Here is a 55998-nt window from a genome sequence, read left to right on the forward strand (position 1 = left end):
GGGCGGCGTCGTCAGTCGCTGGGCATCGAGCGGCGTTCTCCGACACGGAAGTCCGTGCGGGGGAAGGCGAGTGAACCCGAGCCGACCCACCACTCCATCACGTCGTAGGTGAGCCGTCCCGCCACGACGGACGGGTCGCCCGCAGAGAGCCGTGCAGCATCGGCGACGTCGCAGGCGAAGATCGACATACCCCGGTACGAGGGGTCGCTCTGCTCGTCGAACGGCCCGTTCGCGACGATCTTGCCCTGCCGCGCGAGCTCGGCCCGATACGCCAAGTGACGACTCTGCAGTGCGTCGAGCTCGTCTTCCGACATCTCTGGGGCGTCGGGCGGCCGTCGCAGTACCACGACCGTGTAGACCTCGAACGATTCGGGGATGCTGCCGTCACCTGGCATCAGTTGTTCCTCTCGATCAGCTCACGTGCCTGAGAGCCGGCCTGTCGCACGGTCTGTCAACCGACGACAAGCAGGGTAGGCGCAGGCGCGCGTTGCTGCTCTCGTCTGTCTCTCAGGCGCCCAATTCGCCGCGTGACGGCGCAGCTCGAACATCCGGACATTCCGAGATGCGGAGGACACGATCAGTGGATGGGGAGGGAGCCGGTGAGGCGCTCGTGCCTCTCAGCACTGGAGGCGTTGAGTCCGATGATCTCGACGGTCTTGCCCTTGCGGTGGTACTTGGTGGTGATGGCGTCGAGGGCGGCGACGGTGGAGGCGTCCCAGATGTGCGAGGCGGAGAGGTCGATGACGACGTGGTCGGGGTCGTCGGCGTACTCGAACTGGGTGTAGAGGTCGTTGCTGGAGGCGAAGAACAGTTCGCCGGTCACGCGGTAGACGGCGCTGGTGGTGCCGTCGCGGTTGGCGACGAGTTCGCGGTTGGTCTCGGTGAGGTGCGCGACGCGTCGGGCGAACAGGGTCATCGCAACCAGGACGCCGACGCCCACACCGGCGGCGAGGTTGTGGGTGAGCACGGTGACGACCACGGTGACGACCATGACGGTGGTCTCCGACTTCGGCATCCGGCGCAGGGTGGCGGGCTGGATGGAGTGCCAGTCGAAAGTGCCGACGGAGACCATGATCATGACGGCGACGAGGGCGGCCATGGGGATGAGCGCGACGACGTCGCCGAACCCGACGACGAGGACCAGCAGAAACACTCCGGCCAGGAACGTGGACAGGCGGGTGCGAGCACCGGAGGCCTTCACGTTGATCATCGTCTGGCCGATCATGGCGCAACCGCCCATGCCGCCGAAGAAGCCGGTGATGACGTTCGCGGCTCCCTGGCCCCACGCCTCGCGGGTCTTGTCGGAGTGGGTGTCGGTGATGTCGTCGACCAGCTTGGCGGTCAGAAGCGACTCCAACAGCCCCACCAGCGCCATCGCAAGGGCGTAGGGGGCGATGATCTTCAACGTGTGCAGGGTGAACGGCACGTCGGGGAAGAACAGGCTTGGCAGGCTGTCGGGCAGCTCGCCTTCGCCGCCGACGTTCGGGACGTCGAGCGCGGCAAGCAAGGTGAACGCGGTGAGCGCGACGATCGCGACCAGCGGGGCCGGGATGACCTTCGTGACGCGCGGCAGGGCGACGATGATGGCGATGCCGACCGCGATCATCGGGTAGACCAGCCACGGCACGTCGACCATGTGCGGGACCTGGGCGAGGAAGATGAGGATGGCGAGGGCGTTGACGAAACCGACCATGACCTGACGGGGGATGAACCGCATGAGCCGTGCGACGCCGAGCAACGCAAGGACGATCTGCATCAATCCGCCGAGGAGGACGGTGGCGATGAAGTAGTCCATGCCGTAGTTCTTCGCCACCGGGGCGATGACGAGGGCGATGGCGCCGGTCGCGGCGGAGATCATCGCTGGGCGGCCGCCCAGGAAGGCGATGGAGACGGCCATCGTGAAGGAGGCGAAGAGTCCGACGCGGGGGTCGACTCCGGCGATGATGGAGAACGAGATGGCCTCGGGGATGAGGGCGAGCGCGACGACGAGTCCGGCGAGGACCTCGGTGCGCAGCATCTTCGGGGACCGCAGGGCGTTGCGTACGGTCGGCTCCAGGGTCGGTGGCGTGAACGTGGGGGCAGACAAGACGAGGTGCTCCGTTCGTGCACTGGCGTCAGTGCCAGCGGAAGTCAGAACGAAACTCTACCCTTACGTAAGGGTAGAGTTCGAATCGGCATGGAGGAGGAGACGTGAGTGACGAGCCCGTCCTGCACATCGGCGAGGTCGCTACCCGCACCGACCTGTCCTTGCGGAGCCTTCGGCACTGGGAGGAGGTCGGCCTCCTCAAGCCCTCCGGGCGAAGCGACGGCGGGTTCCGGCTCTACACCGAGACTGACGTCGACAAGATCCTCGTCATTCGCCGGATGAAGCCCCTTGGGTTCAGCCTTGACGAGATGAAGACCGTCATGGCCGACATCAACACCCTCGCCGACTCCTCGGCCAGCCAAGCGGCCCAGGACGAGGCCCGCCAACGTCTTGACGCCACCCAACGAGACGCCACCGAACGCCGCCAGAAGCTGGTCCGCCAATTAGCCATGGCCGACGAGTTCATCGACCTGGTCAGCGCCCGCCTCGGCTAAGGCTCGGAGGCCGCGATCATCCGCATCTGTCGCGACCAGTGCACTCATTCTGTCGGTGGGCGATTCGCACCAGCCTCAGGTGGTGTCCCAGAAATCGATTCGGACCGCTGCCACAGGCGGCGGAGCGAGGTCGCCAGCGCTGAGGGCTCCGCTCGGTGGGGCGGGTCGAAGTGGTGACGGAGGGGGAAGACCTCGAGCGAGAAGTCGTCGAACACGCGGGCCAGGCGCTCCGCCTCGTCGCGGAACTGGTCGGGGTTGCTCAGCCCGCCGAGAGCGAAGTACACCGGGCGGTCGAAGCGTCGCAGGGCGTCCCGGTCGAGGTCGTGGGCCATGAAGGCATCGATGATCGCCCGGATGCCTGCTGGGCGTTGGGCCATCCATGGCGGCGGAGGGCCAGGAGGAGGCTGCGGCGGCTCCACCCCTTTCTGCAGTTGCATCCGGACGAAGGCGGGCATCGACTCCTCGGGTGTCAGGGCTGCGACGCGGACGTACTCGCGCCACAGCGCCCGGTGGGATGCGCTGGCGTCGCTCCAGTTGCCGGCCCAGGCCGGCTCGAGCAGGCCGAGGCTTCCGAGGCGCTCGGCGTGCGCGGCAGCGAAGGCCAACGCAACGGCGGCACCGGCGGAGTAGCCGACAAGGTGGAAACGGTCCCAGCCGCGCACCCGGGCGGTGTCAAGGACTCCGGCGACTTCGACATCGAGGGAGTAGTCCGACGGTGGGGTGCTGGTCGCGTACACCTCCAGGTCCTTCGTGACGGCGTCGACGTCTGCGCCGAGCTCAGCCAGCAGGTTCGCGAAGGCAGCCGACGCAGGCATCACCACCCCTGGCAGGAAGATGACCGGCCATGCGTCCATACCGGCAGGCTCCGCCGATCAGGACCCATGCACAACCCCTCTGATTCGGACTCCATTGACGGTGAGGAACGGGCGATCCCACACTGAGAGGTCTCACTCCTCAGGAGGCCCGGATGGCACGTGTCCGAGTCCGTGAACGCTCCACAGTTGCCCGCCTCGCCTCGTTGCAGTCCCGGCGGAGCCGCCTCCACGTGGCCGCCCGTGCCTACGACGGTGAGCGGCCGAGCTTCTTCGTCGGGGACGAGGTCCTCGTGGACGCGCGGGACGACGACCTGGTCCGGGAGCTGGTCGACCGCCACGGCGGCGAGGTCGTGGGGTCCCCGAAGCTGCCTCCTCGGCCGAAGGGTGTCGAGCGCCGTCGGGACGTCGACCTGACGAACGCGCCGCGGTGGGCGCGCGTCCGGTTCGCCGACAGCCCGCGCGACCTCGACGTGGACCTCGACGTCCTGGCGAGCCGGCACGGGACCGACGGCGGCGACGTGACGTACAGCTCCCGCCTGCTCGCGGACCTCGCCGTCCTGGTGCGTACGCGTCGCGCGGAGGGACGCCGGATCGGGCTCGATGCCGTAGGTGAGGCCTTCGACATGCCCCTGACCCGGGTGACCGAGGGCTCGCCGCTCGCCTATCCCTCCGACCCCACCCAGTGGAACATGTTCGCCGGCCGCAGCCGCATGGTCGAGGCGTGGCAGCTGGTCGACTCCTCCCGCCAGGTGAAGGGAGGAAGCACCGTCTGGGTCGCCGTCTGCGACACGGAGTTCTGGCTGGACGCAGCCGGCCGGCCGCAGGTCGCGCCCGGGCAGACCCGGTCGGATTTCGGTGCGGGCGTCCTGCAGTGGAACCTCGTCAACGAGGGGCAGCCCGCCGGCATCCTCACGTCCACGACGCCCTCGCCGTTCCACGGCAACCGGGTCGCCTCCGCCGCGCTCGCGGCCGTCGGCAACAGCCAGGGCGCGGCCGGCTCCGGCGGGCTCGTCGCGCGTCCGGCGCTCTTCCTGGGGGCCAACCGGGCGTACGACGCGACGCGCGCGATCCAGCTCTGCGTCTGGTGGGGCATCGACGTCCTGAACATGAGCTGGGGCTTCTGGAACCCCGACAGCGACGAGTTCGACGAGGACACCTGGGTCGAGACCTTCGACTGGGGGGCGGACAACGGGCTGGTGTGCATCGCCGCCGCCGGGCCGGGGGCCAACAACCCCGTCGTCGAGCTCCCCGACGACCTCGACGTCAGGCCGGCCACGCGTACGCCCCGGACCCTCACCGTCGGCGCCCTGGACACCAACGACCAGGCATCGGCGCGCTCCAACTTCGGCTCGTCGGTCAACCTGTGGGCGCCCGGCACCGGCATCCAGGTCGCCCCGGACGCGGCACGTCCCCTCGGCACGACGGTGAACGGGACCTCGTTCGCCGCCCCGCTCGTCTCGGGCGTCGCCGCGATGATGCGGTACTGCAACCCGGACCTCAGCGCCGACGACGTCAGGCGGATGCTGGTCGAGACGGGCTGGCAGGGCTCCGGCCGGGTGTCCCGCGGCCTGGACGCCGCGGCCGCGGTCCGTGCCGCGCTGAACTCACGGCTCCCGGACACCCACGAGGACAACAGCTCGCCGAGCCGGGCGTACCCGCTCCTTCCCGTGGGGCCCGGGCGGGCACTGACGATGGGCAGGTTCAGTGCGATCTCGTCGGCCACCGATCGCGACTACTGGTCCTTCGAGGTCCCCCACCTCAGCGACGTGGTGGTCGTGTCCGAGTGGTACGCCCGCCTGGCGACGCTCATGGTGGTCGTGGAGAGCGCGTCGACCAACGCGGTCGTCGACCTCGCTCGAGCGGACATCCCCACGGGCGGTGTCCGCCTCGCGGGCGTGCTGCCCGCCGGGGCCTACCGCGTCCGGGTGAGAGGCGACGGCGCCACCGCGTACCGACTGCTCGTGCACGTCGACGAGGCCGACCTCGGACCCGACGAGTTCGAGCCGAGCAACAACTTCGAGGACGCCCCCGTCCTGACCTTCGAGGCAGCGCCGCGCTCGCCCTTCCAGATGGGGTGGGTGCTCGGTCGACGGGAGTGGGGGCCGGGGACCTATCCCGCGACCCTGCACCGCGTCACGGGGTCGGGTCCGCTCGGGAGCGCGTTCGTGAATCGCGACATCTACCGCCTGGAGGTGCCGCACTCGACCGTGTTCCGGGAGCCGACGCTCACGATCCGCGACAGCGACGAGCCGCTGACCGTGGAGCTGCTCGACGCGGACCGCCGGGTGCTGCGGCGGGAGTCACCCGTCACCGAGGCCACCTTCAGGCCGCCGCCGGAGTCCGTCGGCTACCTGCGCGTGACCGGCACCTCCCCGACCCGCTACACGATCGTGACGGGGCTGAAGGTCCGGGCGGGGGTGCTCCCCGGGCCGCTGCAGGAGGAGCTGCAGGTCATCCCCAAGTACTGGGGTGACCCGCCGCCATGGCGGATCCGCGACGAGGTCTCGCACTGGGCGGTGGACCTGGGGCGGGCCGAGGTCGAGGACGGCGTGCTGGCGTTCGACCTGGACGACCCGGCCGGCGAGGTGCTCCTCGAGCTGCTGGACGAGTCCGGCGAGGTCGTGAGGAGCGCGCACGCCGTGACCGTGGAGGACGTGGGTGCGCGGGCGGTCCTCGACGTGGCCGCGGTGGACCCCGGGACGAAGGTCCTCCGGGTGACCCGGGCTCGGTCCGCGGGCGCTGCTCAGGTCCGGGCGGTGCCGCCTCCGGTCGCCTAGCCCAGTGGCGCGCGGAGGCCCGGGCCGAGGCAGCGGCAGCACCTGGACGACGTGCTCGACACCTCGACGGGCGGGCGTGGCCTCAGGCCTCGCTGTCGTAGTCGAGGACGAGCTCGGGGAGGGTCACGTCGGCGAGCGAGACTCCGTGCACGGCCTGGACGAGGTCGCGGAACCACTGGTCGAACGGTGCCGGCGAACCGCCGAGGACGCCGAACGCCGCGTCGAGGTCGTCGGCCTCGAGGTGGACCACGGCGAGGGTGCTCGTCGCGGTGGCCTGGATCCAGACGGCCTCGCGCGTGATGCCGGCACGCCGCCGCGCGTCCTCGTACGCCGCGCGCCGGTCACCGCGCCAGCAGGACGCCAGGGCGTCGCGGTCGAGGCCGGTCCGGCCCGGCAGCACCGGGAGCGCGAATCCCACCTGGGGCATGCGCGGGTCCTTCCTGAGCGTCGTGCCGGGCGGAGGTCACGACCTGCGCGCCACGATCGTCGGTGTCACACGGGCTGGACGAGGGTGGCCTTGAAGGGCGCGGCCAGCAGCTCGAACACCGGTGCCATCACCTCGGCGGTCGAGGGGTCGTTGATGACGGCCTCCCGGGCGGCTGCCGTCTCCCACTCCGCGATCTCGACCAGGGCGTCGGGGTCGTCGATGACCTCGTAGACGTCGCTGCCCAGGCAGCCCATCTCGTTGAGGGCAGGCCCCATGCCTGCCAGCATCTCGTGCAGCACACCCGCGAGCTCGTCGCGCCGACCGGGCGCGGCCTTCAGCTCGACGATCACCTTGATGGACATGCGGTTCCTCCTCGGACCGGGTGGACTACTGCTCGACGTAGACGGTGAGTGGTGGCACGACGCCGTGGGACTCCATCTGGGCCAGCACCTCCGGGGGAGGCGCGTCGATCAGCGCCTGGAGGGCAGCCCTGTCGTGGATGGTCGCGCTCACGGCGATGCGAGTGCTGCCGTCGGCTGCGACGAAGTCGGTGACGTCGCTGCCGACCGCGCCCAGCGCCGCGGCGCGCTCGTCCTTGCCCTTGAGCCAGCGCTCGATCTCGACGACGTCGTGGGTGATGACCATGCGTGGCATTGCGTGCTCCTTGCGGCAGAGGTGGGTGGGATCGTCCGGGCCTCGGGTGGGTGGGCGACGGACGACTGGTGCGATCTCGATGCTGCTCCCGGCGTCGGGGGGAGACATCACTCGGTCGCGCGATGTCAGGTCCTCCCACACCTGGGGCACGTGGGTGCGTGGCTCTGGACCGCGACCTCGGCGGGGAGGACACTCGGTGGGTGGCGGAGTCGGTCGTGGTGCCGTCTGCGGACGGGCTGATCGGGCGCACGGCCGAGCTCGAGCTCGCCCTGGGCGAGCTGGACCGGCTCGGCGAGGGTCCCGCCTCGGTCCTCGTGGTCGAGGGCGAGGCCGGCATCGGGAAGACCCGACTGGTGCAGAGCCTGGTCGGCGAGGCGCGCTCCCGCGACCTGCGGGTGCTCTCGGGTGGCGGCCACCCGTTCGAGCGCACGCGTCCCTTCGGCCTGGCTGCATCCGCGCTGGGCCTGAGCGCCCGGTCGACCGACCCGCGTGCCGCGGCGATCGGCCGACTCCTCGCGGGGCGTGGAGGGGAGGCTTCCGCGACCCCCGGCGACATCCAGTGGCGCGTCGTCGAGGAGATCGTCGACCTGGTGGAGACGCTGTGCGCGGAGCGGCCGGTGCTGCTCGTCACCGAGGACGTGCACTGGGCGGACACCGCCAGCCTCCTGGCCGTCCTGTCGCTCACGCGACAGCTCTCCCTCGCCCCACTGCTGACCGTCGTGACCACGCGGTCCTCGCCGCTCCCCGGCAGCGTGGTCCGGCTGCTGGACGACCTCGCAGCCGGCGGGGGACGCAGCCTGTGCCTGGCCCCGCTCACCGCAGACGAGGTCACGGCGCTCGCGACCCACGAGCTCGGCGCCCGGCCCGGGCCGCGCCTGACCGCCCTGCTGGCCAAGGCCGGGGGCAACCCGCTGTGGGCCACCGCCATGCTGCGCTCGCTGGCCGCCGACGGTGGGCTCAGCCGGTCCGCCACCGAGGTCGACGCCACCGTCTCCGAGCTCCCCGCATCACTGGGCGACCTGGTGGACCGGAGGCTCCGTGACCTCCCCGGGCCGACGCTGGAGCTGCTCCGGATCGCGGCCGTGCTCGGCGACGCGGTGTCGCTGCGCGACGTGGCCGCCGTCGCCCGCCGATCCCCTGCGGAGGCCGCGCGGCAGCTGGGCGAGGCGTACGACGCCCAGCTGCTCGACCGGGTCGACGAGCGTGTCGTCTTCCGCCACCAGCTCGTGCACGACGCGATCTACCAGCAGGTGCCTGCCCCGGCCCGGCGCGTCCTGCACCGCGAGGCCGCGGTCACGCTGATGGCCGCGGGCGCCGACCCGTTGGCCGTGGCCGACCACCTCGTACGCGGCTCCGAGCGCGGTGACGAGGAGGCGGCCACCTGGCTGCGGCACGCCGCCCGCGGAGCGGCGGGGCAGGCGCCGCCGGTCACCCTGGAGCTGGTCAGGCGCGCCGAGGCGTTGCTGCCCGGGGGTCACCGCGACGCCGACGCCGTGTCGGCCGAGGTCGTGCAGGCGCTCCTCCGTGCCGGGGACGTGGCCGAGGCGTCGGCCAGGGCCGAGGCGGTCCTGGGGCGGCCGCACGTCGCCGAGGTCGACATCCCCCTCCGGGTCGCCCTCGTCTCGGCTCTTGCCCTGCAGAACCGTGCCGACGAGCTCGTCGCCGTCGTGGAGGACAGCCTCGCCTCTCCCGAGCGGGTGGGTCCGGCCGAGCAGGTGGTGATGCTGGCCCAGCAGAGCTGGGCACTCACCTACAGCGGCGCCCCGGCCGAGGGCGAGGCCGTCGCGGCTCGCGCCCTCGCGGTCGCCGAGGCGACCGAGGACCCGGTGCTGTCGGTGTGGGCGTTGACGGCGCTGCAGGTGGCGGAGGGACGGCAGGGCCGCTTCGACGCCGCGCTGTCCCACGCCCGGCGGGCAGCGGCCCTCGCCGAGGGGTCGGCCGGGCCACGGGCGTTGCCCTTGCAGCCTCAGCTGATGCTCGGCATGGCGCTGTTCGACTGCGACCTCGTGGGCGAGGCGAGGACGGCGTTCCGGGCGGCGCTGGACGACGAGTTCGGCTCCGCGTGGTGGCTCTCGGCCACGCTGATGGCCGACGCCCAGGCGTCGTACGCCCTCGGTGACTGGGACGACGCTGTCCCCGGCCTCATGGCGGGGGAGCAGGCCGCCCGGGAGAAGGCCAACCCGCTCCTGGAGTGGCAGTCGCTCGCCTATCGCACCGTCATCGCGACAGGCAGGGGCGAGCTCGGTGTCGCTCGTGAGCTGGCCGACCGGTTCGCCGGGACGTTGCAGGGGGAGGAGCTGCCCTACAACGCGGGCATCCTGACCTTCGCGGCCGCTGCGCTGGAGGCGGCCGAGGGCAACCCGCACGGGGCCTTCGACCTCCTGCTGCGCTGCTGGCGCGTCGACGCCGCTCGGGAGAGCCGCTTCTACCACCGCTGCCTGGCCCCCGATCTCGTGCGACTGGCCCTGGCGCTGGGCAGGCGGGAGGTGGCGGGCGAGGTGGCCGACGCGGTGGAGGCCGGAGCGGACCTGGCACCCGAGGTGCCGACGGTGCGGAGCCTGGCGCTGCGCTGCCGCGGGTTGGTCGACGCTGACGCAGCGTCGTTGGTAACTGCGGCCGCGCTCGCCCGCCGCTCGCCGCTCCTGGTGGAGCACGCCGGTGCCTGCGAGGACGCGGCGAGCGCGCTCGCGAAGGATGGTCGGCGGGAGGAGGCGGCGACGCTGCTCGGCGAGGCGCTCGCCCGCTACGAGGCCGCCGGCGCCGACGCCTGGGCCGGGCGCGTACGGGCGGGGTTGCGGTCGGTCGGCGCGCCTCCCGGCGTCAAGGGGAGCCGACACCGGCCGGCGACGGGCTGGGAGAGCCTCACCGCCACGGAGCGGACGGTGTCCGTGCTGGTGGCCGAGGGCCTGACGAACGGCGCCGTGGCCCGGCGGATGTACGTCTCCCCGCACACGGTCAACACCCACCTCCGCCACGTCTACGCCAAGCTCGGCGTCTCCAATCGGGTGGGGCTCGCCGCCGTCGTGCATCGCTCGATCGAGTGATGTCGTCCTCCGCCGGCTCCACCAGAGTCGGGTGGTGCGGCCACGAGGACCGCCACGCAACCAGGAGGAGACCGCCATGGACCACGGCGCGACGATGCGCAGGACCTATGAGCTGATCAGCGCCGGCGACATCGCAGGCTTCGGCGACCTCGTCGCGGACGGCTTCGTCGAGCACGAGGACACACCGGGCTTCGCGCCCGACAAGGAGGGGACGCTGGACTGGTTCCGAGCCCTGCTCCAGGCCTTCCCGGACCTCAGCATGACCGTCGAGGACCTCGTCGCCGAGGGCGACAAGGCCGTGGCCCGGGTCCGGGTCACCGGGACCCATCGAGGCGACTTCCTGGGAATCCCGCCGACCGGCGCCACCGGTGACGTCCAGCTCATCGACATCATGCGGTTCGACTCGGACGGCCGGGTGTCAGAGCACTGGGGTGTCGCGGACATGCTGTCGTTGATGCAGCAGCTCGGCGTCGTGCCCGCCGGCGCGCCGGCCTGACGGGCGTCCTGCGTCTAGACCAGTCCCGCCACCGCCTCGTCCCGGTGCGACCATGACGAGATGGCATCGACAGGTGCTGTCACGGCCCCGCTCCCGCCGAAGGTGGTCGGCCTCGGCCTGGGGGAGCGGATCGACGCCCTGCGCAACTTCCACACCGGCGTGGCAGTGCTGCGCGACCACGGCGGCCCGGTCGTACGTGTGCCGATCGGGCCGCGGCGAGTGGCTCCCCAGTTCGTGATCGTCACCTCGCCAGCGGGCGCCCACGACGTGCTGGCCGGCTTCGACGGGGCGATGGACAAGGGCGTACAGGTCCACGAGGAGACCAAGCACGTCGGGCTGAACCTCTTCAACCTCCCGCACGAGGCCTGGACGCCGCGCCGGCGAGCGATCCAGCCCCTGTTCACCAGGAAGCACGTGCGGGACTTCGCCGTGCACATGTCGACCGAGGCCGAGCTCGCCGCCGAGCGGGCCGTCGACGCCGAGCGGGTCGAGCTCGACCCGTTCACCCGACGGCTGACGCTGCAGGTGCTCGGCCGGTCCGTCCTCGGGCAGGACCTCGGTCCGCGGGCGGAGGCCATGGCCGGCGAATTCGCCACGCTGCTGCAGTACTTCACCGATCGCGGGATCGCACCGGTCCGGCTCCCGGCGAGGTGGCCCACGCCGGCGAACAGACGCTTCGCCCGGGCCAGGGAGCGGTTCTTCGCGGTGATCGACGAGGCGGTCGACGAGTGCCGACGCGACCCGGACCATCCCGCAGAGCTGATCCGCCTGCTGCTCGACGTACGGGATCCCGAGACGGGGCGTGCGCTCACCGACGAGGACATCCGGGGAGAGCTCTCCGCCTTCCTCATCGCCGGGCACGACACCACCGCCACGACCCTCTGCTACAGCCTCTGGGCGCTCGGTCGGGACCAGGCGCTGCAGGACCGCGTCGCCGCCGAGGCGGCCGGGCTGGGACGTGGCACGCTCGACGCCGACGACGTCCCCGCGCTCGAGCTGACCACCCGCGTCGTCCACGAGTCGTTGCGCCTGTGCCCGCCCGCCGCCGTCGTGGCGCGGCTGGCCATGCGTGACGTCCTGGTGGACGGCTGGCGGGTGCCGGCCGGGAGCAACGTCGTCGTGGGCATCATGGCGCTGCACACCGACCCGGCCCTGTGGCCCGATCCGGAGCGGTTCGACCCCGACCGGTTCCTCCCCGAGCGCTCCCGCGGCCGCGACCGCTGGCAGTACCTCCCGTTCGGTGCGGGGCCGCGCTCCTGCATCGGCGACCACTTCGCGATGCTCGAGGCGACCCTCGGCCTGGCCACCATCGTCCGCGCGGTGCGGGTCGAGTCCCTCGAGCCGCGCTTCCCCCTGGCCGTGCCCTTCACGATGACGGCGGGCGGGCCGATCCCGGCGCTCGTGACCGCCCGCTCGTGATCGACCCTCGCGAGCAGCGAGGGCCGTAGGCCCCGTCAGCCCCCCAGGCCTGACGGGGTCCCCCTCAGCACCCCCCAACGCCTGGCGACCGTACGTCTCGGGATCGCGACCCCGACCATGCTCGATGACGAAATCCACCGGTGGGGGTGGGGCGGGCTAGACCACTTGCTCTCAATGGTTGTGCTGGCGCCTCCGACCGCCGCCAGAGGGCCACCGACAGGTGGAGCAGCTGGGCGCCGTTTCCGGCCGGGCCGGCCACGACACCTTCGTGGGTCCAGACGTGGTGCAGCACGACGCCCTCCGCGGCACGCAGGGTTCCGGCGCTCGCGCGTACGCCGAGAGGTGACAGGTCCATGTGCAGATTGTGCCCATGGCGACGGCGCGTACCGACGTGTCGCCGCAGACGAGATCAGGGGCGGTAGGGCTTGTCCTCGTGCCGCGGGTCCATCCGCGGGTAGCCCGCCTTCGGCTCCACGCCCTCCGGCTGCACTTCCTTGCCACCCGCACTCTGCTCCGGTGGTGCGTCGGCCGGCGTGTCGATCTCTGTCGTGTCCCGAAGGCCGTCGGTGCCCACCTGGCCCGGGCCCGCATGGCCGACGCGCTCGCTGCTCGAGCCCATCCCGCCTGCTGCTCCCTCGGGGCCGGACGAGTTCGGCGTCGCGCGTCGCTCCTCGGTGTCCGGCTTGGCCGTCATGTCGTCCGGGCTGGTCATGGACTCGTCCCCTCACTCGTGGATGGCTGCCACCCAGTTCCCCTGGTGGAGCCTCGCCATGCACCGACGATGACGGCGTGGTCGGCCCGGATCTGGGTACTTCACAGGCAGGTCACGCGGAGTGATCCTGTGGGAGGGAGGGAGGAGCTGATGCTGGGCCACCACCGCGTTCGCGAGGACGACCGCGACCACCCCGGAACCCTCGAGGTCTTCGACATCCGGGTGGTCGACGAGCCGCCACCGGCGTACGCCGACCCGGCGCCGCGGGCCTGCCGCTGGCACCTCTGGCACCGGTGGGAGCGCAGGTGGGTGGATGCCCGTACGACGTACGTCAGTTGCGGCGCCTGCGGTCGACTGCCCTCGCCCACGATCTTCGAACCACCCGTTCCCTAGCCGCGTCGCGCCACGGACGGCGACACGTCCCGCTGACCGGGCCTGACCTCGGTCCAGGTGTCGCCGTCGGCGGAGAGTGCGATGGTGCGGAGACCGGTCCGGGCGACGATCGATCCTCCAGAGAAGTGGATCCCCACTGACCAGAAGGGACCGAACAGGCGCGGGGCCCCGGGCGTGAGCCTCGGCTCTGTGTCACCCGGCGCGAGTCGCCAGATCCTGCCTGGTCGGTTGCAGACGAGCGCGTCGCAGTACCTGTCCGAGCCCCCCACCTCGGCGAGCAGCAACGCTCCGTCCGATGCGTACGCCATGCTGCCGAACCGCATCCGATCCCACGGCAGCCGCACGCGGTGGAAGTGCCGTTCGTCGTCGGTGAGCCACAGCTCCCACAGGTACAGCGGCAGGTCCTCCGGCGCGTCCGACATCGCGATCGCCTGCAGGTGCCCGGGTCCCACGGCATGCGTGGTGACGTCGGCGTAGCGCCAGAGGTGCTTGCGGCCCAGCGGCAGGCTCACGTCCGTCCGCTGCCAGGAACGTCCGCCGTCGGTCGTGGTCTCGTACCGCCACACGCCCGCGCCGACGCCATGCCGGTAGCCGGTGACGCTCATTGCCGAGCCGTCGCGGCCGGGGATGTTCCGACGCACGTCACCGAGCGGCGAACCGGCGATCGGGAAGAGCTCCGCGGCTCACACGTCGACGGCCCACAGTCCCTGCGGTTCCTCGGCGTCCGTCGTGGCGACGTCGGCCGAGGTCGACTGCAGGTTCGCGGCGAACAGGTTGTAGACCTCGACGCCGAGCAGCTGGTCGTCCTCGTCGAGAGCGCGAGGTTCGACGACCTGCAACGGGGCGAGCCGCCCGTCGGGATCGAGGACGAACGGCGGGTAGGAATTGCGCGGGAACTGGTCCTGCGCCTTGATGGCGACCGCGCCGTGACCCAGCGGGAGGTAGTCGACGAGGTCGGCGAGGTCGTAGCTGATGTAGAGCCGTGAGGAGCGCGCCGAGTTGTCGTCGGTCGTCGCGATCACCCTGCCCCGCTCGGCCACGCCCGGACGGTGGTCGAGGAACCCCGCGACGGCGTCGGTGGGCGACGTGTAGTCCACCTCCCGCAGCACGGCCGACCCTCCGCACGGGGCTGCAGTCCCGACCGGGCCGGGACGTCGCGGAAGGTGCCGTGCGGCCCCGACCGGCGAGCCGTTGCCGGTTCAACCATGGTTGCGGCGGCCGCCGGCCGGGACTAGGGAGTGTCTTCGAGGCGCCTCATCACACCTCTTACGCAGCTGGCTGACGGGGCGCCTCGCCCCTGCCGCCTGTCGGTGCCCGGGCCTAGCCTGCGAGGCATGAAGCGGTACGTGGACGAGGACCTGGCGGGCGCGGAGTTCCGCGAGTGCGACCTGAGCAACGCCCGCCTGGTCGGCGTGGTGATGCAGGGCGCCGTCATCGACGGGCTGGTCACCGACCTCGTCGTCAACGGCGTGGAGGTCATGGCGTACGTCGAGGCCGAGCTCGACCGTCGTCACCCGGTCCGCCGGCTCATCCGCTCCGACGACGTGGCCGACCTCCGCCGGGCCGCCCGGCAGCTGCGCGCCGACTGGGCGGAGACGGTGGCACGCATCCGGCAGTCGCCCGGCGTCGAGCACGAGAGCGTCAACGACGAGTGGTCGGCCGTGCAGACGCTGCGCCACCTGGTCTTCGTCCACGACTCGTGGTTCCGGCGCTGCTGCCTCGGCTCGACCGAGCTGTTCACCCCGATGGGGCTGGGCATCGAGTCCGCGCCCGATCGTGAGGAGCAGGGGCTCGATCCGTCGGCCGACCCGACGCTCGACGAGGTGCTGGCGGTCCGGGACACGCAGGCAGCCGAGCTCGAGCACTGGCTGGACTCGGTCACCTCCGAGCAGCTCCAGCAGCCCGCACCGGTCCCCGACGACGACCGGTGGCCGACGTACGCCCGTGGCCGGTCGCTGCGGCAGTGCCTGGGCACGGTGCTCGGCGAGGAGCTCGAGCACCACCAGTTCTGCGTGCGCGACCTCGACCTCATCGAGGGACGGGCCGCCGGCTGATGTCCCCGCCTCAGTCCCGCGCCCGCGTGTGCCACAGCCACGCGATCCCCGCGAAGGGCAGCACCAGCGGCAGCCAGCCGTAGCCCGCGCCGTACGCCGACCACACCGTCGCGTCGGGGAAGAGCTCCGGGTCGAGGACGGTCAGCGTGCCGACGGTGAGCACGCCGACGAGCTCGAAGCCGACCGCGGCCCAGGCCAGCCGGCGCGGCGCCGGCCCGACCTCGGCGAGGCCGAGCGTGGCAGCGACGTAGACGAGGGCGGCGACGGCCGAGAGGGCGTACGCGAGGGGTGCCTCGCCGGCCTTGGTGAGCAGCTGGACCAGGGAGCGGGCGGTCGCCGCCAGCGCGAAGACGCCGTAGACCGCGACGAGCGCGCGGCCGAGGCCGGACGAGGTGGAGGTGCCGGTCGCGCTCACGGCCACACCGCCATCACCCGCACGATCACGAAGGCCTGCGCCAGCCCCGCCACCATCAGCACCGCCGTCGCGCCGCGGCTGCGCTCGGCCAATGACCAGACGAACCCAAGGGGCAGAAGCACGAGACCGGCCACCAGGTAGCCGAACAGCGTCACCACCCCACCGCCCGACAGGTCGACACCGCCGACCTGGACCGCTGCGACGACGAGCAGGACCAGCGTCGCGGCCTCGACGACGGCGGCGACGCCCAGCAGCCCCCAGTCCGGCGTCCGGTCGAGCACGACGTAGACCAGGACGACCGCGGCGAAGAGCAGCGAGGCGGCGAGCACGACGAGGGGCAGGGGTCCGTCCACGAGGACCGATCCTCCCAGAGTGGGCAACCGGGTCTCGTGACGGGACTTCGTCCCTCCTCGACCAGCGGCCGTACCTCACAGGACCGCCACAGGATCGCGTCAGGTGGGCGACAGGACAGGTGGCGAGGGTCGTCCCATGAACACCACCTACCTGCTCGCCGCCGTCGACCTCGTCGCCGTGCTGGTGCTCGCCCTCGCCGTCTACTACCCCCGACACCGCCGCACCGACCTCGTCACCGCGTTCGTCGCGGTCAACGTCGGCGTCCTCGCCGTCACGATCGTGCTGGCGGGCAGCGCCGCGAGCGTCGGCCTCGGGCTCGGCCTCTTCGGCGTGCTGTCGATCATCCGGCTGCGCTCCGACGAGCTCGGCCAGCACGAGATCGCCTACTACTTCGCCGCCCTCGCCATCGGTCTGCTCGGCGGTCTCGGCACCGCCGACGTACGCCTGTCGATCTCGCTGATGGTCGGCCTCGTCGTCGTGCTGGCGCTCGTCGACAGCCGACTGCTGCACGCCACCGGGCTGCGGCAGGTCGTCGTCCTCGACTCCGCCGTCACCGACGAGGGCGAGCTCGTCGTCCGCCTCGAGCGGCTCCTCGACGCGAAGGTCAACCGGGTCACGCCGCTGCGGGTCGACCTGGTCAACGACACCACGACCGTCGAGGTGCACTACGCCGTCGCGCCGCGGCCGGCCGTGCCGCGCGCCGAGCGCCACGCCGCACCGGCGGTCACCCGATGATCGACGACCTCCCCGCCGTCTCCCTCGACGAGCTCAACGCCGCCGCCGAGCTGCTCACCCGCGTCGACCGCAAGTACGTCATCCCCGCCGGCGACCTCGACGCCGTGCTCACCGGACTGTTCCCGACCGGGAGGGCAGGGCTGCGCGTCCTCGAGGTCGACGGCCGGCGGGAGTCGCGTTACGAGTCGACCTACCTCGACACCGTCGACCTCGACAGCTGGACCTCCGCCGCCCACCAGCGGCGACGGCGCTGGAAGGTCCGCACCCGGACGTACGCCGACACCGGCGAGCGCTGGCTCGAGGTCAAGACCCGCGGATCCCGCGGCACCACCGTCAAGGAGCGTCTGCCGCACGACGGGACGGACGTCACCGGCCCCGCGGCCGAGTGGGTACGCGACCGCCTCGCCGCGGCGTACGTGCCCGACGTCGACCCCTCCGGCCTGGTCGCGACGCTGCACACCGGCTACCGGCGCACGACCCTGATGCTGCCCGCCGACGGCGGCCGCGCCACGCTCGACCGCGACCTGCGCTGGGTCTCCGGCCACGGCAGCGCCGAGGTCGGCGACGTGCTGGTCGTCGAGACCAAGTCCGGCAGCCACCGCCCCGGCCCGCTCGACCGGCGGCTGTGGGAGCTGGGCCACCGGCCGGTCCGGATCTCCAAGTACGGCACGGGACTGGCGCTGCTGACCCCCGACCTCCAGCGCAACCGCTGGCACCGCGTCACCTCGCGCCACCTCGCCGACCACCTCGCCCGCCACCAAGGAGTGCTCGCATGAACGCCCGCCCCGGCCACCAGTGCCTCGCCGTCCTCGCCGTCCTGGCGTGGCTCACCCTCGGCGGCTGCGCCGTCGGCACGTCCGACGGGGAGGCCACCTCGACGAGCGGTGTCGCCACGGCAGCCCGAGACGTCGCCGACGGGGCGGGCGTGTGGGACGCGAGCGAGGTGCACGAGATCTCCATCGACGTCGACGAGGACGCGGTCGCGGCGATGATCGACACCTACCAGGACTCGGGCGAGAAGGAGTGGCTCGAGGCCACCGTCACCATCGACGGGGAGACCTTCGAGCGCGCCGGCATCCGGCTCAAGGGCAACTCCTCGCTCCGCGGCGTCGACGACGGCGCCGACCCGACCGACCTGCCGTGGCTCATCCGTCTCGACAAGTTCGTCGACGACCAGTCGATCGACGGCTGGACCGAGCTCATCGTCCGCTCCAACACCACCGAGACCACCCTCAACGAGGCGCTCGCCCTCGACCTCCTCGCCGAGGCCGGGCTGGCCAGCGAGCACGCCGTCGCGTCGTCCATCCGCGTCAACGGCGCAGACGCGCGGCTGCGGCTCGTCGTGCAGCACCTCGACGAGGCGTGGGAGGCCGAGAACTTCTCGACCGACGGGCTGCTCTACAAGGCCGAGGCCGGCGGCGACTGGTCGTGGCGCGGTGACGACCCCGAGGCGTACGTCGACGTCTTCGACCAGGAGACCGGCGAGGAGGACCTGACGCCGCTCATCGACTTCCTCGACTTCATCAACAACAGCAGCGACGAGGACTTCGCCGCCGAGCTGCCCGAGCGGCTCGACGTGCAGGCGTTCGCGCGCTACCTCGCCTTCGAGGAGGTCGTCGACAACTTCGACGACATCGACGGGCCGGGCAACAACTCCTACCTGCGCTGGGACGCCGAGACCGGCGGGTTCACCGTCGTGGCCTGGGACCACAACCTCGCCTTCGGCGCGGGGCCGGGCGGGGGCGGGGCCCCCGGTGGCTCCGGCGGGTTCCCGGCCGGCGGCGAGCGCCCCGAGGGGATGCCGACCGAGCTGCCGGAGGGGGAGCGGCCCGACTTCGGCGAGGGCGGCCCCGACGGCATGGGAGGCGGCATGGGAGGCGGCATGGGAGGACCTGGCGGGCGTACGAACGTCCTCGTCGAGCGCTTCACCGCGGTCGAGGAGTGGTCCGACCTCGTCGAGCAGGCGAAGGCCGACCTCACCGAAGAGCTCTACGACAGCGGGTACGCCGAGGAGGTCCTCGACCAGTGGGTGCAGGTCCTCACCGAGCAGGCCGGCGACCTCGTGGACGCCGAGGTCGTCCAGGAGGAGGCCAACGCCATCCGGGAGGTCATCACGGGGTGAGCCCGGGGCCCGTCGTCCACACCCCCCTCGATAGTCCGCTGCGAAATGCCGGTCCCGGAGCCCCTTCGACCGGCCGATCGCAGCGGACTACCCGGGTGGGGTGTGGAGGGGTGCGTTCCAGCGCCGGGTCAGGCCTCAGCCACCGGTGGGAACGACGGGGAACTCCTTCATCGCGTGGTCCGCGATCTTCTTCATCATGAACCCGTCGATCCCGCCGCCGACCAGCCCGCCGGCGAAGGGGACGCCGCGACCGAACCGCGCCAGCACCTTCTCGCTGACCCCGCGCATCAGCCGGAAGCCGACGGCCTTGTTGACCATCATCAGCGCCGCGGGCGGCAGGCCCTTGAGGGCGTACGACGTGACCGCGCTGCCCGCCGACGTCATCCCCGCCTTCTTGAGGACCTCCTCGGCGTCGGAGCCGACGAGTGTCAGCAGGATGGCGGAGCGTACGCGCGGCTCGTCGACGTCGTAGCCGCGCAGGACCGCGATCCCGCCCACCATCCGGACCGCCTGGAGGTAGAACTCCGCCACGTTGACCGGCAGCGACACCGGCATCGTGACGAAGCCGCCCAGGCCGGTGACGAACCCGCCGATGCCACCGGTGAGCGTGCTGCGGCGGGCCAGCGCGGCGATCGCCTTCTCGCGGTCGCCGCCGGCCTTGCGCAGCGCCTCGTCGGCCACCGTCCGCACGGGGCTCAGCGGGCCGCGCCCGTCGAGGCCGACGTCGAGGAGCATGTCGACGAGCCGGTCGATCGCGCCCGGGTCGGGCCGCGGGTCCTGGGCGGCCTCGAGCGCGGACTTGGTGGTGGCGGCCTCCGAGCGGCCGGCGGTGATGAGGTCCTTGAGTCCCATACGACAAACACTACGAACACAAGGGTGAGACGCACGTCACACCCTCCTAGCGTCGGGGCATCCGGGCGCACTCGGCCGCCCGTACCCCCCCACCCGGAGCCTCCCCATGCCCCAGTCCTCGAAGCTCACCCGTGCCGCCGTCGCGGCCGGCGCGGCCGTCCTGGGCAGCGCACTGCTCGCGCCGCTGCCCGCCGCGGCCGACACCGCGCCGACGCCCGCAGCCTGCCCCGCGGGGGTCGCCGACGTCGCCGACTGCTGGACCGGCCAGGACGCCAACGGCGCCTTCTACGCCATCGCGGTCCCGCACGACTGGAACGGCGACCTCGTCGTCCACGCGCACGGCGGCCCGGACCTCGCCGCTGCCTCCGACCCCGAGCGCAGCGTCGAGGACCTCGACCGGTGGGCCGTGATGGCGCGCGAGGGCTACGCCTGGGTGGGCTCGGCCTACCGCCGCGGCGGCTACGGCACCCGGATGGCGGTCGCCGACACCGAGAGCGCCCGCGAGGTCTTCGAGGAAGCCTTCGGCGAGCCCGTACGCACCTATGCCCACGGCCAGTCGTGGGGCGGCGACGTCGCCGCCAAGTTGGTCGAGGTGCACCCGACGACGTACGACGGGGTGCTGCTCACCAACGGCGTGCTCGCCGGGGCCTCCCGCGGCTACGACTACCGTGTCGACCTGCGCGTGGTCTACCAGTACTACTGCGGCAACCACCCGCGCCCGACCGAGCCGCAGTACCCCCTCTGGATGGGACTGCGCGAGGGCTCCACGATGACCTCGGCCGGGCTCCGCGCGCGCCTGCAGGAATGCACCGGCAACCAGTCCGCGCCAGCCGACCGTACGGCGCTGCAGCAGCGCAACCTCGACGACATCCTCGCCGTGACGAAGGTCCCCGAGCGCACCCTCGAGTCGCACCTGCGCTTCGCGACGTTCACCTTCCGCGACATCGTGCACCACCGCCTCGACGGCCGGAACCCGTTCAGCAACGAGGGCGTGACCTACTCCGGCAGCCACGACGACGAGGCGCTCAACGAGGGCGTCGCGCGCTTCTCCGCCGACCCGGGCGCCGAGCGCGACCTCACCTGGGACAGCGACCTCACCGGCGCCGTCCGCATCCCGACCCTCACCCTCCACGCCATCGACGACCCGACCGTGTTCATCGAGCACGAGTCGGCCTACCGGGCGACCCGCGCGGGCGCCGGCACCGCCGAGGACCTCGTGCAGGTCTTCACCGCCGAGTCCGAGCACAGCTCGCTGAGCAACAGCGGGTACGCCGCGGCGATGGACGCGCTGGCCACCTGGACCCAGACCGGCGCGAAGCCGACCCCCGCGGGCGTCGCCGCGGCCTGCCCCGCCTTCGACGCGACGTACGGCACCGGCTGCTTCGTCGACCCGGCCTTCACCCCCGCTCCGTACGCCGACCGCGTCGAGCCGCGTCCCGGCGGGCACCGGTGGCCCACCATGACGGCCGCGCAGGAGCGAGCCTGGGCGCGCATCCCCGGCATCGGGATCGAGCCGTGACCCGTGGCTGAACGCGTGAGCACCGTCACGGCTGGACCTACGATGTGCCGGTGCTGACGCGTCCCCGCCGCCGCGAGCAGTCCGTGGCGCGCCAGGTGCTGGTGCTGCAGCTCATCGCGGTGCTGGTCCTGGTGGTCACGGCGCTCGCCCTCGCGACGTACGACGCCCGCGCCGACATCCGGGCCGGCGCCCGGGACGAGGCGGTGTCGGTCGCGCAGGCGGTCGCGCGCACGCCGCTGGTGCACGAGGCGATCGCGAGCGGCGACCCCTCCGCGCTCCTCCAGCCGTACGCAGAGGCGGTGCGCGTGGACACCGGCGTCGACTTCGTCGTCGTGATGGACACCGACCGCACGCGGTGGTCGCACCCGAACCCCGACCTGCTCGGCCAGAAGTTCATCGGCAACATCGCCGCGGCGCTGGAGGGCCGGGTCTTCACCGAGGAGTACGAGGGGACCCTGGGCCCCTCGATCCGCTCGATCGTGCCGGTCTTCGCGACCGAGTCGTCGAGGCAGGTGGTGGCGCTCGTCTCGGTCGGCATCACCCTGACGCAGCTCGACGACCTGCTGCTCGACGAGTTCTGGGACATCGTCGTCGCGGCCGTCGCCGTGCTGCTCGTCGGCGTCGTCGGGGCCGGGCTGATCGCGCAGCGGCTGCGGCGCCAGACCCACGGCATGGGCGAGCGCGAGATCACCCGGATGTACGAGTACTACAGCGCCGTCCTGCACGCGGTCCGCGAGGGCCTGCTGCTCATCGACCTCGAGGGCCGGGTGCAGCTGGTCAACGACGAGGCGCGCCGGCTGCTGAGCCTGCCCGACGACGTCGTCGGCCGCTCCCTCGACGACCTGGGCCTCCCGCCCGCGCTCGTCCAGGCGGCCGCCGGCGAGCGCGGCGCCGACGAGGTCTACGTCACCGGCGACCACGTCCTCGTCGCCAGCTCGAGCGCGGCCTTCTGGGACGGCAAGGAGGTCGGCGCCGTCGTCACGCTGCGCGACCACACCGACCTCCAGGCCGTGACCGGCGAGCTCGACACCGTGCGGGGCCTCACCGAGTCGCTGCGCGCGCAGACCCACGAGGCGGCCAACCGGCTCCACACCGTGGTGTCCCTCATCGAGATGGGTCGACCCGACGACGCGGTCGACTTCGTCACCGACGAGCTCAAGGTCGCCCAGATGCTCACCGACCGCCTCGTCGGCGCCGTCGGCGACCCCGTGGTCGCGGCCCTGCTGCTCGGCAAGTCCGCGGAGGCCGCCGAGCGCGGCATCTCGCTGACCGTCACCGGCGAGCTGCCCGCCTCCTTCGACGTCGGCTCGCCGCGCGACCTCGTCACCGTCCTGGGCAACCTCGTCGACAACGCCATCGACGCGGTCGCGGGGAGCGCCGAGAAGCGGATCGTGGTGCACCTCGAGGGCTCGCCCACCCACGTCCGGCTGGTCGTCGGGGACAGCGGGCCCGGGCTGACGCCCGAGGAGGCCGCCCACGCCCTCGAGCGCGGCTGGACCACCAAGGCCGACGCCGGCGGACTGCACGGCGTCGGGCTGGCGCTCGTCTCGCAGGTGGCGCGCCGCCTCGGCGGCGGGGTCACCATCGGCCGCTCCGACCTCGGCGGCGCCGAGCTCGTCGTCGTGCTGGGGGAGCAGCCGTGACCGCCCCCACGGGCAACGTCCGGGTCCTCGTCGTCGAGGACGAGCCGCTGGTCGCCGAGGCGCACGCGGCGTACACCGGGCGCGTCGCCGGCTTCGAGGTCGTCGGCGTCGCGCACTCCGCGACCGAGGCCGCCCGGATGCTGGGCGAGCGCGAGGTCGACCTGGTGCTGCTCGACATGTACCTCCCCGACGGGCACGGCCTCGGCCTGCTCCGCAACCTGCGGGCCGGCGGTGCGCTCGTCGACGTGATCGCGGTGACCTCGGCCCGCGACGCCGAGATGGTGCGCCGCGCGGTCGCGCACGGGGTCGTGCTCTACCTGATCAAGCCGTTCACGTTCCCGATGTTCCGCGCCAAGCTCGAGCAGTACGCCGACTACCGCCGCCAGCTCGGTGCCGCGCCCGACGAGGTGGTGCAGGACGAGGTCGACCGGATGCTCGGCTCGCTGCGGGTCGCGACCTCCGACGGCGCGCTGCCCAAGGGGCTGACCGCCGAGCGGCTGCACGAGGCGATGGACAGCCTCCGTACGCCGCCGGGGGTGCTCTCCGCGCGCGAGCTCGCGGAGCGCCTCGACAGCTCGCGGGTCACCGCGCGGCGCTACCTCGAGCACCTCGCCGACGTCGGGCTGGTCGCCCGAGCGCTGCGCTACGGAGGCAGCGGACGCCCGGAGGTCGAGTACCGCTGGCAGCAGACCGCACCCGGGCGTACGCCGTCGAGCGGTGAGTGAGCCACGTTCTCGGCGCCCCGAAGGTGGCTCAGTCACCGCCAAGCGGCGCGGCGGGAGGCGACACGCAGACGGGCGGTGCGCCAGCCACCTCTCCGACGTACGGAATGTGGCTGGCTCACCGCCCGAGCTTCAGTCGTCCTCGCCCTGGAAGACGACCTCGCGCTTCTTGCGTACGGACGGCAGCACCGCGACCACGATGATGACCACCGCGAGCAGCAGCAGCGAGCCAGAGATGGGTCGCATGACGAGGTCGACCGGGTCGCCGCGGGAGATGATCATCGCCCGGCGGAGGTTCTGCTCCAGCAGGGGGCCGAGCACGAAGCCGAGCAGCAGCGGCGCCGCCTCGCAGCCCCACCGGATGAGGAAGTAGCCGACCAGCCCCGCGGCGGCGATCGCGAAGACGTCCCACGGGTTGAGGCTGAGGGAGTAGCAGCCGATCGAGGCGAAGGCGATGATCGCGGGGAACATCACCTCGTAGGGCACCGACAGCATCTTCACCCACAGGCCGATGAGCGGCAGGTTGAGCAGCACCAGCAGCAGGTTGCCCACCCACATCGAGGCGATCAGGCCCCACACCAGCTCGGGCTCGTCGTTGATGACGTTGGGCCCTGGCGTGATGCCCTGGATGATGAAGGCGCCGACGAGCAGCGCCATCACCGGGTGCGCCGGCAGGCCGAGCGAGAGCAGCGGGATGAACGACGTCTGCGCGGCCGCGTTGTTGGCCGACTCCGGTGCCGCGACGCCCTCGATGACACCCGTGCCGAACTTCTTCGGCTCCTTGGAGAGGTTCTTCTCCACGGAGTACGACGTGAAGCTGGCGAGGACGTGACCACCACCGGGCAGCACGCCGAGCACCGAGCCGAGCGCGGTGCCGCGCAGGACCGGCATCCGGATCCGACGGAAGTCGTCGCGGCTGAGCCAGAGGCCCTCGACCTTCCTGGTCACGATCGAGGCCGATTGTCGCGACTCGAGGTTGCGGATGATCTCGGCCAGGCCGAACAGGCCGACCGCGAGCGAGACGAAGTCGAGCCCGCCGAAGAGCTCGGGAACCCCGAAGGTGAAGCGGGGGACGCCCGTGAACTTGTCCTGGCCGATCGTGCCGAGGAGGAGGCCCAGCACGATCATCGCCAGCGCCTTGACCGTCGATCCGCTCGCCAGCGCGATGCTGGCGATCAGGCCGAGCACGACCACCGCGAAGTAGTCCGCAGGGCCGAACTTCAGTGCCAGCTGGGCCAGCGGGGGAGCGAAGGCGGCCAGCATGATCGTGCCCACGGTCCCGGCGAAGAACGAGCCGAGGGCCGCGGTCGCGAGGGCCGGTCCGGCCCGTCCCTGTCTGGCCATCTGGTGCCCGTCGAGGGCGGTCACCACCGAGGACGACTCGCCCGGCAGGTTGAGCAGGATGGCTGTCGTCGACCCGCCGTACTGCGCGCCGTAGTAGATGCCGGCGAGCATGATCAGCGAGGCGACCGGGTCGAACTCGAACGTGATCGGCAGCAGCAGCGCCACCGTCGCCGTCGGCCCGATGCCGGGGAGGACCCCGACCGCGGTGCCGAGGGTGACGCCGAGCAGGCAGATGAGGATGTTGCTCGGCTGGAGGGCCGTCTCGAGGCCCAGGAGGATGCCGTCCACGTCAGCCCCCCAGCCATTCGCCGAGGATCGATAGCCGCAGCTGGAGCAGCACCACGAAGACGACGAGGCACAGCGCGGTGATCCCGGCGGCGGTCAGCGCCGCCTTGAGGACGCTGGTGCCGTGCCCGGCGAGGGCCGCGACGAACGTCGTCACGAACAGCGTCGGGCCGAGGCCGAGACCGGAGACGAAGAACCCGAAGAACAGGATCGCCGCCACCAGCAGGCCCCCGCGCCGCCACGGGATCGGCGCGCGCTCGACGTCGCGGATCGCCGGGTCGCCGCCGCGGAAGGCGATGGCGACCACGATCAGCCCGAGCAGCACGAGGATGCTGCCGAGCGCCAGGGGCACGTAGCCCGAGCCCATCCGCAGCGCGGAGCCCACGTCGTACCGCGAGCCGCCGATGGCGAACGCGAGGCCGAGGACGATGAACGCGCCCCCCGCCAGGAGGTCCGGCCGGAACGGAGCCGGGCGGTGCCCGGCGCCGTTCTCGACACCCGTGTCGGTGCTCATCCGCCGGTGACCCCGGACTCTTCGATGATCGGGGTCCACAGGTCGATCTGCTCCTGCAGCTTGGACGTGTGGGCCTCCGGGGTGACCTGGTCCGCGGGCACGGGCGTGGTGCCCAGGTCGGCCATCGAGTCGATGACGTTCTGGTCCTGGAGCGCCACCTCGAGCGCCGCCGTCAGCTTCTCGACGATCTCGTCCGGGGTATCGGAGGGGACGTACAGGCCGTGCCAGACGCCGACCTCGACGTCGGACCAACCGGCGTCGGCGGTCGTCGGCAACTCGGGGAGCGCCTCGATCGGCTCGGGCGTGGTGACGGCGTACGCCTTGATGTCGCCGGACTGGATCTGCGCCGCGGTGTTGGTGGTCTGGTCGCACATGAAGTCGACCTGGCCGCCGACCAGGTCGGTGAGCGCCGGGCCGGTGCCGTCGTACGGGACCTCCGTGAGGTCGACGCCGAGCTGCTGCTCGATGAGCAGGCCGCAGAGCTGCGACGCGGCGCCGACGCCGGCGTTGGCGAGGGTGACCGTGTCGGCGTTCTCCTCGACGTAGGTGGCGAGCTCCTCGAGCGTCTCGGGCTCGAAGTCCTTGCGCGCCACGATGGTCATCGGTACGTCGGTGACGAGGCCGACGGTCTTGAAGTCCTCGAGCGGGTCGTAGGCCAGGTCGGGGTAGAGGCCCGGTGCGGTCGACATGCCGATGTGGTGGATGAGCACCTCGTAGCCGTCGCCGTCCGCGTCGGCGACCTGCCCGGCCGCCACGGTGCCGCCGGCACCCTCCACGTTCTGGACGATGATCTCGGCCCCGAGCTCCTCAGCCATCGGCTCGGCGATCAGGCGGGTCACGGTGTCGGTGGGGCCGCCCGCCGCGAACGGGACGACCAGGGTGATGTCGTCCTCGGGATAGGCCGCGGGGTCGGCGTCGCCGCCGCCGCACGCGGCGAGGCCGAGCATCGAGAGGCAGGCGAGGGTCGCCAGGGGGGTGCGCCGGTGCATGGCAGCTCCTTCATCGGGGTGTGTGTCGCCCGTCACACTCGCCCGGCGACGTGGGCCTGGTCACCGTTGTGCACCTTGTGTTCACGGGTGTCGTGCGGCCGGGTGGCCCCGTCGAGGTGGGCAGATCGAGCTCGAGGTTCACCCCTGAGGGTGGAATCGGTGGTGCTGGCACCACCAAGGAGCGTCTTCACGCAGGAGTCCGTCTACTGTCGGAACTGACGGTCGGGGGGTCGTCGAGGGGCGATGTCCGCTCCTCCGAGGACGACCTGAGGACCACCAGTTGACCAGCATGGACATCCGCGTCGCGCTGCTCGGCGGCGACGAGCTCGTGAGGCGCGGCCTCGACGGCATGCTCCGCACGCTCGGTGGCTTCGAGCTCGGCAGCGTCAAGGACCGCGCCCGCCGGCCGATCGACATCGCGCTCGTCGAGACCTTCGGGGCACCGCGGGGCGACACGACCCTCGAGCGCGCGGCGGCCGACCCGTTCATCCGGCACGTCGCGATCTACACGTGGAACCACCAGCCCGGGCTGGTCCACGAGCCTCTCGAGCACGGCGTCACCGGCTACCTCGCCAAGAGCCTCAGCGCCCAGCAGCTCGGGCGCGCCCTCCGCGCCATCCACCTCGGCGAGACGGTCGTGGCGCCCCTCCTGCCGGTCCTGCCGACCAAGGACCTCCGGTCCACCGACCAGGCCGACCTGCTCACCGTGCGCGAGCGCGAGACCCTCGCCCACATCGCCACCGGCAAGAGCAACGACGAGATCGCCCAGCAGATGCAGATCTCCCTCAACTCCGTGAAGTCCTACATCCGCAGCGCCTACCGCAAGACCGGCGTACGCAGCCGCAGCCAGGCGGTCCTCTGGGCCGTCTCGCACGGGCTCGGCGCGGAGGTGCTCGAGGGCGTCTGACGGGTCGGCCACTGCCCGCGACCGATCAGCACCTCGCGCAGCACGTCGGGCCGGTCGGTGATGATGCCGTCGACGCCCATGTCGAGCAGGGAGCGCATCGTGACCGGGTCGTCGACCGTCCACACGACCACCCGGATGCCGAGCTCGTGCGCCCGCGCGATCACCCGCTCGGAGTGCACGGGCAGGCGGCCCAGGCGGATCGGCACGTGCGCGAAGGTGCCCGCCGCCCCCTCGCCGCGGCGCAGGCCGGGAGGGCGTACGCCGCCGCGCGAGCACGCGACCAGGGTGGTCAGCGACCGCCAGCCGAGCGCCGTCGTGACGCCGGGCGCCTCGTCGCGGAGCCGCCGCAGCCAGCCGCTCCACGCGCCCGCGACGAGCGTCCGCTCGGCCCAGCCGGGGTTGGCCCGCATCAGCCGCGCCATGGCGCCGATCGCCGCCTCGTCCTTGAGGTCGATCGCGAACCGCGCGCTCGGGAAGCTCGCCATCGCCTCGCTGAGCGTGGGCACCTGGTCGGTGCCGTCGACGCGGAGCCGGCGCACGTCGGCGAGGTCGTGGTCGGCGACCCGGCCCGGCTGCCCGGTCACCCGCCCGAGCGTCGCGTCGTGGAAGCAGACCAGGTGCCCGTCGCGGGTGGTGCGCACGTCGGTCTCGAGGTGGGTGAGGCCCAGGGCCGTGGCCCGGTCGAAGGCCGCGAGGGTGTTCTCCGGGGCGAGCCCCATGCCCCCGCGGTGGGCGATCGCGAGTGGTCCGGTGTGGTCGCCGTAGCTGGTCACGCCCTCAGGATGGGGCCGCGCGTGCGCCCTGTCGCGCCGGGAGGGCCGGGGGTGGCGAGTGTTCACCCAGGCTTCGGACTATGACACCCGGATGGACGCTGGGGGGCCGGCATGGCGGGCGTCGAGCGGACGATGGTCCGCTCGACCCCGCCGGGACCCCGGCGGCCGCCACCCGGGCCGCTCAGCTCCGGTAGCCGCCCAACAGCTCGGCCAGGCGCAGGTGCGGCTGCGCCTCGTCCGTGCGCCCCTTGCGCTGCAGGGAGCGGCCGAGCAGCAGGTGGGCGTACGGCTCGTTGGGGTCGTGCTCGAGGAGCTCGGTCGCGACCTTGATGGTGCCGTCGAGCTGGGCGGAGTGGAACAGCGCGCGCGCCAGCAGGAGGCGTACGTCGGTGAGCTCGTGGCCGACGTCGCCCGGGTCGTCGAGCAGCTCGGCGAGCAGGACGGCGGCCTCGCGGTAGGCGCGCTCCTCGAACAGCACCTGGGCGCGCAGCCAGCGGTCGTGGGTGGTGTCCTCGAGCAGGCCCGCGTGTCCGCGCAGCAGGTCCTCGAAGGGGGTGAAGTCGGTCATCGATCGCTCCTCTCGGACAATCTCCTGGTCCGAGCGTGCGCCCGGACGACGGTCCAACGCCGTACGTCGCCCGGCGATTCCACGGAATACTGGGGCCGGAAGGCAGGTTGAGAGTGGTACAAACTTCAACCAACATCGGAGGGAACCATGCAGTTCGGCATCTTCAGCGTCGGTGACGTCACGACGGACCCGACCACCGGGCGCACCGCGTCCGAGGCCGAGCGCATCGACCTGATGACGAAGGTCGCGCTCAAGGCCGAGGAGGTCGGCCTCGACGTCTTCGCCACCGGCGAGCACCACAACCCGCCGTTCGTGGTGTCGTCCCCGACGACGCACCTCGGCTACATCGCGGCGAAGACCGAGAAGCTCCTGCTCTCCACGAGCACGACCCTCATCACCACCAACGACCCGGTGAAGATCGCGGAGGACTACGCGTTCCTCCAGCACCTCTCCGGCGGCCGCGTCGACCTGATGATGGGCCGCGGCAACACCGGGCCGGTCTACCCCTGGTTCGGCAAGGACATCCGCGACGGCATCAAGCTCGCGGTCGAGAACTACCACCTGCTGCGCAAGCTGTGGCGCGAGCCGGTCGTCAACTGGCAGGGCCAGTTCCGTACGCCGCTGCAGGGCTACACCTCCACTCCGGCTCCGCTCGACGGCACGCCGCCCTTCGTGTGGCACGGCTCGATCCGCAGCACGGAGATCGCCGAGCAGGCGGCCTACTACGGCGACGGCTTCTTCCACAACCACATCTTCTGGAACAAGGAGCACACCGAGCAGATGGTGGGCCTCTACCGCCGCCGCTTCGAGTTCTACGGCCACGGCGCGGCCGACCAGGCGTACGTCGGGCTGGGCGGACAGGTGTTCATGGCGTCGACCGAGGCGGAGGCCAAGCGCGTCTACCGGCCCTACTTCGACAACGCCCCGGTCTACGGCCACGGCCCGTCGCTGGAGGACTACACCAAGATGACGCCCCTGACCGTCGGCACCCCCGAGCAGGTCATCGAGCGCACCCTCGGCTTCGCCGACTACGTCGGTGACTACCAGCGCCAGCTGTTCCTCGCCGACCACGCCGGCCTGCCGGAGTCGCTGGTCCTCGAGCAGGTGGAGATGCTCGGCACCGAGGTCGTGCCCGTGCTCCGCAAGGAGTTCGAGCGCCGCCGCCCGGCCCACGTGCCGAGCGACCCGCCGACCCACGCCTCGCTCGTGGCCGCCGGCTCGGACGCCCCGCACCACCTCGTCGAGCCCGCTCGCGAGCACGTCGAGAAGCTGCAGGCCGAGCAGGCCGAGCAGGCCGAGCAGGCCGCTGGGGCCACCGCATGAGCCGTCGTGTTGTCGTGGTGACGGCGGGACTGACCGTCCCCTCGTCCACGCGGCTGCTGGCCGACCAGGTCGCCGAGGCCACCTCGGCCCAGGTCACCGCCCGGGGCGAGGCCGTCGAGATCGAGTTCGTCGAGCTGCGGGAGGTCGCCGGCGAGCTGGCGACCTTCATGGTCACCGGCGGCATCCCGACGCCGCGGCTCACCGAGCTGCGCGAGCAGGTCGCCGGGGCCGACGGCCTGATCGCGGTCACGCCCGTGTTCAACGGCAGCTACAGCGGACTGTTCAAGATGTTCTTCGACGCCCTCGACAAGGACTCGCTGACCGGTACGCCGGTGCTCATCGCCGCGGCCGCCGGGAGCGCCCGGCACTCGCTGGTGCTCGACCACGCGATGCGTCCGCTCTTCGCCTACCTCCGCGCGGTCGTGGTCCCCACGGGGATCTTCGCCGCCACCGAGGACTTCGGCAGCCACGGGCTCTCCGACCGCATCACCCGCGCCGCGGCCGAGCTCGCCGCGCTGGTGATCGGCCAGGGCGGCTACGGGGTCGGCGGGTTCACGCCCGACCTCGCCGCCCGCCCCCGGCGTACGTCGGGGACGCACGTCGAGACCGACGTGACTCCCTTCGGCGACCTGCTGCGCGGTCACGCCGGCTCGGACTGAGGGGCCCCCGGACCGGGGGTCCCTCAGGGTGAGCCGACCCGCGCCGCGTCGCGCCTAGCGTCGAGAGGGACCCGTACGGACCCTCGGAAGGACGCACCCATGGCGCGCAGGACGACCGCTCAGAACGACCGCACGGGCGAGGGCGGCGAGCTCCACCAGGCGCCCGCCAGGGGTCAGGTGATGACCACCGCGCAGGGCGTCCCGATGAGCGACGACCAGAACTCGCTGCGCGCCGGCGAGCGGGGCCCGACCCTGCTCGAGGACTTCGCGATGCGGGAGAAGATCTTCCACTTCGACCACGAGCGCATCCCCGAGCGCGTCGTGCACGCCCGCGGCTACGGCGCCCACGGGTACCTCGAGTGCCTCGACCCGGTCACCGACCTCACCCGCGCCGCGCCGTTCGCGCGCAAGGGCAAGCGCACCGAGGCGTTCGTCCGCTTCTCGACCGTCGCCGGCAACCTCGGGTCGTTCGACCTGGCGCGCGACGTACGCGGCTTCGCCGTCAAGCTCTACACCGACGAGGGCAACTGGGACATCGTCGGCAACAACATCCCGGTCTTCTTCATCCAGGACGCGATGAAGTTCCCCGACCTCGTGCACGCGGTCAAGGAGGAGCAGGACCGTGGCTGGCCGCAGGCGCAGAGCGCCCACGACACGTTCTGGGACTTCATCTCCCTGATGCCCGAGTCGACCCACATGACGCTGTGGCAGATGTCGGCCGCGCGATCCCGCGCTCGTTCCGCTTCATGGAGGGCTTCGGCGTCCACACCTTCCGGTTCGTCAACGCCGACGGAGACGCGACGTTCGTGAAGTTCCACTGGAAGCCGCGCCAGGGGATGCAGTCGGTGGTGTGGAACGAGGCGGTGAAGATCAACGGCGCCGACCCCGACTTCCACCGTCGCGACCTGTACGCCGCCATCGAGGCCGGCGACTTCCCGCAGTGGGACCTCGGCGTGCAGGTCTTCGACGAGGCCTTCGCCGAGGAGTTCGAGTTCGACGTCCTCGACGCCACCAAGATCATCCCCGAGGAGCAGGTGCCGGTGCGCACGATCGCCCGGCTGACGCTCGACCGGGTCGCCAGCAACGTCTTCGCCGAGACCGAGCAGGTGGCCTTCTGCACCCAGAACGTCGTGCCCGGCGTCGACTTCAGCGACGACCCGCTCCTCCAGGGGCGCAACTTCTCCTACCTCGACACCCAGCTCAAGCGCCTCGGCAGCCCCAACTTCACGCAGATCCCGATCAACGCGCCGCGGTGCCCGGTCGCGCACTTCCAACGCGACGGCCACATGCAGATGTCGCGGCAGGAGGGGCGCGCCAACTACGAGCCCAACTCCCTCGGCGGCACCGAGCGCGGTCCGCGGGCCGACGTCGACAACGGCTACGCCAGCGTGCCGCGCGAGGAGGGCGGCCAGGTCCGGCGGGTGCGGTCGGAGACCTTCGCCGACCACTACAGCCAGGCCCGCCAGTTCTGGATCAGCCAGACCGAGGTCGAGCAGCGGCACATCGTCGCGGCGTACGGCTTCGAGCTCGGCAAGTGCGAGGAGCCGGCCATCCGCACGCGCATGCTCGGCAACCTCCGCAACGTCCACGAGGACCTCGCGCAGGGCGTGGCAGACGAGCTCGGCATGCCGCTGCCCGAGGCCAACCCCGCCGCCGTCGAGCCGCGTACGGACCTCCCGGAGTCGGCTGCGCTGAGCATCCTGCGCAACGGGCCGGACTCCTTCGCCGGGCGCAAGCTCGGCGTGCTGGTGACGGCAGGATCCGACGGCGCGCTGGTCAAGGCGCTCGAGGAGGCGTTCACCGGCGCGGGCGCGCTCGTCGAGTACGTCGCCCCCGCCGCCGGTCCGCTCAAGCTCAAGGGTGGGCGCAAGCTGACCCCCGACCACGCGGTCGTCGGCGCACCGTCGGTGCTCTTCGACGCGGTGGCGGTCGTGCCGTCCGCCGACGGGGCCGAGCAGCTCGCCGGGCGCAAGACGGCCTGCGACTTCGTCGACGACGCGTACGCACACCAGAAGTTCCTGGGCTGGTCGGCCGACGCCGAGGCGCTGCTCGACGCCGCCGGGGTGACCCCGGACGACGGCTGCCCGGAGCTGACGGCGGACTCGGTGGCCGGCTTCCTCGAGCAGTGCGCGGCGCTGCGGCACTGGGAGCGCCCGGTCCGCGACTGAGCCGTACGGCCCCTTCCCGCGGACGCCGGCGCTTCCTAGATTGGGTGCACCGATCCGACGACAGGAGACCGCCATGTCCGTCCTGCTCAACCCCTACGTCAACTTCCCGGACGCGCAGGCGAGGGAGGCGATGGAGTTCTACCAGTCGGTGCTCGGCGGCGACCTCAGCATCATGACGTTCGGAGACATGGGCACCGAGGGCCCGACGGCGACGCAGGTGATGCACGGCCAGCTCACGACGCCCGGAGGCATCACGCTGATGGGGGCCGACGCGCCGCCCGAGATGGTGCAGGTGCGGTTCGGCGACAACATGTCGATCAGCCTGTCCGGCGGGCCCGAGGACGGCGACGAGCTCCGCGGCTGGTTCGCCGCGCTGTCCGAGGGCGGGGAGGTGCGCCAGCCGCTCGAGGCCGCCCCGTGGGGCGACGAGTTCGGCATGTTCGTCGACCGGTTCGAGATCTGCTGGATGGTCAACATCGCGGGGAGCGCCGCTCCGTCCTGAGCCTCCGCCCCTCCCTCCGGACGTACCCCTGGGGCGGTAACTCGGCGTGACACCGCCTCTCGGGTGTGTGCGCCGGTCGGCCGCGGTGGTTGCGTCGGTGGTTCGGCACAACCGAACCCCCTGGGAGGGAATCATGAGTGACACAGTGTGGAGCTACCGCGACACCTCGTGGAGCCAGGACAGCGACCTCATCGGCTACGACGTCGAGGCCAGCGACGGGTCGATCGGCAAGATCGACGAGGCGAGCAACGACGCGGCCGGCCAGTGGCTGGTCGTCGACACCGGCTTCTGGATCTTCGGCAAGAAGCGCCTGATCCCGGCCGGCGCCGTCACGGGCGTCGACCACGACGGCAAGAACGTGATCGTCAACCTGACCAAGGACGAGATCAAGTCCGCGCCGGACTACGACAAGGACGACTGGAACGACGACTCCCGGGGTCGTCACACCGACTACTACACGCCGTACTCGTCCCGCTGACCCAGCGGGACGACACGTTCCCCGACGCCCCGGCCGACACGCTCGGCCGGGGCGTCGGCGCGTCCGGGGCTCGCGCGGTCAGGGCGCCAGCGCGCCGGACAGCAGCTCGGCGGCCTGCGGGTCGAGCGTCGAGGTGTCGGCGCGGTGCCAGAGCAGTCGCAGGAGCACCTCCGCGCGGTCCCGGACCTCGACCTCCGTGCCCGACCCGATCGTGACGTCACCCGGGACGTCGGTCGCGACGAGTCGTACGGCCGCCGCGAGCGGGTCGACGCGACCGAGCCGCACCTGCCGCGGGTAGAGCACCTCGGCCACCTCGAGCACGCCGTCCCAGGCGAGCGCGGGGTCGTACGCCGTCGGTGCGCCGGCAGCCTCCTCGGCGTCCCACGTGTGCATGGCGACCTCGTGGACCTGGCGTCGCCGCCAGGACCCGGCGGTGCGGTCGGCCGCGTCGAGGGTCCACGCGGGCGCGTCCGGGGGCGTGGACGCGAGCACGTCGAGGAGGTGCGCCGCCTGCGCGGCGTACCAGGCCGCGAGGTCGGGCTCGTCAGGCGCCGGTGGAGTCGGCTGCAGGTCCGGGGTGCCGGCCGTCACGGCGTGCGCCGCCCACTGGTGCACGCCGCCGAGGTGCACCACCAGGTCGCGCACAGACCAGCCCGGGCAGTGCGTCACCGGGGCGTCGGGGTCGGCGGACGCGACCACCGCGGCGAACCTGGCGGTGTGCGTGCGCAGCAGTGCGAGCCAGTCAGCACCGCCCACCTCGTCGCGCATCACGCCTCCCAGGCCGGTCCCTCGCCGCCCACGCGTTCCAGCAGCCGACGCCCGACGTGGCCGGCGTTGGCGAGGCGTACGTCCTCGGGGACCGCGGGGAGGTTCTCCTCCCAGTCGAGCAGGCACGAGCCGCGCAGCTGCAGCATCCGCGCGGGCCGGCCGAAGAAGAACGGGTGGGCGTGCGCGCCGCCGTCGCCGTAGCGTCCGACGTGGCAGCGCCCGACGCTCGGCAGCTCCTCGATCGCGGCGGTGACGCGGACCATCAGCACGCCCAGCTCGGCGGCCATCTCGACGGGCAGGTCCGCGAGGTCGTAGTGCTGGACGGGCCGGAGGATGAAGGACACGGGGAGCTTCATGTCGAGCGCGACCAGCAGCCACCGCTCGTTGCGCCAGGCGACCCGCGCAGCGCGCTCGGGCGGCATCGGGTGCTGGCAGAAGCAGTCAGCCGGGTCCTCGCCCTCGCGCGGCGGCTCGGCGTCGGCGAGCGGCTCCAGCGGCTTGACCCGCAGCCCGTCGAGCTCGAACGGGAAGATGTCCCACCCGGGCATCGCCTCGATCGCGACCGGCAGCCGGCCCTCGTCGTCGGTGGCCGCGGCGACGCGGGCGTGGAACTCCTCGGCGGTCTCGAGCTGGCTCATGGCGCCGAGTCAATCAGGTCTACGTGGCGGACGCGTCGGTCACCAGGGCGAGGGCTGGTAGTCCTTGACGAAGCAGCCGAACAGGTCAGTCCCGGACTCGCCGAGCACGATCGGGTCGTAGACGCGCGCGGCCCCGTCGACGAGGTCGAGCGGCGCGTGCCAGCCCTCGGCGGCGATCCGCAGCTTCTCGTGGTGCGGCCGCTCGTCGGTGATCCAGCCGGTGTCGACGGCGGTCATCAGGATGCTGTCGGTCTCGAACATCTCGCCCGACGAGGTGCGGGTCATCATGTTGAGCGCGGCCTTGGCCATGTTGGTGTGCGGGTGCCCGGGGCCCTTGTAGCGGCGGGAGAACTGGCCCTCCATCGCCGAGACGTTGACGACGTACGCCCGACCCGAGGTCGCCGCCGCAGCCGCCGCCGCGAGGGCCGGGCGCAGCCGCGAGACCAGCAGGAACGGCGCGATCGAGTTGCACAGCTGCACCTCGAGGAGCTCCAGCGGGTCGACCTCGCCGACGGTCTGGGTCCACGAGTTGTTCGTCTGGACGTCTGGCAGCAGGCCCCCGGCGTCGACGGCGGTGCCGGCGAGGTGCGCGTCGAGCGAGGCGTGCCCGGCCTTGAGGGCCAGCGCGGTGAGGGTCGCGGCGTTGTGGACGGCCATCGCGTGCTCGGCCGACTCGCCCTCGTGGTGGGCCACGGCGGTGTCGCGCAGGGCGCCGGCGATGGCCGCGGGGTGCGCCTCCGAGATCCGGTCGAAGGTCACCAGCTCCGGCACCGAGTCGTCGGGCAGCGGCAGCGACTCGGCCTCGACGAGGGGGGCGTACGCGCCGGGCGTGCGGCGGACCGTCTGGCAGGCGTTGTTGATGAGGATGTCGAGCGGACCGGCCGCGGCGACGTCGTCGGCCAGGGACACGACCTGGGTCGGGTCGCGCAGGTCGATGCCGACGACCTTGAGCCGGTGCAGCCAGTCGTCGCTGTCGGGCATCGCGCTGAACCGGCGCACCGCGTCCTTGGGGAAGCGGGTGGTGATCGTCGTGTGGGCGCCGTCGCGCAGCAGCCGCAGCGCGATGTACATCCCGATCTTCGCGCGGCCGCCGGTGAGCAGCGCCCGCTTGCCGGTGAGGTCGGTGCGCTGGTCGCGCTTGGTGTGGCTCATCGCCGCGCAGCTCGGGCAGAGCCAGTGGTAGAACGCGTCGACGAGCGTGAAGTCCTGCTTGCAGATGTAGCACCCGCGCGCGGTGATCAGCTCACCGGCGAAGGCGCCGGCGGTGTTCGACACGAGCGGGATGCCGGCGGTCTCGTCGTCGATGCGCATCGGCGAGCCGGTGGCCGTGCGCGCGATGATGTCGAGGTCGTGCTGCTGGCGCTCCAGGCGGATCTCGGCGCGACGCTGCTTCTTGATCAGCTTGTACATGTAGGACGCGGCGCGCTTCATCGTGCGTACGTCGTCGTGGTCGGGGTGCAGCGCCGACACCTCGCGCAGCACCTCGAGGGCGATCGCCATCCGGGCAGGGTCGATTCGGGGCGAGTCAGGACCGGGGTGCTGCTGGTTCACCGGAGCAGGGTACGGCGGTACCTCACTCCCGCCACAAAGGACGGAACGAGCGGCCGAACCACCCGAGGCCCGAGCCCTTCGGCGCGCGCGGCAGCTCCGCCCCGCCGTACGTCGCGCGCCGGGCGGTGCCGTACTCGAGCCAGGTCCGCGCCGGCCGCTGGCCGATCCCGGGCCGCGCCCAGTCGCAGACACCGCCGGCGAAGACCGCCTGCAGGCGTGCCCACTGCGCGTCGGTGAACGGCACCGGCAGTCCGCCGGGCAGGCGGTAGGTCGAGCGGTCGAGCGGCTGGAGCCGGCAGGCGAGGACGTCGTTGGCCGCCGGGCCGCCCGCCTCCTGGCGCGGCGTGGAGAGGTTGGTGGTCGCGAGGTCCGCGCGGCACACCACGCCGGGGACGCCGTCGGCGAGGCAGCGGTCCTGCAGCGACGCGGGCCGGCCCTCGACGACCTTCTGCGCCAGCGGGACGGCGCGCCGGTCCTTCTCGACCCGGGTCAGCCAGCGGTCCATCGCGATGAACGCCTCGGTCGGCCAGCGCACGTCGCCGAGCAGCGGGGTCGGCCCGAACCACTCGACGCGGTTGTCGGTGTGGCCCTGCGAGCGCTGGAGCCGGAGGTGGCTCCAGACGGCGTGGGCGTAGTCGTGGGCGATGCCCGGGTCGGGCCCGGCGTGGTTGATCATGGCCACGCCGCTGGTGTTGCTGAACTCGTTGAGCAGGCCGGTGCGATAGGCGTTGGCGATCGACGCCGGGTCGCCGGCGGTGCGCGCGGCGATCGGGTCGGCGTTGACGTCGAGGCCGCCGATCTTCTCGTTGAGGTCGGCGAACTGCTCCGGCGTGATCCGCCCGCCCTTCAGCGCCTCCAGCCCGTACTGGACGCCGCTGTTGCCGAACGGCAGCCCGGCGAACCCGCGTCCGGCCGCCTGCTCCTGCACGCTCCACACCGACTCCGGTCGCGGGCCGAGCTGGTTGCGCATCAGCGTGAGGATGTCGCAGCGCACCCCGCCGGGGTTGGTCTCGGAGTCGAAGCGGGTGCGGGGGTCGCCGGCGACCGGCTCGGGGATCCCCGGGCACGCGTGCTCGGGGTCGATCGCGCTCTTGAACAGGCCCTCGTCCGCGGTGATCGCGTTGACCGGCGTGAGGTGGCCCTCGACGTCGGCGATCTGCGTGGGCGACCAGAGCACACCCGGCCCCCACGACGCCGGGTCCTCGAAGTAGCCCCGCATCAGGTGGTAGTCGGCGAACTGCGAGCCGGGGCTCATCACGTCGGGGTAGGAGCAGGTGGTCACCAGCCCCTGGTAGATCCCGGGGTACGCGTTGGCGACGGTGTGCTGCGCCACCGACCCGCCGCTGCAGCCGGTGCCGATCGTGTAGCGGATCGTGCCGTACTGCTCGACGAGGCGCTCCTTGGCCATCATCAGCGACTCGGCGTTGTGCGCGACGTTGCAGTTGTGGCCGGTGTTGGCCAGCGCCGTCGACATCACCGCGAAGCCGCGCCGCAGCGCCTCGACGTACGAGTTCTCCAGCAGCGGCACCGGGATCGCGTCGAGCGTGCCCGACGCGTCGTCGAGCGGCGGCTCGGCCGGGGCGTAGCTCGCCCCGCAGCCGCCGCCGTGGGTGATGAGCACCTTGCGGTTCCACTGCCGCTGCGGCTTCCACGCCGTCCACCGCCGGCCGGGGGTGAAGAGGGTGAGGATCGCGTAGCGGTCGCGGTCCTGGTAGCCGTCCTCGCGCCGCACCACGAACGGCACCGTCCGGCCCTGGTCGGTGGTCGCGGTGTCGACGTCGCTCGGCGGGGCCGCGGGGTCGTACGGCTCGAGCGCCGAGCGCCCGACCGGCTTGTAGAGGAAGGAGTACGTCGCCGGCTCGTTGCACAGGGCGTCGCGGGCGGTGTCCTGGCAGTCGTACGCCGCGGCGACGGGGCCGCTGAGGACGGGGCCGCCGTTGCGGTGGTTCGTGATGACGACCCGGTCGGGCCGCGCGCTGCCGGCCCGGGCCCGCAGCACGTTGCGGCCGTTGTCGAGCCCCTTCAGCAGGACCACCGAGCGGTGGCGGAACCTCCGTGACACGTCGCGGCCGTCGAGGGTGACGCGGAGCCGGCCGGCCTTCCGCGGCGCGGTGATGCGCACGAGCACGTCGCCGCCGGAGACGAGCTCGGCGCGGTTGGAGAGGACCTGGATCCGTACGCTCCCGCGCTCGGCCTGCGGCGCCGCGGTGCCCGCAGGGGGTCCGGCGACGAGCAGTGCGGCCACCAGGCCGAGGGCGAGCGCGGCCACGCAGGCGCGGACGGTGGGGCGGGACGGGTGCGGCACGGCGTACCTCCTGAGGGGTTCAGGAGGTCAAACGACGCGGGTGCGCGGCTGGTTACTGGGCGGTCACTCGCGGGCCGGCGACCCGTTGATCCGGACCCGGTCGGCGCGCATGCCGTGCTCGACGCCCCACAGCACCGCCTTGGAGCGCGAGTCGACCTCGATCTTGCGGTAGGCCGAGCGGATGTAGGACTTGATGGAGTTGAGCGAGAGCAGGGTGCGCTCGGCGATCTCCTGGTTGCTCAGCCCCATGGTGATGAGTGACAGGACCTCGGCCTCGCGGGCGGTCAGGCCCTCCTCGCGCCCGGGCCAGTCGCCGCCGACGAGCGCGGACCGGCCCCGCGAGGGGGAGACCACGAGCTGGCCGGCGGCGATCGCGCAGATCGCGTCGACCAGGCGCGCGGCCGGGAGGCTCTTGGAGAGATAGCCGCGCACCCCCTGGTTGAGGGTCTCGCGGGTGAGCCACGGCTGGAAGTTCCAGGTGTAGACCGCGACCGTGCGCACCTGGGCGTTCTGGACGAGGTGCTGCACGGCGGGACCGTTGCCCTGGCCCATCCCGAAGGTGTCGTAGAGGGCGACGTCGACCGGCTGACCGACCGGTTTGCCGGCCACCAGCTCGACGACCTCGACCCGGTGGCCGTAGCTGCGCATCATGGCGTCGAGGCCGCGGACGACGACCTCGTCGTCGTTGACCAGCGCGACTCGAATCACCATGCGCCCAACGTACTGCCGTTTATGTATGTTGAACCCCTTGTTCGAGAGAGTGGGGGGCAACGCGTGCGGGAGAGCGCGACTGCGGTGGAGGAGACCCGCACCGGGGGACTCGGCATCCGCTGCGAGGGGGTCGTCCACCTCTACAAGACCTTCGGCGGTCACGACGTCGTCGCGCTGCGCGGCGTCGACCTGACGATCCGCCCCGGCGAGCGGGTCGCCTTCCTCGGCCCCAGCGGCTCCGGCAAGTCGACCCTGCTGGCCCTCCTCGGCGGCATCCAGAAACCCAGCGCCGGCAGGATCTACCTCGGCGACGAGGAGGTCTCGCGGATGGGCGAGCGCTACCTCGCCCGGATCCGCTCCCGCCAGGTCTCCACGATGCTCCAGGGCGCCACCCGCAACCTGCTGCCCTATGCCACGGCCCGCCAGAACATCGCCTTCGCCCGGCTGTCCCTCTCCAGCGGTGCTCGCGAGCAGGGGATCCCCGACGTGGAGCTGCTCGACCGCGTCGGGCTGCTCGACCAGGCCGACCAGGTCGTCTCCACCATGTCCGGCGGCCAGCGCCAGCGCCTGGCCCTCGCCTGCGCGGTGTCGACCTCCCCGCGCCTGCTGCTCGCCGACGAGCCGACCAGCCAGCTGAGCCACGCCGACCGCGACCACGTCCTGCACCTGATCCACTCCCTCGGCGACGACTTCGGCACCACCATCGTCGTGGTCACCCACCAGCCCGAGGTCGCCGCGACGTTCCCGCGCACGGTCACCATGAAGGGCGGCCGGGTCGGCGCCGAGGGCCACGGCGGGTCCGAGTACGCCGTGGTCGGCGAGGACGGCGTGCTGCACCTGCCCGGCCACATCGCCGCCGAGTGGCCGCCCGGCACGCTCGTCCGGTTCGAGGACGACGAGCAGGGCCGCATCATCGTGACCCGCGCCAGCAGCGAAGGGGCGCCGACATGAACGAGCTCACGCTCGACGCGATCACCTACGTCAACGGCCGTACGCTCCTCGACGACGTGAGCGTCACCTTCCCGGCCGGCAAGGTGACCGCCCTGTCGGGGCCGAGCGGCTCCGGCAAGACCACCCTGCTCTCCATCGCCGGCGGCCTGCTCCAGGCCACGTCCGGCACCGCTGCCCTCGACGGTCGCGAGATGTGGACCGGCAGCGGCGACCCGCTGCCCGAGGTGGCGTTCGTCCTCCAGGTCTACGGCCTCGTCCCCATCCTCTCGGCCCGGGAGAACGTCTCCATCGCGCTGCGCGCCCGAGGGGTCGCCCCTGCCGACGCCGACGAGGCCGCCGAGGCCGCGCTGGCCCGGTTCGGCATCGCCGACCTCGGCGAGCGCCAGGTCGAGGAGCTGTCCGGAGGCCAGATGCAGCGCGTGGCCTGCGCCCGCGGGTTCGTCGTCGGCGCAGAGGTCCTCCTCGCCGACGAGCCCACCTCCGAGCTCGACGAGGGCAACCGCGGCGTCGTCCTCGCCGAGCTGCGCGAGGAGGCGGCGCGCGGAGCCGTCGTCGTCGTCGCCACCCACGACCCCGCCGTCGTCGAGGCGTGCGACCTCCACGTCGCGCTCGACGAGGGGCGGGTCGTCCGTTGAGCCGTGTCCTCCGGGGCGCCTGGAGCCGCCGAGGCGCGCTGACGACCCTGGTCCTGATGACCGTGGTGGTCGTCGGCGGCGCCGTCACCGTCCTCCAGTTCGCCGGGGCCGCCGGCACGTCGCCGTGGCTCACCGCACCCCTGCTCCTGCTCGGTGCCGTCGCGGTGCCCAGCATCGGTGCTGAGCTCGCGGTCGCCCGTCGCGAGGAGATCGGCCTGGCCCGGCTGCGCGGCATCCACGGGCTCCGCCTGTGGCGCTTCCTGCTGGTCGAGCCGCTGCTCGCCATCACCCTCGGCGCCCTGGTCGGACTGGCGGTCGGAGCTGCCGGGACGCTGCTCGCGACGTCCACCTGGCTGGACGGGTCGGCGCCCGCGATCGGCCGACCCGCACTGCTGGCCGCCGCGGGCATCGCGGGCGCCGGTCTCGTCATCGTCGGGCTCTCGGCAGGGGCCGCGCTGCGCGAGCCGCTGGCGGCCCAGGTGTCGGCCCGTCGCCGCCCGCGCCGGGCGACGACCCTCGCCGTGTTCCTGAGCGTCCTCGTGCTCGTCGGCGCCGGCGTCGCGGCCTACCGCAGCCGCACGGGCGACGGCGAGCCAGACCTCCTCGTGCTCCTCGGCCCGGCCCTGGTCGGCCTGGCGCTCGGGCAGGTCGCGACCTGGGTGGTCCGGATCGCCGCGCGTGGCCTGACTCCGGCCACCGAGCGACGCGGCCTCGGCGCCTTCCTGGCCGCCCGGCGGCTCGCCCGCGCCGACGACCTCGTCACGCCCATCCGCCTCGTCGTCGCAGCCGCCGTCGTGGGCTCGCTCGCGCTCAGCGGCGCCGTCGCCGTCAGCGGGTGGACCGCCGAGCAGGCCGCGGTCGAGGTGCCGGGTGCCTGGACGATCGACGCCAGCGAGCTCGGCGCGATGGGAGCCGTGGACCTGACCGAGCGCGCCGACCCCGAGGGCCGCCACCTCCTCGCGACGGCCATCGTCCGCAACGAGACCCGGCTGCCCGAGCGCCGGGCGTACGTCGACGCAGCGCGCTGGGACGCCGTCGTCGGCGACTTCTACGACGGGACCCCGGCACGTGCCGCCTCCGACGCGGTCTCCCGCCTCGACACGGGGATGGCTCCCGTGCAGGTCACCGGTGAGCGGCTCGACGTGACCATGACCGGCCTCGAGGTCCCCGGGGTGCGCACCTTCCGCGGGCCCGATGGCCAGGACGTACGGGTCGGGGGCGGGCGCCTGGTGCTGACGCTCAGCTTCGTGAGCGCGGCCAACACCTCCGGCGCGGTGGCGGTGAACCTCGCCGTCCCCGACGACGGCACTCCCGTCCGCCGGTCGGTCCGCGTGCGAGCCTGCGCGGAGGGCTGTGTCGTCACCGGCCTGACGATCGACCGCGACAGCAACGGGCTCCTCGACGACAGCGACTTCGTCGTGCTCGTCGAGGAGCTCGCCCTCGGCGACGACGACCTGCTCGCCGAGGCCTGGACGCCCGACCCGTCGTCCGTCGAGTCGGCGCTCAACAACCGTTTCATCCGCAGCTACGAGCCGCCCGACGTGATCGCGGTCAACCGGGCCGACGGTCTCCAGCTGGCGCTGCTGCCGGGGGTCCCGCTCGCGCTCGACCTCGACCTCGGCCCCGCCGAGGTGCCCGTGCTCGTGGCGGACGAGGCCGCACCCCAGGCGCTCGACCTGGGCGGCGACGACCGCGTCACCGAGGTCCTCGGCGTGGCCCGGTCGATGCCGCTCGTCGGCACCGTCGGGACCCTCGCCGACATCCGTGCGTCCGCGGTCGGCTCCGGCCCCACCGTCCCGTCAGCCGAGGTCCAGATCGTCGCCGCGCCCGGCACCCCGCAGTCCGTGCTCGACGAGGTCGCTGCGGCCACCAACGCGCAGTGGCGCACGAGGCAGGCCGTGCGGGAGTCGCTCGGCGAGCGCTTCGGCGGCGCCCAGTTCGTGGCGTACGCCCTGACCGCCCTCGCGTGTGCTCTGGTCGCGCTCCTCGCCCTGGGCGCCGGCGTGGCGCGGCACCGGCGCGACTACCGCCGCGACGTCGCCTCGCTGCGCGTGCTCGGCATCTCGACCGGCACCGCCCGCCGCGCGGGGCGCGCCGAGCTGGTGAGCCTGACCGTCCTCGTGCTCGCCGGCGTCGTCGCCGGAGGATGGCTCGCGGTGACGCTGCTGCTCGACGGCCTGCCCCTCCTGACCATCCCCGTCGCCGGGCTGGCCCTCGACACGGCCCCGCACGCCTGGCCGCTCGCGATCCCCGCGCTGGTCTCGGCCGCCGCCGTCGTGGTCGTCGGCGGGCGGGCCCGCGCCGTACGCGCCGCCACCACCCGACCCAGCCTGCTGCGCGAGGAGGACGGCGCGTGAACCAGCTGTCCTCGATGCTCGGTGCGATCCTGCGCGGCCTGCGGGCCCGGGCCCTGCTCAGTGCGGGCTCGGTGCTGCTCACCGCCCTCGCGGTCGCCTCGGCGGTGCTCGGTCCGATCTTCGCGGCCGCGGTCACCAACTCCTACGTCGTCACCCGGTTGCGGGAGGCGCCGCCCGCGCTGACCGGGCTCAGCCGGGTCTTCGCCCCGGACTCCCCGTCGTCCAGCGCCGACGCGGTCGCCCAGGCCGTCGCGGGCACCGAGTCGCTCAACGAGGGGCCTTGGGGCGGGACGGCAGCGATCGTGCAGTCCGAGCGGGTCATGGCCCTGCGCGGCTCGGTGGAGTTCTGGGCGCGCGACGGCGGCTGCGAGGCGCTGGAGGTCACCGGCCGGTGCCCCGAGCGCGACGGAGAGGTGCTGCTGCTCGAGAAGGCCGCCGAGCAGCAGGGGGCCGAGGTCGGGGAGCAGCTCGAGCTGGTCGGCTTCGAGCCGCCGGCGTTGCAGCAGCTCGGGCTGCCCCGCCCGGGGCTCCGGACGGTCACGGTGGTCGGCACGTACGCCACCCCCACGGACGCCACCGACTGGCTGGTCCCGCAGCGGCTGACGTCCACCAACGAGGCGGTCAGCGACAACCCGGGCGGCGGCTACACGCCGTACTCCCCGGGTCCGGTCATCACGACCCCCGGCACCGTGGAGGCGATGGGCGACTGGACGGTCCGCGTCGACACCTTCCTCGACGTGCCGGCCGACATCACGCCCGCCGAGCTCTCCGTGGCGGCGCGCTCGGCCGCGACGATCCCCGACGACGAGGCGGTCGAGGTCGAGGGCGGCACGCTGGTCGACGACGGCACCAACGACCTCGCCGCCGTCCTCGACGAGGTCCGCACCCAGCAGGACACCGCCCGCAGCTCCATCGCCCCCGCCGTCCTGTCGCTCGTGCTGGTCGCGCTGGCGCTGCTCATGCGGCTGCTCAACGCCGCCAGCGAGCTGCGGGTGCCGGAGCTCGCCCTCGCGTCCCTGCGCGGGGTCACCTCGCGCCGGCTGTGGGGGCTCGGGCTCGCCGAGCCGCTCACCATCCTCGTCATCTCCGCCCCCCTCGGCATCGCCCTCGGGCTCGGCAGCGGCCTGCTGCTGGTGCGCTCCTGGCTGGTCCCCGGACTGCCGCTGCCCGTCGTGGCGACGAGCTGGGTGGCGGCGGCGCTGGTGCTGCTGGCCGCCCTCGCCGTCGCGTGCGTGGCCATCGGGCTGGTGGTCCGCGAGTCGCTCGCGTCCCAGCTCGCGGGCGTACGTCGGCCCGCCGCGGCACGGCGCTGGTCGGTCATCGCCCAGCTCACGCTCGTGGCCCTCGCGGCGGCGGTGCTGCTCAGCAAGCTGTCCGGCACCGGCGGCGGTGACCCGGACGCCACCGACCTCCTGCTCCCCGTGCTGCTGGCGGTCGTGGCCGGCCTCGCCGCGACCAGGACCACCGCGGCGCTCGCCACCTGGTGGACCCGTCGCTCGCGGGGTCGGTCGCTCAGCGGCTTCGTCTCCTCGCGCGCGATCTCGCGGCGCCAGGAGGGCACCCTGATCATCCTGCCGATCACCGCCGCGATCGCGGTCTCGGTGTTCGGCGCCGGCGTCTACGACTCGGCCGCGGCGTGGCGCACGAGCGTCGCGGCGACGGTCTCGCCGGCCCACACCACGTGGCACTCCCCGGTGAGCTATGCCGAGACGCTGGAGCTGACCCGACGCGTCGACCCCGAGGGCGAGTGGGTGATGGCCGCGGGGTCCGTGCTCAACCCGGGTGCGCACTTCTCCGTGGTCGACAGCAGCCGTCTCGCCCGGGTCGCGACGTGGCCGCCGACGTGGAGCCCGGGACGCGACGTCGAGCAGGTCGCCGAGGACATCGCCCCGCCGGGCGCGGTGCCCACGTTCTCCGGCAGGCGGATCTCGGTCACCGTCGACAGCCGGGTGGAGAGCGACGAGCCGCTCGCCCTCGAGGTCCGGTTCGGCCGCCGCGACGGCATCCCGCTGAAGGTCTACCTCGGCCCCTACGGCACGGGTGAGTCCACGCGGTCGGCCAAGGTGCCGTGGTGCCGGGACGTCCCGTGCCCGATCGAGGGGATGACTCTCGGCGGCGGCGCGGGCACCAACACCGCGATGTCCGGCGAGGTCGCGGTGACCGCGGTCCTGGCCGACGGCCGGCCCGTGCCCGGTGTCATCGAGGGAGCGGACTGGGTCGCGACCCCCGACCCCGCCGTACGCTCCTCGATCACCGACCTCCGCGAGGTCGACGGCACCCTGGAGATGACGGTCGACACGGGCGACTCGGTCGGCATGGCGCGCCTGACCGCCGGCGGCATCGTCGCGCAGCGCCCGGCCCTCGCCGGTCCCAAGGTCCAGGACACGGCCCTCGCCAAGCTCGAGGAGGGGTTCGGCCTCGTCCGGGTCGAACCGCTCGGCGGCATCGGCGCGGTGGAGGGCATGCCGTTCACCGGCCCGTCCGGCCTGCTGGTCGACTACTCGTCCTTCATCACCGACCGGCCCGTCTACAACAGCAACCTCGACACCCGCGTGCTCCAGCGCGAGGGGGCCCCGGCCGAGATCACCGACGCCCTCTCCGCGGCCGGGCTCACCGTCGAGACCACGCTCGCCCAGGAGCAGCGCGTCCTCGACCAGAGCGCGTACGCCCTGGCGCTGCGGCTCTACGCCGTGGTGGCCGCGCTCGTGCTCCTGATGGCCCTCGCGGGACTGTTCGTCAGCGCCGCCGTGCAGCTGCCCGCCCGTCGTCGCGACGCCGCGGCGCTGCGCGTCGTCGGCGTGCCGCGCTCGTCGGTGATGGGGGCAGTGGTGCGCGAGCTCGCCGTGGTCCTCGGCGGCGCCGCGATCGCCGGCATCCTGGCCGGCTCGCTGGCGCAGTGGGTCGTGCTGCGCTCGATCACGCTGGGGTACGCCGAGGGGCTGGCGACGCCGGCCCTGGTGGCGACCATCTCACCGCTGCGCCTCGTCGTGCTGGCGCTGCTCGCGGCGGCCGTCTTCGGAGCGGTCGCCCTGCTCAGCGCGTCGATGACCGTACGGGGAGCGCGGGGGGCGACGTTGCGCGAGTCGGCCCGCTGACGGTCAGGGGCAGCAGGGGTCGAAGCGGAACCCGACGCCGCGGATCGTCCGGATCCACTCGTTGCTCGCAGCGGCCCTGCGCAGCTTGCGGCGCAGGTTGGCCAGGTGCACGTCGACGACGTGGGTGCTGTCGGGGACGAAGTCGCTCGCCCACACCGCACGCATCAGGTCCTGGCGCGCGACGACGACCCCCGGGTTGCTGACCAGGTGGGCCAGCAGGTCGAACTCGGTGCGCGTCAGGTCGATCTCCTCGCCGCCGACGAGGACCTCGCGAGAGCTGCGGTCGAGGGTGAGGTCGCTGCAGCCCAGTGCTCTCGTCGGACCTGGCGTGGGGTCGGTCCGGGCATCGGCGACGGCCGGCTGCTCGACGCCCACGCCCATGACGTCGCTGGTGCGCGGGCGACGGAACAGCGCCGCGACCCGCGCCTGCAGCTCACGCATCGAGAACGGCTTGACCAGGTAGTCGTCGGCGCCGACCTCGAGGCCGACGAGTCGGTCGACCTCGTCCGTACGTCCGCTGACGACGATGACGTAGCAGTCGCTCGTGGTCCGGATCCGGCGGCAGACCTCGACCCCGTCGATGTCGGGCAGCGTGAGGTCGAGCGTCACCAGGTCGGGCTGCACCTCGTGAACGAGGGCCAGCGCCTCGGCGCCGGTGTGCGCGACGACGACGTCGAACCCCGCCAGGTCGAGGAGCTGGGAGATGGCGTCGCCGACATCGCGGTCGTCCTCGACGACCACGGCTGTCCGTGCGTTCATCATCCGCGTGCTCCCCAGTTGACGCTTCCACTACCCGATGGCGCCAGGTCCAAACCCCGGTCTTTCCAAGCGGGCGCGAGCCACCCGCTGCCGATGCTAGGCGGCAGCGGGTGGTTGCGTGGTCGTTCTGGGTGCAGCACCCCCCGACGGAGGCTCGTAGCCCGCTCGTGAGCGGATCAGAAGTCCAGGCCCCGGGCCCAGTCCTCGGAGTCGATCCGGGCCACGAGGTACGGGCCGCCGCCGGCGCGGCGATCCTGCTGGCCACCGTCCTCGCGGTCCATCCGGTAGCCGATGCCGCGGATGGTGTGGATCCACGTGGCGTCGGAGTGCCGGCGCAGCTTGCCGCGCAGGTTGGCCACGTGCACGTCCACGAGGTGGTGGTCGTGCGTCAGCGCGCTGCTCCAGATCGCCATGACCATCTCCTCGCGGGTGCAGACCCGTGAGAGGTGGCTGGCGAGGTACTCCAGGACGTCGTACTCGATGCGCGTCAGGTCCACGATCGATCCGTCGACCTGCACCTCGCGGCGGGCCGAGTTGATGACCAGCCCGGCGCCCGCGTTGATCGTGGTCGGCTCGTCGGCCGGCTGCGACGGGCTGGGCACGTGCGGCACGTGGTTGGCCGACGCGTCCTCGGCCGTCGCGCCGGAGCGCGGGCGGCGGAAGAGTGCCGCCACCCGGGCGCGCAGCTCGCGCGGCGAGAACGGCTTGAGGACGAAGTCGTCCGCCCCGACCTCCAGGCCGATCAGCTTGTCCACCTCGTCGGACCGCGCGGAGACGATCACGATGTAGCAGTCGCTGGTCTCCCGGATGCGGCGGCACACCTCGATGCCGTCCATGTGCGGCAGCGTCAGGTCGAGCGTCACGAGGTCGGGTGGATCGGCTGCCGCCACGCCCACCGCTGCCCGTCCGTCGCGCGCCGAGGTGACCCGGAAACCAGCCCCCTCCAGGGTCTCCACCAGCGCGGACGAGATGTCCGGATCGTCCTCGACGACCAATGCATGTAGTTCTTGCACGTCAAACCCCCACATATGCGAAGGCAAGGGCCCCACGCCCTCGCCGTGGCGCCGCCCGATCGGCGTCGGTTGATGTTAATCCCATCAACGGTCCAGAGATAGGGAAGTTCGAGCGGACGAACAGGTTGTCTAGACCGGGCGCTTTGACGGAATCTTTTGCTGCGGACGATGCAAACTGCGCTTTCCATGGTCTATAGCAGGTCGATAGCGCGATTGACCCACACGCTCTCCGTCTGCATCCCCACCCTTTGGTAGAGGCCGAGCGCACCCGTCCGCGAGTCGGTGCTGAGCTCGGAGGTGGTCGTGCCGTGTGCGCGCGCCTGGGCGAAGGAGTCGACCAGCAGCGCCTGGGCGATCCCGCGGCCGCGCTGGTCGGCCCGCACGGCGAGCCGGTCGACGTACCCGGTCGCGCCGTTGTCGGAGACCAGGACCAGCGAGACGCCCACGACCTGCCCGGCGCCGTCGACCGCGACGCGCAGGTTCCACGGCTCGAAGCCCGGCCGGCCGAAGGTCGCCGCGGCGAAGTCCTCGTACGGCTCGCGCTCGCGCACCGACCACTCGAGGAACGCGTCCTCGAGGACGTCGTGGGCTGCCCTCGCGTCGTCCGGCCCGGCCGTGCGGATGGCGTACCCCTCCGGCAGGTCGCGCTCCGGGATGGTGGCTCCCTCGGGCAGCCGGAGCACCCAGCTGGTCCAGCGCACCCGGAAGCCGAGCTCCTCCAGCAGCCGGTCGCCGGGCGAGCCCTGCGGGACGGGCATCCCGACCACGCTCGAGCCCACGCGACGACCGAGGTCCTGGAGCCAGCGGGCCAGCCAGGCGCCGATGCCGCGTCCGCGGTGGCTGGGCAGCACCGACGTGTCCGCGCGGTCGGCCCCCATCAGCTCGGCGTACGCCACCAGGGTGTCGCCGTCCCAGACGCCGATCGAGCGCGCGCCGAGGTCGTGGCTCGGCTTGGCCCAGTCGCTGACGATGTCGGCCTCCTCGATGACGACCTCGCCGATGTCCTCGAGCTCCTGCGCGGCCATCAGCCGGTGGACGGCGGTGGCGTCGGTGGTGCGGAGCGGGCGGGTGGTCAGTCCCGCGGGAAGGCCGGGCGTCTCGGGCATGGGCAGAGTGTGCTGCGTCACGTGCCCCGCTGTCGCGCGGTTATCCGGCCCTCGAGGAATGTCCTGATCCCCCGTGAAGCCCTACCGTGGTGAGCGTGAACGACGAGCATCCCGCGCCCGAGCAGACCTTCTCCGACCTCGGCCTCTCCGCCGAGGTGCTCAAGGCGCTCTCGGACGTCGGCTACGAGACCCCCTCGCCGATCCAGGCGCGCACCATCCCGCCGCTGCTCGAGGGGCGCGACGTCGTCGGCCTCGCCCAGACCGGCACGGGCAAGACCGCTGCCTTCGCACTGCCGATCCTCTCTCGCCTCGACCTCTCGCAGAAGAAGCCGCAGGCCCTCGTCCTGGCCCCGACCCGCGAGCTCGCGCTCCAGGTCTCTGAGGCCTTCGAGCGCTACGCCGCGCACCTGCGGGGCGTGCATGTCCTCCCGATCTACGGCGGCCAGGGCTATGGCGTCCAGCTGTCCGCGCTGCGCCGCGGCGTGCACGTCGTCGTCGGCACGCCGGGCCGCGTCATGGACCACCTCGAGAAGGGCACGCTCGACCTCAGCGAGCTGCGCTTCCTGGTGCTCGACGAGGCCGACGAGATGCTCAACATGGGCTTCGCCGAGGACGTCGAGACGATCCTGGCCGACACCCCCTCCGACAAGGACGTGGCGCTGTTCTCCGCCACCATGCCGAAGGCGATCCGCCGCATCGCGGAGAACTACCTCTCCGACCCGGTCGAGATCTCGGTCAAGGGCAAGACCTCGACGGCGTCCAACATCACCCAGCGCTACCTCATCGTGTCGTACCCGCAGAAGGTCGACGCCCTGACCCGCATCCTCGAGGTCGAGAACTTCGAGGCGATGATCGTCTTCGTCCGGACCAAGAACGAGACCGAGACCCTGGCCGAGAAGCTGCGCGCCCGGGGCTACTCCGCGATGGCGATCAACGGCGACGTCGCCCAGGTGCAGCGCGAGCGCACGGTCAACCAGCTCAAGGCCGGCAAGCTCGACATCCTCGTCGCCACCGACGTCGCGGCCCGCGGCCTCGACGTCGAGCGGATCAGCCACGTCGTCAACTACGACATCCCCACCGACACCGAGTCCTACGTCCACCGCATCGGCCGTACGGGACGCGCCGGGCGCAGCGGGGACTCGATCGCCTTCGTCACCCCGCGTGAGCGGCACCTGCTGCGTGCGATCGAGAAGGCCACCAAGCAGCCGCTCACCCAGATGCAGCTGCCGACCGTCGACGACGTCAACGCCACGAGGCTCACGCGCTTCGACGACCAGATCACCCAGGCGCTGGCGCAGCCGGAGCGCATCGACTTCTTCCGCGACGTGGTCGCCCACTACGTCAGCGAGCACGACGTCGCCGAGGTCGACGTGGCCGCCGCGCTCGCCGCGGTGATGCACGGCGAGCAGCCGCTGCTGCTCGAGGCCGAGCCCGAGCCGCGCCAGCGCTCCTTCGAGGAGCGCTCGAGCCACGGCGGCAAGGCCGACCGGTCGCCCCGCGAGTCGCGCAGCGGTCAGCCGATGGCGGCGTACCGCATCGAGGTCGGCAAGCGGCACAAGGTCGAGCCGCGCCAGATCGTCGGCGCCCTGGCCAACGAGGGCGGCCTCTCGCGCGGGGACTTCGGCTACATCTCGATCAAGCCGGACTTCTCCGTCGTCGAGCTCCCCGCCGACCTCCCCGCCGGCACCCTCGACCGGCTCGCGAGCACCCGGATCTCCGGCAAGCTCATCGAGATCAAGCCCGACAACGGTCCGTTCCGCGGCCGTCCGGGCGGCGGACACCGGAAGGGCGGCGGCTACAAGGGCAAGAACCCCCGCTGAGCGGGCGCGTCCTGACGACGTCCGCGCGGCGAGTGGGCGCGTCCTGACGACGTACACGCGTCGAGTCGGCGCGTCCTGACGACGTACGCGCAGCGAGTGGGCGCGCCCTGACGACGTACACGCGTCGAGTCGGCGCATCCTGAACGCGAAGTTGTCAGGATGCGCCGACTCGGGGGTGAGGCGGTGTCAGGATGCGCCTACTCGGTCAGGCCTTGATGGCGGAGACGTCGAACTCGAGCTTGATCTTCTCGGAGACGAGCACGCCGCCGGTCTCGAGCGCGGCGTTCCAGGTGAGGCCCCAGTCCTTGCGGTTGATGGTGGTCTCGCCCTCGAAGCCGACGCGGACGTTGCCGAAGGGGTCCTGGGCGGAACCGGTCTGCTCGAAGTCGATGGCGACCGACTTGGTGACGTCCTTGATGGTCAGGTCGCCGGTGATGGTCCAGTCGCTGCCGTCACGCTTCACGTCGGTCGAGACGAAGGTGATGGTCGGGTAGGTCTCGGCGTCGAAGAAGTCGCCGGACTTGAGGTGGCCGTCGCGGTCCGCGCTGCCGGTCTCGATCGAGGCGACCTGGATGGTGAGGTCGACCTTGGACGCGGCGGGGTCCTTCTCGTCGATGTGGGCGGTGCCCTCGAAGGCGCCGAACTGGCCACGGACCTTGGTGACCATGGCGTGGCGGGCCACGAAGCCGAGGCGGCTGTGGCTGACGTCGAGGGCGTAGTCGCCGGTGATGTCGTCGATGGCGGTGGTGGGGGCGTCGAAACCAGTGGTCATGTCAGATGCTCCTGCGTGGGTTGGGTTGGTAGAACTTTCAACCACCGTAACGACCGATCCCCGCGGTCCATTCCCGGCCGCACGGATTTCTTCGAGCTCCTCCGGAAATGCCCGCGAGCCACGCCCCGGACGGGGCGTGGCTCGTGCGTGTGAGCTGAGTGCGACTGACGGTCAGGCGGCCTGCGTGGCGACTGCCCCGGCCACCGACCAGCGTGCCTCCATGTGGGTGCGACCCGACTCGTCGGTGACGGCGACCCAGGTGCAGACCGGCTTGCCGGTCATCGTCTGCTTGCTCATGTGACACCTCCCGTTCACTGTCCGTTCACCTACGATAGCACCTCCCCACTCTCACACCACGATTTCCCTCGATCCCGGTCCACGACCTCCACCTGCGCACCCGTGCGTGCGCGCGACGGCCCTGTGTCCCCCACTTGGGGGTGGTGGGACTGGCCCTGGAGGACCTTGTCGAGGCCATACGTACCCAATCTGCCCGATATCGGGCAAGAAGTTGGCCATCGTTGGTGACAACGCGCAGACTCTCCGGGTGCCCGATCCTGCGCTCGTCTCCCACGTCGTCGCCACGACCTCGTTGACGGCGGGTGAGGCCGCCCGGGTGATCGAGGACGTGATCGCCTTCCACGCCCAGCCCGTGGAGGTCTACGTCCGGGCCCGCCACGCGAGCCTCAAGGCGTACGGCGCCCGGAACCCCGAGATCTTCGCGCGCATCGCCGAGGAGCTCGCCCACCGGGTCGTGGCCGCGCCGGAGCTCTCCGAGCGCCAGCTGCGACGCATCGTCTACGGCTGACCGTGGTCTCGAGGCTCGCTCCGCTCGCACCTCGACCACCGAACCCCAACCGCACCTAGAGGAGAACCAGGAAACATGTGTGGAATCGTCGGCTACATCGGCGGCCAGGAGGCCGCTCCGGTCGTCCTCGAGGGCCTCACCCGCCTCGAGCACCGCGGGTACGACTCGGCCGGCGTCGCGGTCCTGGGCGGCCGCGGCATCCGGGTCGCCAAGCGCGCCGGGCGCGTACGCGACCTCACCGGCGCCCTGCCGAAGCGGTTCGCCGGCAGCACGGGCATCGGCCACACCCGGTGGGCCACCCACGGCCCGGCGAGCGACGTCAACGCCCACCCGCACACCGACGAGACGGGCCGCGTGGCCGTCGTGCACAACGGCATCATCGACAACTCGGCCGCCCTGCGCGCCGACCTCACCGGTGCGGGCGTCGAGCTGACCAGCGACACCGACACCGAGGTGCTCGCCCACCTCGTCGCGCGCAGCGACGCCGACACCCTCGAGGGCAAGGTCCGCGACGCGCTCGGCGCGGTCGTCGGGACGTACGGCCTCGCGGTGCTGCACGCCGACTTCCCCGACCGCATCGTCGTCGCCCGCAACGGCAGCCCCCTCGTGGTCGGCGTCGGCGACAAGGAGATGTACGTCGCCTCCGACCTGGCCGCGATCGTGCGCCACACCACGACCGTCGCGATGCTCGACGACGGCGAGATGGCGACCGTGACCGCCGCCGGCTTCACCACGATGCGCCACAGCGACCTCGCGTCCACCGGCAAGACCGCCGAGGTGGTCGACATCGACGCCTCGGCCTATGACGCCGGGGAGCACGAGTCGTACATGCGCAAGGAGATCCTCGAGCAGCCCACGACCGCCCAGGCGGTGCTGCGGGGGCGGCTCGACGAGCGCTTCGGCACCGCGCACCTCGGTGGCCTCGACATGGACGCCCGCGACCTCCGCGCCGTGCGCCGGGTGAAGATCCTGGGCTGCGGCTCGGCCTACTACGTCGGGCAGATGGGCGCGGCGCTCATCGAGGAGCTCGCCCGCATCCCCGCGGACGCCGAGGCGGCCAGCGAGTTCCGCTACCGCGACCCGGTGATCGAGCCGGACACCCTCTACGTCGCGGTCAGCCAGTCCGGCGAGACCATCGACACCCTGCTCGCGGTGCAGGAGATCCGCCGCAAGGGCGGGCGCTGCGTCGGGCTGGTCAACGTCGTCGGCTCCGCGATCGCGCGCGAGTGCGACGGCGGCATCTATCTCCACGCCGGCCCCGAGGTGGCGGTCGCGAGCACCAAGGCGCTGACCAACATGTTCCTCGGCTTCGCGCTGCTCGCCCTCCAGCTCGGGCGGGTGCGCGACCTCTCGATCGCCGACGGCAAGCGCCTCGTCGCCGGGCTGGAGCGGCTGCCCGGCCAGATCGAGGAGGTCCTCGCCGCCGAGGCCGACCTCGTCGACGTCGCGAAGGAGCTGGCCGAGGCGCGCAGCCTGTTCTTCATCGGCCGGGTGCGGGGCTTCCCGGTGGCGCGCGAGGGCGCGCAGAAGTTCAAGGAGATCAGCTATCGCCACGCCGAGGCCTACCAGACATCGGAGCTCAAGCACGGCCCGCTCGCGCTGATCGACCCCGAGGTGCCCACCGTGGCCCTGGTGCCCTCCGACGAGCTGACCGAGCGCAACATCGGCGCGCTCCACGAGATCGACGCGCGGCAGGGTCCGCTGGTCGTGATCACCCACGAGGACGTCGACCTGGGCGAGATCGGTGCGCGCCGCATCGTCGTGCCCCGTAACGAGCCCGAGCTCGACCCGATCCTGCTGACGATCCCGCTCCAGCTGCTCGCCTACCACGCCGCGCAGCACCTCGGCCACGACATCGACAAGCCCCGCAACCTCGCGAAGTCGGTCACCGTCGAGTAGGTCCGACCGGCCGGAGATGGACTGGGCGCCCCTTGCCGCATGGGGTCGGCAAGGGGCGCGCCGAGCAGAACCTTCCCACCAGTCCTGCGTCCTGTCCGGGGATCACCCGAACTACCGGCGGATTTTGCTGTGGTGTGGACCACCGGTCCTGTGGGGCGACCACGCGCGAGCGCTCCGGGACCTCTCCGCGAGGTCGAGGGCGCGCCGCGCGAGCGGCTCGGCGACGGTCCGGTCGGCGGCGACCAGGCCCACCCGTGTGCGTCGCTCGAGCAGGTCGTCGACGTCGTGGGCGCCCTCGTGCGTGACGGCGAACACCAGCTCGGCGAGGGTCACCGGCACGTCCTCCGACACCGGGGCGAGCAGCTCGTCGTCGCCGAGGCCGGTGACCTCCCGCGCAGTGGCGAGCACCAGCGCGGCGTCGGTGCCGAAGCGGCGTACGAGCCGGGTCGGCGCGGGGACCCGCCGCAGGGCGTCGGGAGCGGCGGCGCCGAGCAGCGGTAGCGTCGCGGTCCGGCTCGGCCCGGCCTCGAGCCGGCCCGCCGAGACGAGCGCGTCGAGAGTGTCCTCGGC

54 protein-coding genes and 1 pseudogene (1 of these 55 only partly in view) are annotated in these 55998 nt (G+C 72.3%); 27 read left to right on the plus strand and 28 right to left on the minus strand.

Features of this window, described 5'->3' with window-relative positions; all coding sequences use genetic code 11:
- Nucleotides 1-11 precede the first annotated feature (11 nt).
- Together EXE59_RS04555 and EXE59_RS04560 are read right to left on the minus strand one after the other, a co-directional pair.
- On the minus strand, nt 12-395 hold the full coding sequence (locus EXE59_RS04555; RefSeq protein ID WP_135837836.1) for a YciI family protein: 384 nt from the start codon (nt 393-395) through the stop codon (nt 12-14).
- A 182-nt stretch (nt 396-577) separates the two neighbouring features.
- Nucleotides 578-2086, minus strand: a complete 1509-nt coding sequence (locus EXE59_RS04560) for a SulP family inorganic anion transporter (protein ID WP_246056497.1) — start codon at nt 2084-2086, stop codon at nt 578-580.
- A gap of 104 nt (nt 2087-2190) precedes the next feature.
- Here EXE59_RS04560 and EXE59_RS04565 point away from each other — a divergent pair, with 104 nt between their 5' ends.
- Complete coding sequence (locus tag EXE59_RS04565; RefSeq protein WP_135837837.1) at nt 2191-2580, plus strand: MerR family transcriptional regulator; 390 nt, start codon at nt 2191-2193, stop codon at nt 2578-2580.
- A gap of 44 nt (nt 2581-2624) precedes the next feature.
- Here the strand turns inward: EXE59_RS04565 and EXE59_RS04570 are convergent, their stop codons facing one another.
- On the minus strand, nt 2625-3434 hold the full coding sequence (locus tag EXE59_RS04570; RefSeq protein ID WP_135837838.1) for an alpha/beta fold hydrolase: 810 nt from the start codon (nt 3432-3434) through the stop codon (nt 2625-2627).
- Nucleotides 3435-3547: 113 nt separating this feature from the next.
- Here EXE59_RS04570 and EXE59_RS04575 point away from each other — a divergent pair, with 113 nt between their 5' ends.
- Nucleotides 3548-6172: a S8 family peptidase gene (locus tag EXE59_RS04575; RefSeq protein ID WP_135837839.1), complete on the plus strand. Its 2625-nt coding sequence runs from the start codon at nt 3548-3550 to the stop codon at nt 6170-6172.
- An 82-nt stretch (nt 6173-6254) separates the two neighbouring features.
- On the opposite strand, the gene EXE59_RS04580 is transcribed toward EXE59_RS04575, so the two are convergent.
- The 3 genes from EXE59_RS04580 to EXE59_RS04590 all read right to left on the minus strand — a co-directional run bounded on the left by EXE59_RS04580 (nt 6255) and on the right by EXE59_RS04590 (nt 7253).
- Complete coding sequence (locus EXE59_RS04580; protein WP_135837840.1) at nt 6255-6599, minus strand: hypothetical protein; 345 nt, start codon at nt 6597-6599, stop codon at nt 6255-6257.
- 65 nt (nt 6600-6664) lie between these two features.
- Complete coding sequence (locus tag EXE59_RS04585) at nt 6665-6961, minus strand: putative quinol monooxygenase (RefSeq protein ID WP_135837841.1); 297 nt, start codon at nt 6959-6961, stop codon at nt 6665-6667.
- 25 nt (nt 6962-6986) lie between these two features.
- Entirely contained in the window at nt 6987-7253 is a 267-nt protein-coding gene (locus tag EXE59_RS04590) for a hypothetical protein (RefSeq protein ID WP_135837842.1), read from the minus strand.
- Between the two features lie 158 nt (nt 7254-7411).
- Between EXE59_RS04590 and EXE59_RS04595 the strand changes: the two genes are divergently transcribed.
- The 3 genes from EXE59_RS04595 (at nt 7412) to EXE59_RS04605 (ending at nt 12212) form a co-directional block, all read left to right on the plus strand.
- Complete coding sequence (locus tag EXE59_RS04595) at nt 7412-10297, plus strand: helix-turn-helix transcriptional regulator (RefSeq protein WP_168218405.1); 2886 nt, start codon at nt 7412-7414, stop codon at nt 10295-10297.
- 76 nt (nt 10298-10373) lie between these two features.
- Nucleotides 10374-10793, plus strand: a complete 420-nt coding sequence (locus EXE59_RS04600) for an ester cyclase (RefSeq protein WP_210428886.1) — start codon at nt 10374-10376, stop codon at nt 10791-10793.
- Between the two features lie 60 nt (nt 10794-10853).
- Complete coding sequence (locus EXE59_RS04605; RefSeq protein WP_135837844.1) at nt 10854-12212, plus strand: cytochrome P450; 1359 nt, start codon at nt 10854-10856, stop codon at nt 12210-12212.
- Between the two features lie 409 nt (nt 12213-12621).
- Here the strand turns inward: EXE59_RS04605 and EXE59_RS04615 are convergent, their stop codons facing one another.
- On the minus strand, nt 12622-12924 hold the full coding sequence (locus EXE59_RS04615) for a hypothetical protein (RefSeq protein WP_135837845.1): 303 nt from the start codon (nt 12922-12924) through the stop codon (nt 12622-12624).
- A 150-nt stretch (nt 12925-13074) separates the two neighbouring features.
- Here EXE59_RS04615 and EXE59_RS04620 point away from each other — a divergent pair, with 150 nt between their 5' ends.
- Nucleotides 13075-13317 carry a hypothetical protein gene (locus EXE59_RS04620; RefSeq protein ID WP_135837846.1) on the plus strand — a complete coding sequence of 81 codons (243 nt, stop codon included), beginning with the start codon at nt 13075-13077 and terminating at the stop codon, nt 13315-13317.
- Here the strand turns inward: EXE59_RS04620 and EXE59_RS04625 are convergent.
- Complete coding sequence (locus EXE59_RS04625) at nt 13314-13958, minus strand: hypothetical protein (protein ID WP_135837847.1); 645 nt, start codon at nt 13956-13958, stop codon at nt 13314-13316. The two genes, EXE59_RS04620 and EXE59_RS04625, sit on opposite strands and share 4 nt — an antisense overlap.
- A gap of 42 nt (nt 13959-14000) precedes the next feature.
- A complete protein-coding gene (locus EXE59_RS04630) occupies nt 14001-14426 on the minus strand; it encodes a hypothetical protein (RefSeq protein WP_135837848.1) in 426 nt (141 codons plus the stop codon).
- A gap of 225 nt (nt 14427-14651) precedes the next feature.
- Between EXE59_RS04630 and EXE59_RS04635 the strand changes: the two genes are divergently transcribed.
- Nucleotides 14652-15371: a DinB family protein gene (locus EXE59_RS04635; RefSeq protein WP_135837849.1), complete on the plus strand. Its 720-nt coding sequence runs from the start codon at nt 14652-14654 to the stop codon at nt 15369-15371.
- A 10-nt stretch (nt 15372-15381) separates the two neighbouring features.
- Here the strand turns inward: EXE59_RS04635 and EXE59_RS04640 are convergent, their stop codons facing one another.
- Both EXE59_RS04640 and EXE59_RS04645 read right to left on the minus strand, forming a co-directional pair.
- Entirely contained in the window at nt 15382-15786 is a 405-nt protein-coding gene (locus tag EXE59_RS04640) for a hypothetical protein (RefSeq protein WP_135837850.1), read from the minus strand.
- Nucleotides 15783-16139: a hypothetical protein gene (locus tag EXE59_RS04645; RefSeq protein ID WP_135837851.1), complete on the minus strand. Its 357-nt coding sequence runs from the start codon at nt 16137-16139 to the stop codon at nt 15783-15785. The genes EXE59_RS04640 and EXE59_RS04645 overlap by 4 nt, the downstream gene beginning before the upstream one ends.
- Nucleotides 16140-16275: 136 nt before the next feature.
- Here EXE59_RS04645 and EXE59_RS04650 point away from each other — a divergent pair, with 136 nt between their 5' ends.
- From EXE59_RS04650 to EXE59_RS04660, 3 genes are read left to right on the plus strand one after another with little or no spacing between them, the layout of a single operon-like run.
- Nucleotides 16276-16875, plus strand: coding sequence for a DUF4956 domain-containing protein (locus tag EXE59_RS04650; protein ID WP_135837852.1), 600 nt, complete (start codon nt 16276-16278; stop codon nt 16873-16875).
- The gene (locus EXE59_RS04655) at nt 16872-17651 is read left to right on the plus strand and encodes a polyphosphate polymerase domain-containing protein (RefSeq protein ID WP_135837853.1); all 780 of its coding nucleotides are present in this window, start codon (nt 16872-16874) and stop codon (nt 17649-17651) included. Before EXE59_RS04650 ends, EXE59_RS04655 begins: the two co-directional genes overlap by 4 nt.
- Nucleotides 17648-18997, plus strand: coding sequence for a CotH kinase family protein (locus EXE59_RS04660; protein ID WP_135837854.1), 1350 nt, complete (start codon nt 17648-17650; stop codon nt 18995-18997). The genes EXE59_RS04655 and EXE59_RS04660 overlap by 4 nt, the downstream gene beginning before the upstream one ends.
- Before the next feature lie 135 nt (nt 18998-19132).
- Here the strand turns inward: EXE59_RS04660 and EXE59_RS04665 are convergent, their stop codons facing one another.
- Entirely contained in the window at nt 19133-19849 is a 717-nt protein-coding gene (locus EXE59_RS04665; protein WP_246056499.1) for an EcsC family protein, read from the minus strand.
- 106 nt (nt 19850-19955) lie between these two features.
- Between EXE59_RS04665 and EXE59_RS04670 the strand changes: the two genes are divergently transcribed.
- From EXE59_RS04670 to EXE59_RS04680, 3 genes are read left to right on the plus strand one after another with little or no spacing between them, the layout of a single operon-like run.
- Nucleotides 19956-21368 (plus strand): alpha/beta hydrolase family protein, encoded by a 1413-nt coding sequence (locus tag EXE59_RS04670; RefSeq protein ID WP_135837855.1) that lies wholly within the window; start codon nt 19956-19958, stop codon nt 21366-21368.
- Nucleotides 21369-21418: 50 nt separating this feature from the next.
- Entirely contained in the window at nt 21419-23011 is a 1593-nt protein-coding gene (locus EXE59_RS04675) for a sensor histidine kinase (RefSeq protein ID WP_246056501.1), read from the plus strand.
- Complete coding sequence (locus EXE59_RS04680) at nt 23008-23736, plus strand: response regulator (RefSeq protein WP_135837857.1); 729 nt, start codon at nt 23008-23010, stop codon at nt 23734-23736. Before EXE59_RS04675 ends, EXE59_RS04680 begins: the two co-directional genes overlap by 4 nt.
- Before the next feature lie 129 nt (nt 23737-23865).
- Here EXE59_RS04680 and EXE59_RS04685 read toward each other — a convergent pair whose 3' ends face one another.
- The 3 genes from EXE59_RS04685 to EXE59_RS04695 are packed head-to-tail and all read right to left on the minus strand — an operon-like array spanning nt 23866 to nt 26865.
- Nucleotides 23866-25365, minus strand: coding sequence for a tripartite tricarboxylate transporter permease (locus EXE59_RS04685; protein ID WP_135837858.1), 1500 nt, complete (start codon nt 25363-25365; stop codon nt 23866-23868).
- Between the two features lies 1 nt (nt 25366).
- Entirely contained in the window at nt 25367-25876 is a 510-nt protein-coding gene (locus tag EXE59_RS04690) for a tripartite tricarboxylate transporter TctB family protein (protein WP_135837859.1), read from the minus strand.
- On the minus strand, nt 25873-26865 hold the full coding sequence (locus EXE59_RS04695) for a tripartite tricarboxylate transporter substrate-binding protein (protein ID WP_135837860.1): 993 nt from the start codon (nt 26863-26865) through the stop codon (nt 25873-25875). The genes EXE59_RS04690 and EXE59_RS04695 overlap by 4 nt, the downstream gene beginning before the upstream one ends.
- A gap of 289 nt (nt 26866-27154) precedes the next feature.
- On the opposite strand from EXE59_RS04695, the gene EXE59_RS04700 reads away from it, so the two are divergent.
- Nucleotides 27155-27772 (plus strand): response regulator transcription factor, encoded by a 618-nt coding sequence (locus EXE59_RS04700; protein WP_246057042.1) that lies wholly within the window; start codon nt 27155-27157, stop codon nt 27770-27772.
- On the opposite strand, the gene EXE59_RS04705 is transcribed toward EXE59_RS04700, so the two are convergent.
- Nucleotides 27682-28545, minus strand: coding sequence for a glycerophosphodiester phosphodiesterase family protein (locus tag EXE59_RS04705; RefSeq protein ID WP_210428887.1), 864 nt, complete (start codon nt 28543-28545; stop codon nt 27682-27684). The two genes, EXE59_RS04700 and EXE59_RS04705, sit on opposite strands and share 91 nt — an antisense overlap.
- Before the next feature lie 181 nt (nt 28546-28726).
- Nucleotides 28727-29113, minus strand: a complete 387-nt coding sequence (locus EXE59_RS04710) for a tetratricopeptide repeat protein (protein ID WP_135837862.1) — start codon at nt 29111-29113, stop codon at nt 28727-28729.
- A gap of 147 nt (nt 29114-29260) precedes the next feature.
- Between EXE59_RS04710 and EXE59_RS04715 the strand changes: the two genes are divergently transcribed.
- The 6 genes and pseudogenes from EXE59_RS04715 (at nt 29261) to EXE59_RS04735 (ending at nt 34243) form a co-directional block, all read left to right on the plus strand.
- A complete protein-coding gene (locus EXE59_RS04715) occupies nt 29261-30436 on the plus strand; it encodes an LLM class flavin-dependent oxidoreductase (RefSeq protein WP_135837863.1) in 1176 nt (391 codons plus the stop codon).
- The gene (locus EXE59_RS04720) at nt 30433-31095 is read left to right on the plus strand and encodes an FMN reductase (RefSeq protein ID WP_135837864.1); all 663 of its coding nucleotides are present in this window, start codon (nt 30433-30435) and stop codon (nt 31093-31095) included. Before EXE59_RS04715 ends, EXE59_RS04720 begins: the two co-directional genes overlap by 4 nt.
- Nucleotides 31096-31299: 204 nt before the next feature.
- Nucleotides 31300-32705: pseudogene (locus tag EXE59_RS25065) on the plus strand (catalase); the annotation flags it as partial.
- A 15-nt stretch (nt 32706-32720) separates the two neighbouring features.
- Complete coding sequence (locus tag EXE59_RS25070) at nt 32721-33263, plus strand: type 1 glutamine amidotransferase family protein (protein WP_425464531.1); 543 nt, start codon at nt 32721-32723, stop codon at nt 33261-33263.
- Between the two features lie 73 nt (nt 33264-33336).
- Nucleotides 33337-33765 carry a VOC family protein gene (locus EXE59_RS04730; protein WP_135837865.1) on the plus strand — a complete coding sequence of 143 codons (429 nt, stop codon included), beginning with the start codon at nt 33337-33339 and terminating at the stop codon, nt 33763-33765.
- Nucleotides 33766-33898: 133 nt separating this feature from the next.
- Nucleotides 33899-34243: a PRC-barrel domain-containing protein gene (locus EXE59_RS04735; protein ID WP_135837866.1), complete on the plus strand. Its 345-nt coding sequence runs from the start codon at nt 33899-33901 to the stop codon at nt 34241-34243.
- 78 nt (nt 34244-34321) lie between these two features.
- Here the strand turns inward: EXE59_RS04735 and EXE59_RS04740 are convergent, their stop codons facing one another.
- The 5 genes from EXE59_RS04740 to EXE59_RS04760 form a co-directional block, all read right to left on the minus strand.
- Nucleotides 34322-35011, minus strand: a complete 690-nt coding sequence (locus EXE59_RS04740) for a maleylpyruvate isomerase family mycothiol-dependent enzyme (protein ID WP_135837867.1) — start codon at nt 35009-35011, stop codon at nt 34322-34324.
- Nucleotides 35011-35649, minus strand: coding sequence for a hypothetical protein (locus tag EXE59_RS04745; protein ID WP_135837868.1), 639 nt, complete (start codon nt 35647-35649; stop codon nt 35011-35013). The genes EXE59_RS04740 and EXE59_RS04745 overlap by 1 nt, the downstream gene beginning before the upstream one ends.
- Nucleotides 35650-35688: 39 nt before the next feature.
- Complete coding sequence (locus EXE59_RS04750; RefSeq protein WP_246056503.1) at nt 35689-37200, minus strand: SDR family NAD(P)-dependent oxidoreductase; 1512 nt, start codon at nt 37198-37200, stop codon at nt 35689-35691.
- A gap of 22 nt (nt 37201-37222) precedes the next feature.
- Nucleotides 37223-39505: a DUF6351 family protein gene (locus tag EXE59_RS04755; RefSeq protein ID WP_135837869.1), complete on the minus strand. Its 2283-nt coding sequence runs from the start codon at nt 39503-39505 to the stop codon at nt 37223-37225.
- A 63-nt stretch (nt 39506-39568) separates the two neighbouring features.
- Entirely contained in the window at nt 39569-40216 is a 648-nt protein-coding gene (locus EXE59_RS04760; protein WP_135837870.1) for a response regulator transcription factor, read from the minus strand.
- 63 nt (nt 40217-40279) lie between these two features.
- Between EXE59_RS04760 and EXE59_RS04765 the strand changes: the two genes are divergently transcribed.
- From EXE59_RS04765 to EXE59_RS04780, 4 genes are read left to right on the plus strand one after another with little or no spacing between them, the layout of a single operon-like run.
- Nucleotides 40280-41167 carry an ABC transporter ATP-binding protein gene (locus EXE59_RS04765; protein WP_246056505.1) on the plus strand — a complete coding sequence of 296 codons (888 nt, stop codon included), beginning with the start codon at nt 40280-40282 and terminating at the stop codon, nt 41165-41167.
- A complete protein-coding gene (locus tag EXE59_RS04770; protein ID WP_135837872.1) occupies nt 41164-41802 on the plus strand; it encodes an ATP-binding cassette domain-containing protein in 639 nt (212 codons plus the stop codon). Before EXE59_RS04765 ends, EXE59_RS04770 begins: the two co-directional genes overlap by 4 nt.
- On the plus strand, nt 41799-44159 hold the full coding sequence (locus EXE59_RS04775; RefSeq protein WP_135837873.1) for a hypothetical protein: 2361 nt from the start codon (nt 41799-41801) through the stop codon (nt 44157-44159). Before EXE59_RS04770 ends, EXE59_RS04775 begins: the two co-directional genes overlap by 4 nt.
- The gene (locus tag EXE59_RS04780; protein WP_135837874.1) at nt 44156-47254 is read left to right on the plus strand and encodes an FtsX-like permease family protein; all 3099 of its coding nucleotides are present in this window, start codon (nt 44156-44158) and stop codon (nt 47252-47254) included. Before EXE59_RS04775 ends, EXE59_RS04780 begins: the two co-directional genes overlap by 4 nt.
- A 3-nt stretch (nt 47255-47257) precedes the next feature.
- Here the strand turns inward: EXE59_RS04780 and EXE59_RS04785 are convergent, their stop codons facing one another.
- The 3 genes from EXE59_RS04785 to EXE59_RS04795 form a co-directional block, all read right to left on the minus strand.
- The gene (locus EXE59_RS04785; protein ID WP_210428888.1) at nt 47258-48013 is read right to left on the minus strand and encodes a response regulator transcription factor; all 756 of its coding nucleotides are present in this window, start codon (nt 48011-48013) and stop codon (nt 47258-47260) included.
- Nucleotides 48014-48189: 176 nt separating this feature from the next.
- Nucleotides 48190-49041, minus strand: a complete 852-nt coding sequence (locus EXE59_RS04790) for a response regulator transcription factor (protein WP_135837876.1) — start codon at nt 49039-49041, stop codon at nt 48190-48192.
- A 176-nt stretch (nt 49042-49217) separates the two neighbouring features.
- Entirely contained in the window at nt 49218-50132 is a 915-nt protein-coding gene (locus EXE59_RS04795) for a GNAT family N-acetyltransferase (RefSeq protein WP_135837877.1), read from the minus strand.
- Nucleotides 50133-50227: 95 nt separating this feature from the next.
- Between EXE59_RS04795 and EXE59_RS04800 the strand changes: the two genes are divergently transcribed.
- Nucleotides 50228-51952 carry a DEAD/DEAH box helicase gene (locus EXE59_RS04800; protein ID WP_246056507.1) on the plus strand — a complete coding sequence of 575 codons (1725 nt, stop codon included), beginning with the start codon at nt 50228-50230 and terminating at the stop codon, nt 51950-51952.
- A 205-nt stretch (nt 51953-52157) separates the two neighbouring features.
- Here EXE59_RS04800 and EXE59_RS04805 read toward each other — a convergent pair whose 3' ends face one another.
- Together EXE59_RS04805 and EXE59_RS24775 are read right to left on the minus strand one after the other, a co-directional pair.
- Nucleotides 52158-52724 carry a YceI family protein gene (locus EXE59_RS04805; protein WP_135837879.1) on the minus strand — a complete coding sequence of 189 codons (567 nt, stop codon included), beginning with the start codon at nt 52722-52724 and terminating at the stop codon, nt 52158-52160.
- 171 nt (nt 52725-52895) lie between these two features.
- Nucleotides 52896-53021 (minus strand): hypothetical protein, encoded by a 126-nt coding sequence (locus tag EXE59_RS24775; protein ID WP_281280291.1) that lies wholly within the window; start codon nt 53019-53021, stop codon nt 52896-52898.
- Between the two features lie 247 nt (nt 53022-53268).
- Here EXE59_RS24775 and EXE59_RS04810 point away from each other — a divergent pair, with 247 nt between their 5' ends.
- Complete coding sequence (locus tag EXE59_RS04810) at nt 53269-53529, plus strand: hypothetical protein (protein ID WP_135837880.1); 261 nt, start codon at nt 53269-53271, stop codon at nt 53527-53529.
- A gap of 75 nt (nt 53530-53604) precedes the next feature.
- Complete coding sequence (gene glmS, locus EXE59_RS04815; RefSeq protein WP_135837881.1) at nt 53605-55428, plus strand: glutamine--fructose-6-phosphate transaminase (isomerizing); 1824 nt, start codon at nt 53605-53607, stop codon at nt 55426-55428.
- 111 nt (nt 55429-55539) lie between these two features.
- Here glmS and EXE59_RS04820 read toward each other — a convergent pair whose 3' ends face one another.
- Nucleotides 55540-55998, minus strand: partial view of a glycerol-3-phosphate dehydrogenase/oxidase gene (locus tag EXE59_RS04820; protein ID WP_135837882.1) — the end only. The gene runs 1158 nt beyond the window's last position; only the last 459 of its 1617 coding nucleotides appear in the window; its start codon lies beyond the right edge, outside the window; its stop codon occupies nt 55540-55542.

The organism is Nocardioides eburneiflavus, from assembly GCF_004785795.1.
Lineage (GTDB): Bacteria > Actinomycetota > Actinomycetes > Propionibacteriales > Nocardioidaceae > Nocardioides > Nocardioides eburneiflavus.

Excerpts from the sequence above, each read along its gene's own strand:
- EXE59_RS04555 (WP_135837836.1), bottom strand. The coding sequence starts at position 395 with ATGCCAGGTGACGGCAGCATCCCCGAATCGTTCGAGGTCTACACGGTC.
- EXE59_RS04570 (WP_135837838.1), bottom strand. The coding sequence starts at position 3,434 with ATGGACGCATGGCCGGTCATCTTCCTGCCAGGGGTGGTGATGCCTGCG.
- EXE59_RS04575 (WP_135837839.1), top strand. The coding sequence starts at position 3,548 with ATGGCACGTGTCCGAGTCCGTGAACGCTCCACAGTTGCCCGCCTCGCC.
- EXE59_RS04580 (WP_135837840.1), bottom strand. The coding sequence starts at position 6,599 with ATGCCCCAGGTGGGATTCGCGCTCCCGGTGCTGCCGGGCCGGACCGGC.
- EXE59_RS04585 (WP_135837841.1), bottom strand. The coding sequence starts at position 6,961 with ATGTCCATCAAGGTGATCGTCGAGCTGAAGGCCGCGCCCGGTCGGCGC.
- EXE59_RS04590 (WP_135837842.1), bottom strand. The coding sequence starts at position 7,253 with ATGCCACGCATGGTCATCACCCACGACGTCGTCGAGATCGAGCGCTGG.
- EXE59_RS04600 (WP_210428886.1), top strand. The coding sequence starts at position 10,374 with ATGGACCACGGCGCGACGATGCGCAGGACCTATGAGCTGATCAGCGCC.
- EXE59_RS04605 (WP_135837844.1), top strand. The coding sequence starts at position 10,854 with ATGGCATCGACAGGTGCTGTCACGGCCCCGCTCCCGCCGAAGGTGGTC.
- EXE59_RS04615 (WP_135837845.1), bottom strand. The coding sequence starts at position 12,924 with ATGACCAGCCCGGACGACATGACGGCCAAGCCGGACACCGAGGAGCGA.
- EXE59_RS04620 (WP_135837846.1), top strand. The coding sequence starts at position 13,075 with ATGCTGGGCCACCACCGCGTTCGCGAGGACGACCGCGACCACCCCGGA.
- EXE59_RS04635 (WP_135837849.1), top strand. The coding sequence starts at position 14,652 with ATGAAGCGGTACGTGGACGAGGACCTGGCGGGCGCGGAGTTCCGCGAG.
- EXE59_RS04650 (WP_135837852.1), top strand. The coding sequence starts at position 16,276 with ATGAACACCACCTACCTGCTCGCCGCCGTCGACCTCGTCGCCGTGCTG.
- EXE59_RS04655 (WP_135837853.1), top strand. The coding sequence starts at position 16,872 with ATGATCGACGACCTCCCCGCCGTCTCCCTCGACGAGCTCAACGCCGCC.
- EXE59_RS04660 (WP_135837854.1), top strand. The coding sequence starts at position 17,648 with ATGAACGCCCGCCCCGGCCACCAGTGCCTCGCCGTCCTCGCCGTCCTG.
- EXE59_RS04665 (WP_246056499.1), bottom strand. The coding sequence starts at position 19,849 with ATGGGACTCAAGGACCTCATCACCGCCGGCCGCTCGGAGGCCGCCACC.
- EXE59_RS04670 (WP_135837855.1), top strand. The coding sequence starts at position 19,956 with ATGCCCCAGTCCTCGAAGCTCACCCGTGCCGCCGTCGCGGCCGGCGCG.
- EXE59_RS04690 (WP_135837859.1), bottom strand. The coding sequence starts at position 25,876 with ATGAGCACCGACACGGGTGTCGAGAACGGCGCCGGGCACCGCCCGGCT.
- EXE59_RS04695 (WP_135837860.1), bottom strand. The coding sequence starts at position 26,865 with ATGCACCGGCGCACCCCCCTGGCGACCCTCGCCTGCCTCTCGATGCTC.
- EXE59_RS04700 (WP_246057042.1), top strand. The coding sequence starts at position 27,155 with ATGGACATCCGCGTCGCGCTGCTCGGCGGCGACGAGCTCGTGAGGCGC.
- EXE59_RS04710 (WP_135837862.1), bottom strand. The coding sequence starts at position 29,113 with ATGACCGACTTCACCCCCTTCGAGGACCTGCTGCGCGGACACGCGGGC.
- EXE59_RS04715 (WP_135837863.1), top strand. The coding sequence starts at position 29,261 with ATGCAGTTCGGCATCTTCAGCGTCGGTGACGTCACGACGGACCCGACC.
- EXE59_RS04720 (WP_135837864.1), top strand. The coding sequence starts at position 30,433 with ATGAGCCGTCGTGTTGTCGTGGTGACGGCGGGACTGACCGTCCCCTCG.
- EXE59_RS25070 (WP_425464531.1), top strand. The coding sequence starts at position 32,721 with ATGCCGCTGCCCGAGGCCAACCCCGCCGCCGTCGAGCCGCGTACGGAC.
- EXE59_RS04730 (WP_135837865.1), top strand. The coding sequence starts at position 33,337 with ATGTCCGTCCTGCTCAACCCCTACGTCAACTTCCCGGACGCGCAGGCG.
- EXE59_RS04735 (WP_135837866.1), top strand. The coding sequence starts at position 33,899 with ATGAGTGACACAGTGTGGAGCTACCGCGACACCTCGTGGAGCCAGGAC.
- EXE59_RS04740 (WP_135837867.1), bottom strand. The coding sequence starts at position 35,011 with ATGCGCGACGAGGTGGGCGGTGCTGACTGGCTCGCACTGCTGCGCACG.
- EXE59_RS04745 (WP_135837868.1), bottom strand. The coding sequence starts at position 35,649 with ATGAGCCAGCTCGAGACCGCCGAGGAGTTCCACGCCCGCGTCGCCGCG.
- EXE59_RS04760 (WP_135837870.1), bottom strand. The coding sequence starts at position 40,216 with ATGGTGATTCGAGTCGCGCTGGTCAACGACGACGAGGTCGTCGTCCGC.
- EXE59_RS04770 (WP_135837872.1), top strand. The coding sequence starts at position 41,164 with ATGAACGAGCTCACGCTCGACGCGATCACCTACGTCAACGGCCGTACG.
- EXE59_RS04785 (WP_210428888.1), bottom strand. The coding sequence starts at position 48,013 with ATGAACGCACGGACAGCCGTGGTCGTCGAGGACGACCGCGATGTCGGC.
- EXE59_RS04790 (WP_135837876.1), bottom strand. The coding sequence starts at position 49,041 with ATGTGGGGGTTTGACGTGCAAGAACTACATGCATTGGTCGTCGAGGAC.
- EXE59_RS04795 (WP_135837877.1), bottom strand. The coding sequence starts at position 50,132 with ATGCCCGAGACGCCCGGCCTTCCCGCGGGACTGACCACCCGCCCGCTC.
- EXE59_RS04805 (WP_135837879.1), bottom strand. The coding sequence starts at position 52,724 with ATGACCACTGGTTTCGACGCCCCCACCACCGCCATCGACGACATCACC.
- EXE59_RS24775 (WP_281280291.1), bottom strand. The coding sequence starts at position 53,021 with ATGAGCAAGCAGACGATGACCGGCAAGCCGGTCTGCACCTGGGTCGCC.
- glmS (WP_135837881.1), top strand. The coding sequence starts at position 53,605 with ATGTGTGGAATCGTCGGCTACATCGGCGGCCAGGAGGCCGCTCCGGTC.